Annotated in this window: 60 protein-coding genes and 1 pseudogene (1 of these 61 cut by a window edge); 29 read left to right on the top strand and 32 right to left on the bottom strand. The window is 69.7% G+C overall.

The features are described 5' to 3' along the window. Positions 1-223, bottom strand: the start of a protein-coding gene (locus AB0B35_RS20085; protein WP_361047475.1) for a hypothetical protein. It extends 275 nt beyond the left edge of the window; the window shows 223 of its 498 coding nt (coding positions 1-223); it begins with the start codon at positions 221-223; the stop codon falls past the left edge of the window. A 280-nt stretch (positions 224-503) separates the two neighbouring features. Here AB0B35_RS20085 and asnB point away from each other — a divergent pair, with 280 nt between their 5' ends. Then, positions 504-2,330, top strand: a complete 1,827-nt coding sequence (gene asnB / locus AB0B35_RS20080; protein WP_361047473.1) for an asparagine synthase (glutamine-hydrolyzing) — start codon at positions 504-506, stop codon at positions 2,328-2,330. A gap of 78 nt (positions 2,331-2,408) precedes the next feature. On the opposite strand, the gene AB0B35_RS20075 is transcribed toward asnB, so the two are convergent. Then, entirely contained in the window at positions 2,409-2,936 is a 528-nt protein-coding gene (locus tag AB0B35_RS20075) for a hypothetical protein (protein WP_361047472.1), read from the bottom strand. Positions 2,937-3,036: 100 nt separating this feature from the next. Between AB0B35_RS20075 and AB0B35_RS20070 the strand changes: the two genes are divergently transcribed. Continuing rightward, positions 3,037-3,714 carry a helix-turn-helix transcriptional regulator gene (locus AB0B35_RS20070; protein ID WP_361047469.1) on the top strand — a complete coding sequence of 226 codons (678 nt, stop codon included), beginning with the start codon at positions 3,037-3,039 and terminating at the stop codon, positions 3,712-3,714. Between the two features lie 37 nt (positions 3,715-3,751). On the opposite strand, the gene AB0B35_RS20065 is transcribed toward AB0B35_RS20070, so the two are convergent. The 6 genes from AB0B35_RS20065 to fabG form a co-directional block, all read right to left on the bottom strand. Then, the gene (locus tag AB0B35_RS20065) at positions 3,752-5,179 is read right to left on the bottom strand and encodes an ATP-binding cassette domain-containing protein (protein WP_361047467.1); all 1,428 of its coding nucleotides are present in this window, start codon (positions 5,177-5,179) and stop codon (positions 3,752-3,754) included. Next, positions 5,176-6,168: a branched-chain amino acid ABC transporter permease gene (locus AB0B35_RS20060; RefSeq protein WP_361047464.1), complete on the bottom strand. Its 993-nt coding sequence runs from the start codon at positions 6,166-6,168 to the stop codon at positions 5,176-5,178. The genes AB0B35_RS20065 and AB0B35_RS20060 overlap by 4 nt, the downstream gene beginning before the upstream one ends. After that, positions 6,165-7,028 carry a branched-chain amino acid ABC transporter permease gene (locus AB0B35_RS20055; protein ID WP_361047461.1) on the bottom strand — a complete coding sequence of 288 codons (864 nt, stop codon included), beginning with the start codon at positions 7,026-7,028 and terminating at the stop codon, positions 6,165-6,167. The genes AB0B35_RS20060 and AB0B35_RS20055 overlap by 4 nt, the downstream gene beginning before the upstream one ends. Before the next feature lie 14 nt (positions 7,029-7,042). After that, complete coding sequence (locus AB0B35_RS20050) at positions 7,043-8,230, bottom strand: ABC transporter substrate-binding protein (RefSeq protein WP_361047459.1); 1,188 nt, start codon at positions 8,228-8,230, stop codon at positions 7,043-7,045. A 71-nt stretch (positions 8,231-8,301) separates the two neighbouring features. Next, on the bottom strand, positions 8,302-8,739 hold the full coding sequence (locus tag AB0B35_RS20045) for a hypothetical protein (protein ID WP_361047457.1): 438 nt from the start codon (positions 8,737-8,739) through the stop codon (positions 8,302-8,304). A 181-nt stretch (positions 8,740-8,920) separates the two neighbouring features. Next, positions 8,921-9,628, bottom strand: a complete 708-nt coding sequence (gene fabG / locus AB0B35_RS20040) for a 3-oxoacyl-ACP reductase FabG (RefSeq protein ID WP_361047454.1) — start codon at positions 9,626-9,628, stop codon at positions 8,921-8,923. Positions 9,629-9,936: 308 nt separating this feature from the next. Between fabG and AB0B35_RS20035 the strand changes: the two genes are divergently transcribed. Continuing rightward, a complete protein-coding gene (locus AB0B35_RS20035) occupies positions 9,937-11,169 on the top strand; it encodes an MAB_1171c family putative transporter (protein ID WP_361047452.1) in 1,233 nt (410 codons plus the stop codon). After that, the gene (locus tag AB0B35_RS20030) at positions 11,162-11,974 is read left to right on the top strand and encodes an oxygenase MpaB family protein (RefSeq protein WP_361047449.1); all 813 of its coding nucleotides are present in this window, start codon (positions 11,162-11,164) and stop codon (positions 11,972-11,974) included. The genes AB0B35_RS20035 and AB0B35_RS20030 overlap by 8 nt, the downstream gene beginning before the upstream one ends. A gap of 5 nt (positions 11,975-11,979) precedes the next feature. On the opposite strand, the gene AB0B35_RS20025 is transcribed toward AB0B35_RS20030, so the two are convergent. Beyond that, complete coding sequence (locus AB0B35_RS20025) at positions 11,980-12,597, bottom strand: hypothetical protein (protein ID WP_361047446.1); 618 nt, start codon at positions 12,595-12,597, stop codon at positions 11,980-11,982. Positions 12,598-12,602: 5 nt separating this feature from the next. Further along, positions 12,603-12,926 (bottom strand): helix-turn-helix domain-containing protein, encoded by a 324-nt coding sequence (locus tag AB0B35_RS20020; protein ID WP_361047444.1) that lies wholly within the window; start codon positions 12,924-12,926, stop codon positions 12,603-12,605. Positions 12,927-13,404: 478 nt separating this feature from the next. On the opposite strand from AB0B35_RS20020, the gene AB0B35_RS20015 reads away from it, so the two are divergent. Continuing rightward, positions 13,405-14,295, top strand: coding sequence for a hypothetical protein (locus AB0B35_RS20015; RefSeq protein WP_361047441.1), 891 nt, complete (start codon positions 13,405-13,407; stop codon positions 14,293-14,295). On the opposite strand, the gene AB0B35_RS20010 is transcribed toward AB0B35_RS20015, so the two are convergent. Beyond that, the gene (locus tag AB0B35_RS20010) at positions 14,292-15,263 is read right to left on the bottom strand and encodes an MBL fold metallo-hydrolase (protein WP_361047438.1); all 972 of its coding nucleotides are present in this window, start codon (positions 15,261-15,263) and stop codon (positions 14,292-14,294) included. The two genes, AB0B35_RS20015 and AB0B35_RS20010, sit on opposite strands and share 4 nt — an antisense overlap. A gap of 95 nt (positions 15,264-15,358) precedes the next feature. Beyond that, positions 15,359-15,955: a hypothetical protein gene (locus tag AB0B35_RS20005; protein WP_361047435.1), complete on the bottom strand. Its 597-nt coding sequence runs from the start codon at positions 15,953-15,955 to the stop codon at positions 15,359-15,361. A gap of 599 nt (positions 15,956-16,554) precedes the next feature. On the opposite strand from AB0B35_RS20005, the gene AB0B35_RS20000 reads away from it, so the two are divergent. Then, the gene (locus tag AB0B35_RS20000) at positions 16,555-18,255 is read left to right on the top strand and encodes an amidohydrolase (RefSeq protein WP_361047433.1); all 1,701 of its coding nucleotides are present in this window, start codon (positions 16,555-16,557) and stop codon (positions 18,253-18,255) included. A 51-nt stretch (positions 18,256-18,306) separates the two neighbouring features. On the opposite strand, the gene AB0B35_RS19995 is transcribed toward AB0B35_RS20000, so the two are convergent. After that, positions 18,307-19,029 (bottom strand): hypothetical protein, encoded by a 723-nt coding sequence (locus AB0B35_RS19995; RefSeq protein WP_361047431.1) that lies wholly within the window; start codon positions 19,027-19,029, stop codon positions 18,307-18,309. A gap of 433 nt (positions 19,030-19,462) precedes the next feature. Here AB0B35_RS19995 and AB0B35_RS19990 point away from each other — a divergent pair, with 433 nt between their 5' ends. Continuing rightward, complete coding sequence (locus AB0B35_RS19990; RefSeq protein WP_361047429.1) at positions 19,463-20,125, top strand: hypothetical protein; 663 nt, start codon at positions 19,463-19,465, stop codon at positions 20,123-20,125. A 238-nt stretch (positions 20,126-20,363) separates the two neighbouring features. Next, the gene (locus AB0B35_RS19985) at positions 20,364-20,609 is read left to right on the top strand and encodes a hypothetical protein (protein WP_361047426.1); all 246 of its coding nucleotides are present in this window, start codon (positions 20,364-20,366) and stop codon (positions 20,607-20,609) included. 2 nt (positions 20,610-20,611) lie between these two features. Here AB0B35_RS19985 and AB0B35_RS19980 read toward each other — a convergent pair whose 3' ends face one another. Beyond that, the gene (locus AB0B35_RS19980) at positions 20,612-20,746 is read right to left on the bottom strand and encodes a hypothetical protein (protein ID WP_361047424.1); all 135 of its coding nucleotides are present in this window, start codon (positions 20,744-20,746) and stop codon (positions 20,612-20,614) included. A 113-nt stretch (positions 20,747-20,859) separates the two neighbouring features. Next, positions 20,860-21,570 carry a hypothetical protein gene (locus AB0B35_RS19975; protein WP_361047422.1) on the bottom strand — a complete coding sequence of 237 codons (711 nt, stop codon included), beginning with the start codon at positions 21,568-21,570 and terminating at the stop codon, positions 20,860-20,862. 346 nt (positions 21,571-21,916) lie between these two features. On the opposite strand from AB0B35_RS19975, the gene lexA reads away from it, so the two are divergent. Both lexA and AB0B35_RS19965 read left to right on the top strand, forming a co-directional pair. After that, positions 21,917-22,537: a transcriptional repressor LexA gene (gene lexA / locus AB0B35_RS19970; RefSeq protein ID WP_361047419.1), complete on the top strand. Its 621-nt coding sequence runs from the start codon at positions 21,917-21,919 to the stop codon at positions 22,535-22,537. 243 nt (positions 22,538-22,780) lie between these two features. After that, positions 22,781-23,575 carry a hypothetical protein gene (locus tag AB0B35_RS19965; protein ID WP_361047416.1) on the top strand — a complete coding sequence of 265 codons (795 nt, stop codon included), beginning with the start codon at positions 22,781-22,783 and terminating at the stop codon, positions 23,573-23,575. A gap of 12 nt (positions 23,576-23,587) precedes the next feature. On the opposite strand, the gene AB0B35_RS19960 is transcribed toward AB0B35_RS19965, so the two are convergent. Next, entirely contained in the window at positions 23,588-24,328 is a 741-nt protein-coding gene (locus tag AB0B35_RS19960; protein WP_361047414.1) for a hypothetical protein, read from the bottom strand. Positions 24,329-24,433: 105 nt separating this feature from the next. Further along, positions 24,434-24,745 carry a hypothetical protein gene (locus AB0B35_RS19955; RefSeq protein WP_361047411.1) on the bottom strand — a complete coding sequence of 104 codons (312 nt, stop codon included), beginning with the start codon at positions 24,743-24,745 and terminating at the stop codon, positions 24,434-24,436. Between the two features lie 228 nt (positions 24,746-24,973). On the opposite strand from AB0B35_RS19955, the gene AB0B35_RS19950 reads away from it, so the two are divergent. From AB0B35_RS19950 to AB0B35_RS19940, 3 genes are all read left to right on the top strand, one after another. Next, positions 24,974-25,156 (top strand): hypothetical protein, encoded by a 183-nt coding sequence (locus tag AB0B35_RS19950; protein WP_361047409.1) that lies wholly within the window; start codon positions 24,974-24,976, stop codon positions 25,154-25,156. 139 nt (positions 25,157-25,295) lie between these two features. After that, positions 25,296-25,724: a hypothetical protein gene (locus AB0B35_RS19945; RefSeq protein WP_361047406.1), complete on the top strand. Its 429-nt coding sequence runs from the start codon at positions 25,296-25,298 to the stop codon at positions 25,722-25,724. A 42-nt stretch (positions 25,725-25,766) separates the two neighbouring features. Next, positions 25,767-26,786 carry a hypothetical protein gene (locus AB0B35_RS19940; RefSeq protein ID WP_361047403.1) on the top strand — a complete coding sequence of 340 codons (1,020 nt, stop codon included), beginning with the start codon at positions 25,767-25,769 and terminating at the stop codon, positions 26,784-26,786. Between the two features lie 188 nt (positions 26,787-26,974). Here the strand turns inward: AB0B35_RS19940 and AB0B35_RS19935 are convergent, their stop codons facing one another. From AB0B35_RS19935 to AB0B35_RS19905, 7 genes are all read right to left on the bottom strand, one after another. Then, entirely contained in the window at positions 26,975-27,895 is a 921-nt protein-coding gene (locus AB0B35_RS19935) for a hypothetical protein (RefSeq protein WP_361047400.1), read from the bottom strand. A gap of 126 nt (positions 27,896-28,021) precedes the next feature. Further along, positions 28,022-28,456 carry a hypothetical protein gene (locus AB0B35_RS19930; protein ID WP_361047398.1) on the bottom strand — a complete coding sequence of 145 codons (435 nt, stop codon included), beginning with the start codon at positions 28,454-28,456 and terminating at the stop codon, positions 28,022-28,024. Positions 28,457-28,517: 61 nt separating this feature from the next. After that, positions 28,518-29,666, bottom strand: a complete 1,149-nt coding sequence (locus AB0B35_RS19925) for a tyrosine-type recombinase/integrase (RefSeq protein WP_361047396.1) — start codon at positions 29,664-29,666, stop codon at positions 28,518-28,520. A gap of 43 nt (positions 29,667-29,709) precedes the next feature. Continuing rightward, a complete protein-coding gene (locus AB0B35_RS19920) occupies positions 29,710-30,327 on the bottom strand; it encodes a hypothetical protein (RefSeq protein ID WP_361047394.1) in 618 nt (205 codons plus the stop codon). A gap of 83 nt (positions 30,328-30,410) precedes the next feature. Beyond that, entirely contained in the window at positions 30,411-30,737 is a 327-nt protein-coding gene (locus AB0B35_RS19915) for a hypothetical protein (protein WP_361047391.1), read from the bottom strand. Positions 30,738-30,829: 92 nt separating this feature from the next. Beyond that, a complete protein-coding gene (locus tag AB0B35_RS19910) occupies positions 30,830-31,318 on the bottom strand; it encodes a hypothetical protein (protein ID WP_361047388.1) in 489 nt (162 codons plus the stop codon). 129 nt (positions 31,319-31,447) lie between these two features. Continuing rightward, complete coding sequence (locus AB0B35_RS19905; protein ID WP_361047385.1) at positions 31,448-31,693, bottom strand: hypothetical protein; 246 nt, start codon at positions 31,691-31,693, stop codon at positions 31,448-31,450. A 95-nt stretch (positions 31,694-31,788) separates the two neighbouring features. Between AB0B35_RS19905 and AB0B35_RS19900 the strand changes: the two genes are divergently transcribed. The 5 genes from AB0B35_RS19900 (at position 31,789) to AB0B35_RS19880 (ending at position 35,873) form a co-directional block, all read left to right on the top strand. Further along, positions 31,789-32,013, top strand: a complete 225-nt coding sequence (locus AB0B35_RS19900; protein ID WP_361047382.1) for a hypothetical protein — start codon at positions 31,789-31,791, stop codon at positions 32,011-32,013. Beyond that, positions 32,010-32,972: a sigma-70 family RNA polymerase sigma factor gene (locus AB0B35_RS19895; RefSeq protein ID WP_361047378.1), complete on the top strand. Its 963-nt coding sequence runs from the start codon at positions 32,010-32,012 to the stop codon at positions 32,970-32,972. Before AB0B35_RS19900 ends, AB0B35_RS19895 begins: the two co-directional genes overlap by 4 nt. A 160-nt stretch (positions 32,973-33,132) precedes the next feature. Beyond that, complete coding sequence (locus AB0B35_RS19890; RefSeq protein ID WP_361047375.1) at positions 33,133-33,357, top strand: hypothetical protein; 225 nt, start codon at positions 33,133-33,135, stop codon at positions 33,355-33,357. Then, positions 33,354-34,199, top strand: coding sequence for an RNA polymerase sigma factor (locus AB0B35_RS19885; RefSeq protein ID WP_361047373.1), 846 nt, complete (start codon positions 33,354-33,356; stop codon positions 34,197-34,199). The genes AB0B35_RS19890 and AB0B35_RS19885 overlap by 4 nt, the downstream gene beginning before the upstream one ends. Before the next feature lie 438 nt (positions 34,200-34,637). Beyond that, on the top strand, positions 34,638-35,873 hold the full coding sequence (locus tag AB0B35_RS19880; RefSeq protein WP_361047371.1) for a hypothetical protein: 1,236 nt from the start codon (positions 34,638-34,640) through the stop codon (positions 35,871-35,873). Between the two features lie 16 nt (positions 35,874-35,889). On the opposite strand, the gene AB0B35_RS19875 is transcribed toward AB0B35_RS19880, so the two are convergent. After that, positions 35,890-36,651, bottom strand: a complete 762-nt coding sequence (locus AB0B35_RS19875) for a hypothetical protein (protein WP_361047368.1) — start codon at positions 36,649-36,651, stop codon at positions 35,890-35,892. Positions 36,652-36,838: 187 nt separating this feature from the next. On the opposite strand from AB0B35_RS19875, the pseudogene AB0B35_RS19870 reads away from it, so the two are divergent. The 5 genes and pseudogenes from AB0B35_RS19870 to AB0B35_RS19850 all read left to right on the top strand — a co-directional run. Continuing rightward, positions 36,839-37,084: pseudogene (locus tag AB0B35_RS19870) on the top strand (helix-turn-helix transcriptional regulator); the annotation flags it as partial. Positions 37,085-37,632: 548 nt separating this feature from the next. Further along, entirely contained in the window at positions 37,633-37,875 is a 243-nt protein-coding gene (locus tag AB0B35_RS19865; RefSeq protein WP_361047367.1) for a hypothetical protein, read from the top strand. Between the two features lie 709 nt (positions 37,876-38,584). Next, complete coding sequence (locus tag AB0B35_RS19860; protein WP_361047365.1) at positions 38,585-39,349, top strand: hypothetical protein; 765 nt, start codon at positions 38,585-38,587, stop codon at positions 39,347-39,349. Further along, entirely contained in the window at positions 39,346-39,888 is a 543-nt protein-coding gene (locus AB0B35_RS19855) for an NUDIX hydrolase (protein ID WP_361047362.1), read from the top strand. The genes AB0B35_RS19860 and AB0B35_RS19855 overlap by 4 nt, the downstream gene beginning before the upstream one ends. Positions 39,889-40,015: 127 nt before the next feature. After that, positions 40,016-40,192: a hypothetical protein gene (locus tag AB0B35_RS19850; RefSeq protein ID WP_361047360.1), complete on the top strand. Its 177-nt coding sequence runs from the start codon at positions 40,016-40,018 to the stop codon at positions 40,190-40,192. A 147-nt stretch (positions 40,193-40,339) separates the two neighbouring features. Here AB0B35_RS19850 and AB0B35_RS19845 read toward each other — a convergent pair whose 3' ends face one another. The 3 genes from AB0B35_RS19845 to AB0B35_RS19835 form a co-directional block, all read right to left on the bottom strand. Continuing rightward, complete coding sequence (locus AB0B35_RS19845; RefSeq protein ID WP_361047358.1) at positions 40,340-40,741, bottom strand: hypothetical protein; 402 nt, start codon at positions 40,739-40,741, stop codon at positions 40,340-40,342. Further along, entirely contained in the window at positions 40,738-41,307 is a 570-nt protein-coding gene (locus AB0B35_RS19840; RefSeq protein WP_361047355.1) for a hypothetical protein, read from the bottom strand. Before AB0B35_RS19840 ends, AB0B35_RS19845 begins: the two co-directional genes overlap by 4 nt. A gap of 652 nt (positions 41,308-41,959) precedes the next feature. Next, positions 41,960-43,315, bottom strand: a complete 1,356-nt coding sequence (locus AB0B35_RS19835; RefSeq protein WP_361047353.1) for a hypothetical protein — start codon at positions 43,313-43,315, stop codon at positions 41,960-41,962. Positions 43,316-43,526: 211 nt separating this feature from the next. Here AB0B35_RS19835 and AB0B35_RS19830 point away from each other — a divergent pair, with 211 nt between their 5' ends. After that, positions 43,527-43,985, top strand: coding sequence for a hypothetical protein (locus tag AB0B35_RS19830; RefSeq protein ID WP_361047350.1), 459 nt, complete (start codon positions 43,527-43,529; stop codon positions 43,983-43,985). Positions 43,986-44,073: 88 nt separating this feature from the next. Here AB0B35_RS19830 and AB0B35_RS19825 read toward each other — a convergent pair whose 3' ends face one another. Further along, positions 44,074-44,976, bottom strand: a complete 903-nt coding sequence (locus AB0B35_RS19825) for a helix-turn-helix transcriptional regulator (RefSeq protein WP_361047348.1) — start codon at positions 44,974-44,976, stop codon at positions 44,074-44,076. Between the two features lie 872 nt (positions 44,977-45,848). On the opposite strand from AB0B35_RS19825, the gene AB0B35_RS19820 reads away from it, so the two are divergent. Then, positions 45,849-45,971 carry a hypothetical protein gene (locus AB0B35_RS19820; protein WP_361047346.1) on the top strand — a complete coding sequence of 41 codons (123 nt, stop codon included), beginning with the start codon at positions 45,849-45,851 and terminating at the stop codon, positions 45,969-45,971. 43 nt (positions 45,972-46,014) lie between these two features. Here the strand turns inward: AB0B35_RS19820 and AB0B35_RS19815 are convergent, their stop codons facing one another. Together AB0B35_RS19815 and AB0B35_RS19810 are read right to left on the bottom strand one after the other, a co-directional pair. Beyond that, positions 46,015-46,650 carry a hypothetical protein gene (locus AB0B35_RS19815; protein ID WP_361047343.1) on the bottom strand — a complete coding sequence of 212 codons (636 nt, stop codon included), beginning with the start codon at positions 46,648-46,650 and terminating at the stop codon, positions 46,015-46,017. A 184-nt stretch (positions 46,651-46,834) separates the two neighbouring features. Then, a complete protein-coding gene (locus AB0B35_RS19810; RefSeq protein ID WP_361047340.1) occupies positions 46,835-47,455 on the bottom strand; it encodes a hypothetical protein in 621 nt (206 codons plus the stop codon). A gap of 839 nt (positions 47,456-48,294) precedes the next feature. Between AB0B35_RS19810 and AB0B35_RS19805 the strand changes: the two genes are divergently transcribed. The 4 genes from AB0B35_RS19805 to AB0B35_RS19790 are packed head-to-tail and all read left to right on the top strand — an operon-like array spanning position 48,295 to position 54,042. Further along, positions 48,295-49,689, top strand: coding sequence for a site-specific integrase (locus AB0B35_RS19805; protein WP_361047337.1), 1,395 nt, complete (start codon positions 48,295-48,297; stop codon positions 49,687-49,689). A gap of 41 nt (positions 49,690-49,730) precedes the next feature. Beyond that, positions 49,731-51,551, top strand: a complete 1,821-nt coding sequence (locus AB0B35_RS19800; protein WP_361047334.1) for a hypothetical protein — start codon at positions 49,731-49,733, stop codon at positions 51,549-51,551. After that, positions 51,548-53,641, top strand: a complete 2,094-nt coding sequence (locus tag AB0B35_RS19795; protein WP_361047331.1) for a hypothetical protein — start codon at positions 51,548-51,550, stop codon at positions 53,639-53,641. The genes AB0B35_RS19800 and AB0B35_RS19795 overlap by 4 nt, the downstream gene beginning before the upstream one ends. Continuing rightward, positions 53,638-54,042, top strand: a complete 405-nt coding sequence (locus AB0B35_RS19790; protein WP_361047329.1) for a hypothetical protein — start codon at positions 53,638-53,640, stop codon at positions 54,040-54,042. Before AB0B35_RS19795 ends, AB0B35_RS19790 begins: the two co-directional genes overlap by 4 nt. A gap of 136 nt (positions 54,043-54,178) precedes the next feature. Here the strand turns inward: AB0B35_RS19790 and AB0B35_RS19785 are convergent, their stop codons facing one another. Next, positions 54,179-54,907, bottom strand: a complete 729-nt coding sequence (locus AB0B35_RS19785; protein ID WP_361047510.1) for a DUF3152 domain-containing protein — start codon at positions 54,905-54,907, stop codon at positions 54,179-54,181. Positions 54,908-55,102 lie beyond the last annotated feature (195 nt).

Here is a 55,102-nt window from a genome sequence, read left to right as displayed (position 1 = left end):
CCATGTCGTCGCCGTGCCAGGTAGCGAAGCCGGGCTTGAGCCGTTTCATCTCGGCTGCGTTGACGGTCACGATCGCCACGATGTCGTCGCTGTCCGGCCAACGTGTCAGCACCAGGCGGTCACGGCCGCCCGTCTGGCGTCGTTGCGGCGGCGGCCCGCCCACGTGACGCATACCAGCGTCCGCCAGCGCCAACGCCCGCCCTTCGGTCTGCTCCGTCCTCATCAACATCCCCTCGCCCGGCGGCGCCGCCACCCCAGAGCACGCAACGCGATGCGGCGACGGCGTCGCAGTCGGCGGCCGGGCCCCCGTGGCAGCCGGTCCCCGTTCTTCCCTCGGCCGGTCAGCCGAGGTCCCCTCTGGACACCGCTCGATTCTCTCCGGACGTGCAATTTGCGTCAATGCCGAAACGCTTAACTCAGACTTTATGGATAGCCGGAGAGATTCGATGTATACAGCTATCCATATAGGTTGGCCGCAGTGCGGCATCACGAGGGGGCCTGGAATGTGCGGAGTCGCGGGGTATGTCGACTGGACCGGCCTGGCGGGGCGCGACCCGACGATCATCCAGGCGATGACCAGGACGCTGCTCCATCGTGGCCCCGACGGCATGGCGGTGTGGTCGGCCGATTTCGCGGCGCTGGGACATGCCAGGCTTTCCATCGTCGACGGGCCCGGAGGCGCCCAGCCGATGGCCGTCGACGAGCACGGCCGGCAGGTGACGGTGACCTTCAACGGCGAGGTGTACAACCACCGGGAGCTGCGCTGGCAGCTGTCCGGGCTCGGGCACCGCTTCCGGACCGTCTCGGACACCGAGGTCGTGTTGCGCGCGTACTTGGAGTGGGGTCCGCACTTCGTCGACCGCCTCGACGGCGACTTCGCCATCGCGATCTGGGACGAGCGTCTGCAGTACCTTCTGCTGGCTCGGGACCGGTTCGGCGTCAAACCGCTGTACTACCGGCAGACGGACAACGGGCTCGTGTTCGGGTCGGAGCACAAGTGCCTGCTCGCCCATCCGCAGGTGCCTGCCGAGGCCGACGCGGCGGGTCTGGCTCATCTGGTCGCCATGCTCCCGATGTCCAGCCCTGGCACGTCCGTGGTCAGAGGAGTCCGCGAGGTCCCGGCCGGCACCGTTGCGCGGTTTCACCGCGGCGGCCTGCAGATCCGGCGGTACTGGGCGCTGCAGAGCCTGCCGCACCGGCACACCGCTGCCGAGACCGTCAGGACGGTACGCCGGCTGCTGGAAGACAGCGTGGGCCAGCGCCTGACGGCTGACGCCGACGTGCAGATCGCGGCCATGAACAGTGGCGGGGTGGACTCGGCCGCCGTGGCCGCGCTTGCGGCTCAGCGCCTGGGTGACGAGGGCAAGGAGCTGTTCACCTTCGACCTCGACCACGCTGCCGAAGGCGGCGTCGAGTACGAGGGCTCGGCCTTCCATAACGGCCGCGATCACCCCTACGCCCTGCAGACCGCCGAGCACATCAAGTCGCAGCACACCACGGTCACGGTCACCACCAGCGAGTTGCTCGAAGCGCACGCCGCGACGCTGGCCGCCATGGACTTGCCCTCGCTGACCACGATCAACGCTTCGCTGCTGCGGCTGTTCAGCCGTATCGGCCAGACGGCGAAGGTCGCGCTCAGCGGTGAGGGAGCAGACGAGGCCTTCTACGGCTACCGCTGGTACCACAACAGCGGCGACTTCGAGCACCACGGATTCCCGTGGCACGCCACCTACCGGCCGCTGCTGGACCTGCTCAGCGCCGAAGCCGCGGCTCACCTGCGACCGCAGCAGTATCTGGCCGACCAGTACGACCAGGCGCTTGCCACCGTGCCGCACCTGGCGGGCGAGGACAGCACCGCGCGCCGCCAGCGCGAGGTCGGCTGGATGACCAACCGGCACTATCTGCCCTTCCTGCTGCAACGCGCCGACCGCCTGGCCATGGCCGCTGGCGTCGAGGTGCGGGTGCCGTTCCTGTGTCACCGGCTGTTCGCCTACGCCTGGAACATCCCGGCGCCGATGAAGCGCGCCGGCGGCATGGCCAAGGGCGCACTGCGCCGTGCGGTGGAGGATCTGCTCCCTGGACGCATTGCCTGGCGGGTCAAGTCCGGGTATCCGGCCGCGCTCACCGCCCCGTACCACCAGGCGCTGTGGTCGATGCTGCACGACGTCATCACCGACCCCGCCGCCCCGATCCTGCAGATCCTGGATGAGCTGAAGGTGCGGGCATTCCTGGAACGCCACCGCGGCGACCTCACCGACTGGACCCCGACGCAGCACGCCGCGGCCATCCTGGAGATGAACGCCTGGCTCAGCCGGGTTCACCTGGTGTAGAGGCCTGACCGCCGCGCCGGGAAGCCGCACTGCGGGCGGGTTCCCGGCGCGGGTCGGCCGGTCGCACGGTCTTCCCCGTCAGCGCGGAGCGGCCGCGTGCGCCGACAGCACCTGCGTGAGCTCGGCCCACCTCCGGAAAACCGGCACCACAGTGGGCGTCATCGTGATGCCATGCGGGAACAGCCGGGCGAACAGCACCTCCACCGGCTCGGCGGCCGGGGCTTCACCCCGCTGCGACCCCGGCGCTTCGCCAGGCACCTCACCGCCCAGGGCCTCGTCCGCGCCGGCTGCTGACCCGCGCGGCTCGGCCCTGAACACGTCCGCCCTCCGCGCAGTTGCGGCTCCCGCGCAGGCGGCCGGACCGGCGAGGAAGACCTCGACGTCGACGTGCGCCAGGCGGGCAGCACGGGTGATCTGATCGGCATCTGCCCGGCCCTGGCGCGACGCCAGAATCCGCATCCGCCCTCCGTGCGGGCCGCGCAGGCTGATGTGGTGCGGGTCAGCCCGGCGTTCCCGCACGACCTGGAACCCCCAGCTCGCGAGCAGGTCGGCGAACTCGCGCGCGGTGGGGCACGGGCGCGCAGCGCCCGGCAACGACAATGCCATAACGACTCCAATCGAGAATTGGCAGTGACTCCCGCACAGAGTACACTTCGGAACGCAGTTGTAAACGACTCCGTTTTGGAGTGACGAAAGGGCCGGGCGGATGCCTCATCTTGATCGAGGACCAGTCGACAAGTTCTTCGCGATCAACCTGCGGCGGGCGCGGGAAGCCAAGGGCATGTCCCAGGCCGACCTCGCTGAACGTGTGACCGAACTCGGCCACTCGTTCACCCAGGCGACGGTGTGGAAGCTGGAGCAGGGCAATCGGGAGCCCAAACTGTCCGAGGCCGTCGCCATCGGCCGGGCACTCGACCTAGGGAGTTGGACCGAGCTGACGGCCAAGCCCGAAACCTTCGACGTCGCGATCACCCTCGACCACTGGCGCGCCCGTATGCACCAGCTCGCAGCGCAGACGCGAGCTGCGGCCGCCGCCCAGATCGAGGCTCAGGTGCAGCTGACGTTCGCGGTGCGCGCGGCGCTGGATGCGGGACTGCCGGCGGAGTGGGCCGACGGCCGCTCCGGCGGATGGCTTGAGTTCACGCCGGAAGTCACGGTTCTGCACGAGGTGCTGGCCGCCCGGGTCGCGTGGGAATCCGCCGACGACGAGCACGACGCCAGGATGGCCAAGGAGCGCGAACTGATCGACCGGATCGTCAACGCACTGGTCAACGGCGGGGTACCAATGGTCATCGAGCCGCAGGACATCCGGATCTACAGCCCTGGAGCAGCCGATGACGACGAGCAGGCCGAGGATCGGGAGCCGTCGACCGACACGGTCTGAGCTGAAATTCCGCGGAATGGTCCCTTTGCGTGGAGCTCTACCGGTAGGGACGCTGGTACGGGCCGCTGGATCTGCGCTGTTCACCGCGGGCCGGTGCAGGGCCGGAAAGCCCTCTGCCGGTGAGCACCAGGACGCGCGCACCCAGCTCGGCCATCTGATCCGTACGGTGCCCGGTGATCACGATCGCCATACCGCCGCGCGCGAGCTCGGTGATGGCCAGCCACAGCTGTTCGGCCACGGACTGTGCTAGCCCTTCGAACGGCTCGTCCAGCAGCAGCACACGTGGGGTGGTGGTCAGCGCTCGCGCGATGGACAGCATCTGCTGTTCGCCGCCGGACAAGGTCCCGGCCCGCTGCCGCAGGCGCCCTGCCAGCGCTGGGAACAACGCGGCGGGATCGCCGAGCGGGCCACTGCCACCCGGCCGGGGCACAACCAGGTTCTCGGCGACCGACAGCTGCGCGAACAGGCGCCGGTCCTGTGGCACCAATGCGATGCCGAGCCGGGCCCGCCCGGCGGCGTCGAGGCCGTGCACTTCCCGGCCGCCCACCCGAATGGTGGTCGGCGCCTGAACGGGTTGCAGTCCGGCGATGGCGTTGAGCAGCGTGCTCTTGCCGGTGCCGTTGCCGCCTGCGATCGCAACGATCTCCCCTGCGGTGACGTGGAGGCTGGTGCCGGCCAGCACCGGCGCGCCGTGGTACCCGGTGGTCAACCGATCGACGTCCAGGACGACCGGCCGGTCCTGGGCCGGTGGCGGAGCGAACACCGGAGTCACGGTGCGTGGCCGGGCCTGGTGGGGCAGCGGTGCGCGACGGACCTCCTCGGCGGCGCCGGTGGCCAGGATCCGACCGTGGTGCAGCACAGTGACCTGGTGCGCGATGGCGGAGACGACGTCGAGGTCGTGGTCGACCAGCACCACTGAGGTGTCGGGCGGCAACGAGGTGAGCTGCATGATCAGCGAATTGATCTCGGCTGGGCTCAGCCCGGCGCTCGGTTCATCGAGCAGCAGCAGACGGGGCTGGGCGGCCAGCGCCACCACCAGTTCCAGCCGCCGCCGCAGCCCGTAGGACATCTGGTCGGCGGCGGTGTCGATGTGCGCGCCGAGGCCGCTGGCCATCAGCGCCCTGTGCGCCCGACTCGGATCGTGGCCGGGCATGGCCAGGGTTACGTTCTGCAGGGCGGTAAGGCTTCCGCACAGGGCAGGGTGCTGCCAGGTCCGTCCGATACCCAGGCGGGCCCGCCGATGCGGTGCCAGGTTGGTGATGTCCCGTCCGGCGAGCATGATGCTGCCTGCTCGCGGGCGGACCGTTCCGGCGATGGCGTGCAGCAGCGTGGACTTGCCTGCGCCGTTGTGCCCGACGAGGGCGTGGCGGGATCCCTGCGCGATGTCGAGGTCGACGTCGTGCAGGATCTGGGCCGTGCCGAGGCGGACCCGCAGTCCGCGGATGCGCAGCAGGGGAGTGCTCACAGTTGTCGGCCTTCCGGGTGGGACCGGGGCGGGTAGTCGGGGCGGCGTAGCACCCTCGCGGCGAGGCGGCGGCCGCGGCCGCCGCGGGCCAGTGCAGCGGCGACGAACACCAGCCCCAGCAACAGCGGGCTCGTGCCGGGCAGAGCCGCGCCGGCCACGTCGCGCACGCCGACGATAAGCAAGGCGGCGAACACCGTCGCGGTCACGCTGCGGGCGCCGATGATGGCGGCGAGCAGAGCCAGCGCGCTGGTCGAGAAGGCCACGTCCGTTGGCGACACGAACCGGCGGGCGGCGATCAGCAGCGCTCCCGCCGCGCCCGCGAGCGCGCCGGCGGTGACGTAGGCGGTCCAGAGCCTGGTGTGCACGGAGAAGCCGTTGGCCTGCATGCGGGCCTCGTGGTCGGCGATGGCTCGCCAGGTGATGCCGGTTCGGCTGCGCAACAGCACATGCAGCCCACCGGTGATGGCCAGTGTGCACGTCAGGATGTACAGGTAGACATGCCCGTCGTGGACCAGTTCGGCGCCGCCGGGCAAGGAGACCGGCACGGCGGCCAGGCCGTTGCCTCCGCCGGTGAGCGGCACCGCCTGCTCGGCGGCGACGCGCGCCACCTCGCCGACCGCGATCGTCAGGACCAAGAACACCATGCCCCGGGTGCGTACGAGCGCCGAGCCGATCACGGCGGCAGCCCCGGCTCCGGCGGTCGCAGCCGCAATCAGCTGGACCAGCCCGCTGCTGACCCCCTGCCCGAGGACCGCCGCGGTGTAGGCACCGACGCCGAAGTAGGCCGCCTGGCCGAGCGTCGGCATCGCCACCGTGGTGGTGAGCAGGTGGGCGCTGACCGCAACCAGCGCTGCGACCAGACCATAGGAAGCCAGGGAAACGGTGTAGGCGTCGGCGAGCCACGGCAGTGACATGCTGGCGGCAACGCCCGCCGCAGTGAGCGCTGGCGCGGGTATTCCGAGGAATCGCGCGCGGCTGCTGCTGGTCATGCGGACCTCCTGCGGTTGATGCCGAAGCGGCCCAGCAGCGCCAGAGCCAGAACCGCGTACGGCAGGTAGGGCGCAGCGGTCGGCCATCCTGCCACCGCGGTGGTCTGGATCTGCCCGACGACCATCGCGGCCACGAGGGCGCCGCGCGTCGACCCGGCACCGCCAGCCACGACGATGACCAGCGACAGCAGCAGCACCGTATGGTCTATACCTGGTGACGGACCCACGACGGGCGCGCCCAGGACTCCTGCCGCAGCGGCCGCCGCGGTGGCAACGGCGACCACCGCCGCACGCATTCGCCGTGGTGGGATGCCGAGCGCCGCGACCATCGCCGGGTCGGCCGCCACGGCGCGCATGACCGCACCGGCCCGGGTCCGGTGGACCACCAACCACAGACCGGCCGCGAGCCCGGCGCCAATGACGATGAACACCATCCGGTAGACCGGGTAGGGCCGACCCGCGATGTCGACCGACCCGCCGAGCCCTGCCGGAGGGTCGACCGACAGCGGCTCGGCACCCCACACCTCGGTCAGCACGTATGCGCCGACGAGCGCCACACCGATGGTGGCCAGCGCCTGGTCCAGGTGCCTCGGCACTGCTTCGAGCAGCAGCGCCAGGCCCGTTCCCGCAGCCGCGCCGCCGACGATCGCCGCCGCCAGCGCGGTCAGCAAACCCACCCAGGTCCCGTGCATCAGCGCCCAGGCCGCGTAGGCGCCGGCGAGGTAAGCCGTTCCGTGCGACAGCTGCATCACCCCGGCCACGCCGAGGCAGAGGGAGAGGCCGGCGGCTACCGTGTAGAGCAGCAGCCCGTAGGCCACCCCGTCGATGGCGACGATCAGGTCGCCGACCCCGTTCCACATCGTGTCGTCGGCCGTCAGCCGACCTGGCCGAGCTGCGCCACGACCACGTTCGAACGGCTGGTGCCTTCGGCCTTGACCTCGCGCAGATACCACTGCTGTACCGGGGTGTGCGTGGCCGATGCGAACTGCCACGGGCCGCGCGGGCTGTCGAGCTGACCGAGCTTGCCGATGGCCGTGTTGATCGCCTCGGGGGTGGGGTTAGCTCCGGCGGACGCGATCGCGCGGTCGAGCAGCGCGGCAGCGTCGTAGGAGGTCACGTGGTACACGTTCGGCACGGCTGAGGGGTACTTCGCCGCGAAGGCCGCGGTGAAAGCCTGGTTGGACGGGTTGTTCAGGCCCGGGGCGTAGTTAGCGGCGGTCAGTACGCCGTCGGCGGCGCTTCCTTCGGCTGTCAGCGCCGCGCCCTCGGTCAGGAAACCGGCCGCGTACAGCGGCATGCCCTTCCCGACGAACTGCGCGTACTGCTTGGTGAACGAAATCGCCGGTGCTCCCGCGTAGAAGGCATAGACTGCGGCCGCGCCGCTGTCTCTCACCTTGGCCAGCCAGGGGGCGAAGTTGTCCGTGGCTGGCCAAGGGGTGTAGGTGGGCTTGCCGTCGGGGTTGGCCAGTTTCCCGCCCGCCGCGACGAACGCGTCCACGAACCCCGCGAGCTGGTCGTGGCCGCCCTGGTAGTCCGGCCCGATCACGTACACCGGCCCGTTCACCGACTTGGCCACATACGGGCCGGCCGCTCGGCCGTAGTCGACGGACTGGAAGCTGGTGTGCCACACGAAGCTCACGTCCGACAGGGTGGAGGGTCGCCCCCCGACGCCGACGAAAGGCACCCTGGCCTCGGTGGCCGGTCGCGCCACCGTGCCGACCGCCGGCGCGGTGGCCGTCCCGACGATCGCGGCGACCTTGTCCGCCTTAAGCAGTTTCTCGACGGCCGTCTGCGCTGCCGCCGTGCCGTCGCCCTCGTCTGCCAGAACCACCTTCACCCTGTGTCCGCCCAGCTTGCCGCCGTGCTGGTCCAGGTACAGGTCCCATCCGCGCTGCATGTCGGTGCCGATGGCCTGGTAGGGGCCGGTCTGTGGAGCGATGAAGCCGATGGTGATCTCGCCGGGTGACGCGTCGGGGGTCATTGCCGAGCCGGTGCAGCCCACGGCGGCCAGCACGACCACCAGCGCCGCGGGTGCCAGAAGTATTCGTCGGGGAATTTTCACTGCTTGCTCTCCTTCATGAGACAACAGGCACCTGCCCGGCCGTGGATCGCGGCCGGGCAGGTCGGCTTCGATCAGCTGACGCTGTAGAGGTGGGGCCGCTGGGCCACGCGCAGATCCGCCTCGCCGATCACGGCGCGGCCGTCCTCCAGCAGCTCGGTGAACAGCTGGGCGTAGGCATCTGCGGAGAGGTGTCGCGGAAGGCCGCTCGCTGCGCCGACCAGGACCGTGTCGTGCTCCCCCCACGTCGCCGGCGTGCCGGATCGGCGTGCCCAGCAGGTGCCGGACGCGTAGACCGACACACCGTGCGAATCGTGCTCGACGGTGATGGCGCTAAGGCTCGGAACGCTGACCTCCCCATCGGCCCACACGCCGAACTCCGCCAGGTGCCTTACTGCGACCAGTTCTGCGGGGAGCGCGGAGTCCGGGGCGGCCCGGACGGTGGCTGGGCACTCGGCGGGTACGTCGATGATCAGCAGCGGATCCTCGGTGCCCGGCCAGTACGTGGCCACGACCACAGGCCGAACCGCGCGATGCCGGGAACGGCTGCGGCACCCGGCACCCTCGCGGTACCGAACGGTCGTGCGGCGGTGCCGGGGCATAGCCAGGCGAGCCGTGAGAGCTATTCGTCTGCCGTCATGTTCCGGGTGCACCTGTTCCCCCTGCAGCGCGCGGTCGTTCGGTTTAGCGAAGTCAGTGGCCTGTCGCCGCGCCGCCGTCAACGGCGAGGCAGGCCCCGTTGATGGAGGCTGCCAGGTCAGAAGCCAGGAAATGCACGGCTGCGGCGACCTCCTCGGGCTCGGCGACCCGCCGGATCGGGATCTGCTCGATCAGCTTGTCCAGCTCCGGCTTCGGGATGGTTTCGATCATGGAGGTATTGGTCAAGCCAGGCAGGACGATGTTCGTCGTGACGCCGCTCTTGCCCCACTCTCGCGCCAGCGAGCGTCCGAGGCCGACCAGGGCTGCCTTGGAGGCGGCGTAGTTGGTCTGGCCGAGTTCACCACGCAGGCCGACCACCGAGGACACCAGGACGATGCGGCCCTTCTTGGCGATCATCATTCGGCGTATGGCCTTGCGCGTGGCGAAGAAGGCGCCCTTGAGGTTGGTGTCGAGGACTTCCGTCCAGTCCGCCTCGCTCATCCTGATGGTGAGCCGGTCTCGCGTGATGCCGGCGCAATAGACCAGGACCTCGACCTGGCCCTGCTCGGCTTCGACGGCGGCGAACGCATCCTCTACGGACTGCTCGCTGGTCACGTCGCACGCGACACCGAACAGGCCGGTGGGCGGTTCGCTGGATTTGTAGGTGACGGCGACCTTGTCGCCGGATGCGGCGAAGGTGTTGGCGATCGCCAGGCCGATGCCCCGACTGCCGCCCACGACGAATACCGAACGCTTACTCAACTGCTCCTCCTGCGGTTACGCCCCCGTGCGATACGACTGCCAGTAGCTCGGCTCGCACACAGAACAGCGCTTCCGTTGGAGCGCACAGGCTTCAGCCGCTACGGCTGGCAACAGACTGCCTCCATCAAGATTCGAAAGCTAGAAAGTGGGACTTCAAACTGGGACTTCCTGAAGTCTCAGTACAGGAATTGCCGGGCAGGTCAGCATCACGGGCCGGTCGGCAACCGCCTCGCCGACGGTGCAGGCCTAGCGAGAGCTACAGCGCACATGGCAAGCTGTGCCGTCTCAATGAACGGGGAGGGGCCAGAATGGGCGAGACCGAAGACGCTGTGTATCCCGTCATCGCTGTGATCACGTGGCTGGTCACACTGCGGATGCTGATCACCCAGTTCAAGGAGCCGACACTGCAGCGAGGCTTCTTGATCGCGGCCATCGGCATTCCCGGGTTCTCGTACTGGACGGCGGCACCCCGCAACTACCACTGGTTCAACGACCTGGTCGGCGTGCCTAATCTCGGCGTGCTGGTCGTCTACTGCGGCGTCATGACGTTCGCCTATGGCATCGTCGCGTTCCTCATGGCGGTGGTCCGCGGCCGGGAGTACCTGGTGCGCCGCATCTGGTATTGGACCGCGGGCTACGTCCTGGCGGTCGCCGTGATGGCGGTCCTGTTCGTGCTCGCCCCGGTCGACGTCGTCGACGCCGAAGGGTCCACCGGGTTCGACCAGATGTACGCGGCCGCGCCGTACGTGCCGTGGCTTCTGATCATTTTCCAGCTCTACTTCGCCGCGGGCCTGATCGCGCTGTCCGGATACTGCTGGACCTGGAGCCGCCAGCTGAGGGACCGTCCCTTCATGCAGCGCGGGCTCGCATTCATCGGAGTCGGCTCAGCGCTCGGGCTGCTGTACGTCGTCCCGAAAATCGTCTACGTGGTGATACGGCAGTCCGGCCCGGACCTTGTCGCGCTCAACACGTGGGCTCCGCTCGGCGCCGTAGGCGCAAGCCTGTGCTACCTGGTCGGCTTCTCACTGTGCGCGATGGGCTGGTTCACCGAGTACCGCGAACGCTGGAGCGCCTATCAGCGCATCCACCCTCTGTGGACCGAGCTGGTCGACCCGTTCCAAGGCCTGGTGCTGCGCCGCAACGAAGGGCCCAAGAACCCACGGCGTGCGCTGCATCCGGCTCGGCTCAAGACCCTGGTGTACCGGCGTGTCGTCGAGCTGCGTGACGTGCGGCTCATGCTGCGCGCGTGGTTCGACCCGACGGTCGCGGCGTCGGCGCGTGCCGAGGCGCAGGCAGCCGGCCTGAAGGACATGTCGGCCGACGCCTACGTCGAGGCTGCGCTGCTGCGTGCCGCGCTGGCTGCTCATCGGCCGGAGGCGGAGCCTCCCACCACGGCCGATCCGCACCTGGGCGGCGACGCCATCGGCCGGTGGCTGTCCGACCCGCCGACCCTGGGGCCGGAGACCCGCTGGTGGTCCGCGGTGGCCGGCCACTACCTGGCGGCGGACGCCCCAGCTGCGAAGGTGACCGCGGGTGCGTGAGCAGCAGCCGCCGCACGCGGCCTACCGTCGACTCGCGCTGTTCGACATGCCCGAGGACGTCAAGATCGGCATGAACCTGGCCCTGTATCGGACGTGGGGCATTCCGGCGATCGCCGCGGTGCTGCACCAGACCGGCGAGATCGTGCGGCACACCCAGCGCCGCTCCGACGACACCGGGCTGATCATGTACCTGCTGATCTATCACGGATTCGAGCACCCTACCTCCGAAAAGGTGCTACGCCGACTCAACGCGATGCACCACCGCCTCCCCATCTCGCCCGAGGACTACCTGTACGCGCTGGCCAGCCTGATGGTCGTCCCCACCCGGTGGATCGCCAGGTGGGGGCCGCGGCCATTGAACGCACAGGAGCGCCAGGGGACCTTCGACTTCTACGCCGAACTCGGCCGCAGGATGGGGGTGCAGAACATCCCGGCCTCCTACGACGATGTCGAGAGCTGGCTGGACTCGTTCGAGGTTGAGCACCTGCGGCCCAGCGCGCAGGCTGCCGCACTGCTGCGAGCGGCACGCGGGATGCTGGTCGACCGGTTTCCTCCGGCTGCGCGCCCGGTGGCCCGCCGGCTCGTCGACGCGCTGCTCGACCCGCCGCTGCGCGAAGCGCTGGGCGTGCCCGAGCCGAGCATGGCGGCCAAGGCCACGGTTCGGCTGCTGCTGTCGGCGCGTGCTGCACGAGCTCGGCGACGGCCGCCGCGTACCGAGCCGTCGTTCCACCCGGACGGGCCGGTGCGCAGCTATCCCCACGGGTACGACCCCGACCGGCTGGGACCCGCGTACCTCAACAGCTAGCGGATTCAGTCGTCGCGGGCCTCGGCCAGGCCCGCGACCAGCCGCTCCAGCATCCTGGCCGTGTCCGACCCGACGAGGATGGGGCGGTGGGCGATGTCGGTGATCCGGCCGCGCTCTCCCACGACGGTCGCCAGGGTCTCGGCCTCCTCCTCCTGCCGTCCGGAGTAGGCGGTACGGCCAAGCAGCCGGATGACCGCCGATGGGTCCAGCGTCGGCAGGGCCTTCGCCAAGAATTCCGCCGAATACGGCGAGATGCCCTGGTGCCCGAACAGGATGTGCCCGATCTCGTGCAACGCGATGTGCGTCATGTGCAGCGGGGAAGTGGCGCGCTCGACGAAGACGTAGTCGGTGTCGGCCGTCGCCAGCCACAGCCCGCAGGGGCAGCGGGCGCCCGTTTCCACCGGGACGAAGACGATCCTCCTGCCGCGCTTGCGCTCCAGCTCCTGCCGGAAAAGCTCCAGGTCGAAGGGCCGGGGCACGTCGAAGTCCCTGATCAGCTCCTTGCAGCGGCGCCGGGTCCGGCGTGGACTGGCCACACCGCCGGTCGAAACCGTCCACCACGCGCGGTCCAGCGACCAGCCACGCAGACAGGCGGGACCGTAGACGGCATCGGCATCTGACACGAACGTCATTGCACCGGCTCTCCCTGCTCGCCGTTGCGCCGGCGCACCTCGGCGCCGATGATGCTCTCCAGGGTATGCAGATCCGCCGCCGACAGGTTGCCCAGCCGCCCGGCGGCGCTGGAGACGCTGGCCTCCTTCAGCTGGCGAAGGAAGGCCACTCCCTCCAGATCCTTGTCGACAGCCGAGACGTCGTCGTCGGTGAAGTAGCCTGCGCTCACGCCGAAGAACCGGGCCAGCAGGGCCGCCGTGTCCAGGCCGGGGATGCGCTCGCCCCGGATGTAGTACGCGATGATCGACTCCGACAGCTTGACCCCAGTGACGTCCCTCACACCGTCAGAGACCTGTCTGGCCGACAATGGCCGATCCTGGCCGGCCGGGCGAAGGGTCTGCCGTAGATGGTTGAACCGCGCGGTGAAGCGGAGTTGTTCTGCGGTGGACCGATCAGATGACATGGGTCTCTGTCCTTTGTGCACGGCTTGCCTGCGATCGCCCGGCGCGCGCCGAAAGCGGTAAGCGGTCCGCTCCGCAGGGTTGCGTTTTGGGGATCAAGGTCTATGCTCTCAACGTCCGGGGCTACACAAAAGTGTAAGACCAATTGCGGGTTCTACACAATTGTGCAGAGAAGTCCAGCCGGGATCGTCGATCCCGGAAGGATCTTCGGCGGAACTCGACGGGGGCGCAAGGGGCCGACAGCCCCTTGCGAGTTCCCTCGCATTTCGACCGGGGCCCTCGGTCGACTTTCGTACGTCTCGGCGGCCGCCGGGAGCGCTACTGAGGCCGCCGACAGGTGCCTGGGAGGCAAGCCTGATGGGCGGCACGGCGCAAGTCACTGAGCATTCCCGCGGCGAGCAGTTCGACACCGACCTGCTCAAGCCCAGTGCCGAGCTGCACCACTTTCTGACGACCTGGCGGGAGCGACTCGATCCTGCCAGCATTCCGGGCCTGAACGCCAGGGGGCGCAAGCCGCGAAAGGTCGTCAGCCAGGACCTCATGGCCGCCCTCGTGGGCGTGTCTGCCCCGTGGTACGGAAAGCTCGAACGCGGGGACCTCGGTCCCGACTACTCACCGGACTTCCTGGACCGCGTGGCGTACGCGCTGCGGCTCAACCCTGACGAGCGCCGGATGCTCTACCTTCTAGCCGTGGGCCGCGAGCCGGCGCCCCTGGACGAGGTGGCACGGACGTCGGTTTCGCCGACCATGAAACGCATCGTCCACGAGCAGCGCTGGCCCACATGGATCTCGGACCGCAGCTGGGATGTGCTCGTCCACAACGAGGTGACCGAAAAGTGGCTGCCCCACTTCGCGTACGAACGCAACATCATGCGATGGCTGTGGGCCTATCCCGAGTCCCAGTACCAGCTCGTCGACTACCGGCAGGTGTGGGCACCGCTCATGCTGGCCCAGATGCGCGCGGCGAACGCCAAGTGGCCGGGCACGCCTCGGCTGCAGGAGCTGATCACCGAGGCCATGGAAGTCAGCGCTCTGTTCAGGCACCTGTGGGAGAACGACCCCATGGTCTACCACCACCCGGACGGCGACCGGCGGTGGATGTTCCTGCCCTTCCGGCAGGAACCTGTCGAGGTCGAGATCCGGGCACTGATGCCGATGGGGGAGGAGGACCTGCGGCTGGTGTGCCTGGTGCCCACGACCGACGACCCCGCCGTGCTGGCCTCATTGCAGGCCCCGCCCCGGGCCTAGGGCTTCGTACGCTCCTGGTGGAGGCGGACCATCCGGTCCAGCATCTCAGCCCGCCCGCCTTCGACGGTCGCGCCGAGCGACTGGTAGATGCTGCCGATCGTCACGACCAGGCGCTCCGGATGCCCCCACGCGGCGAAGTCCGTTAGCTCGATGTCCATCCCTGCGGCGGCGACCCAGTACGGAGTGCCGCGTGAGAACTGCCGCCGGGCGAATGCGCTTACGTACTCGAGATACTCGCGGAAGTCGCGCACACCCTCAGCGTCGGTGACCGGCCCGTGACCGGGCACGATCGTGTCGGCGCCCGTCGCGAGGATCCGGTCGCACGCCGCGATCCAGCCGTCGACGGAGCCTTCTTCCCATATGACCGGGTGATCTCCGATGAACAGGATGTCGCCTGCGTAGACGATGCCGCTGTCTGGCACGTGCACGATGACATCGCCATCGGTGTGCGCCGGACCGACCTCGATCAGCTCGACTTCCCGAGCACCGACGCTCAGCCGAGTCGTGCCGCTGAACGTCCGCGTCGCCTTCGTTAGCTGGATTCCGGAGAAGTCGAAGTCGCCGAAGAACTGGCGCATGTACGCGCCCATGGGTGAGTCCGGCTCGGTGTCGCGGGTCATCGCAGCCATGGCCGCCGGCGGGATTTCGCGTTCCATGCCGTCGTGGGTGGCTTGGGAACTGATGATCTCAGCGCCGGGCAGCAGCTGGTTGCCCCAGCAGTGATCGCCGTTCGCGTGAGTGTTCACCACGGTGGAGATCCGCGCCGCGGGCAGCTGGGCGGCCACCGCAGCGAGCATGCGCTGCGTCAGCGGAAGCGTGAAGAGGGTGTCCACGAGCAGCGCCGCACCGTCGCTGGCTATGACACCGCAGTTGCTCAACCCCCATGAGCCGGACGGCTGCAGGTAGGTGTAGGTCTCAGGGCCAAGACGGTGTAGCCCAGCCTCGACATAGGGGATCTGCGATGCCATGAGCACACATCGTGCCAGGCCCACGGCCGTCGATCACCGGTCCGGGCGCGAAGATTCCAGATCGTGATCTCATCGCGAATTCACTCACGAGCAAGTCACCCGATTGCGGTGTCCGCTCCCAGCTCCTCAAGCTCACGCTCAAGACGCTGCTGCTTGACCCGCAGCGCAGCCAACGCGCGGCGCTTGGCTTCGATGGAGTCGCCATCAGCGCTGGCGCGGCGCCGCTCCGCTCCGGCCGTCCTGTCCACCTGTGCCTCATGGTGAGCTCGCACCCACGCCGGATCGCGGGGCGGCTGCGCCACCAGGTCGTGCAGCAGCCCGGAGACACCGCGGGCGAAGTTCGTGCCCTCCAGGAGGAAGTGCGCCTCGGCCAGTGCTTTGAGCCGCGGATCGAACGCCAACACCGTCTTCTCACTGGTCGCCAACCAGCTCGGCAACTCGGCGGGAAGGTCCGGCTCGGATCCGAGCGCCGCGGCGCGAAGCCGTTCCAGGCGGCGCGCGGTGCCCAGCGCCTCCTCGTCGGTGACCGGCCCGCTCGCGGTCCGGCCCTCGGGGCGCAACGGCTCCAACTCGCCCGGTAGGAAACCCTCACCCGGCGGCGTCGGATCGACGACGGCGAGCATCCGGCGGTCGGGGCCGTGCTGGATGCGCCGACGGCCACTGCGCCCGTCCGGCTTGATGCTCTGCTCCACGATGCCCCCAAGGTTCGCCCGCGTCGTGCGGTCATCGTTCCACATCGGTTTGCGGCAATGCGTAACTCGGAGTTTAGGACATTCCTCAACATGCACAAGACGCAGACCTGTCCGAATTCGAGCCCCCCACAAAGCCAGAAAAGTATGTAGCATCCTTTTACCTCGAACGGTGACCGCGACCGATCCGCCGAGACACTACGTCATGACATAAACTCCTCCTACGTCTTGACATAGTTTCAGGGCTGGATGAGGATGCAGGAGTCACACCAAGCGCTCCCCAACAACGCTTGGTCACGGGGGGAGCGGGTGCCTTCGCCGGCCGGCTAGAAGCAGAGGCGAAGGCACCCGCTGGCATCAAGAGCGCTTCGGGCTTGTCCGACCCGGAGCGCTCTTGCCGTGTGTGGACATTCCACGGAATCGGACCGGTCACCCACGGGGGTTCACATATGACGGCGACAGTCAGTCGGCGGCACCTTCTACGCGCTGGGTCCGCAGCGTTCGCAGCACTGCCGGTATTGGCTCCCAGCGGGGCATGGGCAGCGCCCGACCACACGAGCGGACCAGCCGACCTGATCATCTACGGCGGCCGGGTCCTTCCCATGGACTCCCCGCACCGGCGCCGCGCCGAGGCCGTGGCCGTGCGCAACGGCCGCATCGCCGCGATCGGAGGCGACCGCGACCTGCGCCACCTCTGTGGTAGGCGCACTGCCGTGATGGATGCCCAGGGCGGGACTATCCTGCCGGGCATCAACGACAGCCACGTCCACCTCGCCTCATGGGGCCTGACGTTCCCGCCGCTGAGCGTCGAGGTCGCCGCGCCCACGATCGCGGCATTGGTCGCGAAGGTCGCGGCGGCCGCGGCCGCAATCCCGTCCGGCAGCTGGATCCGCGGGCGCGGCTGGTCTGAGATCGATCTGCCCAGGGCACCCACGCGCCACGACCTCGACCCCGTCTGCGGAGACCGGCCGGCCGTGCTCGTGGACTTCACGCTGCACGCCTGCGTGGCCAACACCCGTGCGCTGCAGCTGGCGGGCATCGGCCGCGACACCATCGCGCCAGGTGGCGGCGTCATCGAACGCGACGAGCACGGCGAGCCCACGGGGGTGCTGCGCGAAGGCGCCCAGGACCTGCTGCAAGCAGTAGTTCCGGCCTACACCCGCGCCGAGCTCACCCAGGCGATCACGACCGCCGCCGCAGTGCTGACCGCGCAGGGGGTCACGAGTATCACCGACCCCGGCATCACCCCGGACCTGGCCCGCCTCTACCGCGACCTCACCGACGCCGGGTCCCTGCCGCTGCGGGTCACCGCCCTGCTGCACGCGGGCGACTCGCCCGACACGATGCGCGAAGCCATCGCCGCCAGCTGGCCGCTGCAGGGCGACAATCCCCGCTCCTTCCGCGTCGCCGGGGTCAAGATTTTCGGCGACGGGGTGCCGACTGCAGCGAGGACTGCGTGGCTGCACGAGCCGTACACCGACGGCACCAACGGGGCGCTCACCATCGCCGGCACCACCGAGGCCGCGCAGGTCGCCAACCTCCGCGCCATGATCGCCATGGCACACCGGGCCGGCCTGCAGATCGGCACCCACGCCACCGGTGACGCCACGGTCGATGCGGTCGTAGCTGCCTACCTGGCGGCGATGCGCCACGACCGCCGCCGCGACCCGCGCCACTACGTCATCCACGGCGACCTGGCCCCGGCCCAGACGCTGCGGACCATGGCCCGCCACGACATCGGCGTCAACATGAACTCGCAGATCAAGTGGCTGATCGACAGGGCGCTCGAACCGCTGCTCGGGCCGCAGCGCACCGACTACCACTGGCCATACCGCACCGCCGTCGACGCCGGTGTGCGGGTGTCGACCGGCTCGGACGGGCCCGTCACCACGCCGGACTGGCGCATCGGCGTCATGCAGATGGTCCTGCGCAAGGGCAGCCTCGGGTCGGTGTCCGGCCCGGACCAGCGCCTGACCCTGCAAGAGGCGTTGCAGACCTACACCTCGACCCCGGCGTGGCAGGACCGGGCCGACACCTGGAAGGGCACCCTTGCCCCCGGCCAGGCCGCGGACCTGGTCGTGCTCGACGCCAGCATCGAGGACATCGCCCCCGGCGACATCCCGGCCGTCGGCGTGCGCGCGACCGTCGCCGACGGCCTCGTCGTCCACGACCCCCACAACACGGCCCGCACAGCGACGCCGCAGCGGCGTCCCGCCTGGACCGACGCGCACGGCCGGGCCTGCTACACCTCGGGGACCTGCTGTTGCACGCTCAGCCGGGCGCTGCTGCACGGCCGGGCCTGAGCCGCGCCGGGTGCCCACTCCCGCCGGACGGGGCACCCGGCGCACCAGCCGCTACTTGCGTTGGTCAGGAGCGAGGCGGCCCGCCCAGTCCTCGGCCTGCCGCAGGCACCGCTCCAGTTGCTCCAGCCCGGCCTCGCCGAGCCGGGCCCCGGCCCACGCGCCGAGCCTCGCGTAGACCGCCCGGTAGCTGCCCCCGCCGCGGTGCACGATGAGACCAGCGAGGTAGTGCAGCGCGTCGCGGACCTCACGGGCTTCGAGGTCTTCGCTCCAGCCGTGATCGATCACGCACTCCGTGCACGACTGCCACCGGTCAGGTGCCGGGCGATGCTGGCAGAACAGGCAGATCGGATCGCCGCAGGTCTCGCAGGTCAGCGCAGCCGAGTCGGCGTCGCTGGTGCCGGCTCGCGCGCTTGAGATGCACACCCGACCGGCACAGCGCGCCGCGAGCCTGGCATCCACGGAAGCCCGTTCCACCTCGGCAGCGCAGGTGCCGCAGCGCTCCATCGGAGCCTTGACGGGCTGTCGCCCGCACTCGAAGCACACGACTCCCGGGCAGGCGGCGCAGGCGGTCATCGACCCCCCGTCACGCCCGGCTCGATCATTGGCCAGGAACACGGACTCGCACCGTCCGACGCAGTCGACGTCGCAAGGCGGCGGCTGGATCCAGCTGCTGGGCACCTGGCGCAGCAGCGCGGTCGAGGCCTGCTGGTAGGACTCGCCTGTGGCGGCCATCCGGGCCCGGATGGCGGATTTGGGCAGGCGGGACTTGGCCACTGTTCACCTCTCCCGGCGAAGCCCACGCCCCTTCGCCGCAAGAGAAGGACGAACAGGAGGTATCCACACCAGCATCGAGTCACCTGGTCCGGGTGCGCGGTAGCCTTCGGCGCCGGATAGCCCGGTGCGCCTGGCCCGAGGCCCTTCGCCCACCGCCGACGGGCCGCGTGGAGACCCCGGGTATGGACTGGCGCGCGCATACGCCCAGAGCTCGCATTCTATGTCCCACACGGACGCCAACCACAACAGGTAAGGCCCGCATCGCCACGGGGGAAGCGCTGCGGGCCTTGGCCTTGTGCGACGCGTCCGCGCCGCGACATCGAACATACGCCGCCTCCCGCACACGTGCTACCCCCGTTCGGGCGGCGCCCACGGTCGGGCAGGCACCGTCAGCCCTCCGACCTAACATCATTCGATGCAGTTGAATCCAAAGATGGACAGAGGCGAGGCCGCCGAGCGTGACCTCAGGCGCGAGGAATACGTGCAGCTGTGTGAGGCCATCCGGCACACCTGGATGGCACAGATCGCGGGCAAGCGCGGCATCCTGCCCGGGGCGACCCTCGACCCGATCATCACCCCTCGCGGATGGGTGGGGCACGTGCAGGGCACGATCGCCCAGAGCGACCTGATGTCCGACGACCGTCCCCGGATCGCGGCCGCCATCGTGCTGGCGTACGACCTGCCCCTCGGCGCCGTCCTCGTCGACGACGGCCACCGCCGCATCCCCGACAGCCTCACGGTGTGGGCCTTCCGCCGGCCCGGTGAAGTCGACTACCACCAGCGCCTGCCCCACACCGTCTTCAACCAGGTCTTCGCAGGAGAGGAGGCCGTGCCGGGCACGCTCACCAGGTTGGAACGCGCCGAGCTGGTCAGCTGGGGCCGCAAGGTCAACGCCATCCTTGGTGCGGTGCGGCGAGGCGCCGAGGTGGACATGGACCAGGTCACCCGCCGCTACAACCGGTTCCGAGGAGCCGTGCTGGACGCCCTGAGCAAGGTCGACGTCGAACAGGTCCGCGAGCTCGTCGAGCAGACCGGCCTCAACCACCGGACTGTCGGCGTGGACATCGGGCGCCTGTTGGGGATGTCACGCGACTGAGCAGCGAAGGTGGCCAGCATTCCGGGGAATCCCGTCCCCGCGCCGACGGCTACGCCGACACGGTGGATCGTCGTGTAGGCGTAGCCGCCAACTCCGATGGCGTGGTTGCGGGCAGTTGGAGCGCCGGCCGCACGCCCGACGTGCCCGAGGCGCTGACCGGAACGGTCGGGCAGAGACGTTAGGCGTGGACGGGCCGTACGCTCGCTACCTCGATCACTGACCGGCAGCGGAGGTATAGATGGACCCGGTGGACGACGCGGCCGCCGCCGACCCGCAGGGACACCAGTGGGTGGCCGTGGCCGTGCAGATCCCGGTGGACGATGAGACTGCGGCCGAGGTTCGGCGGACCGGCGTTTACGACGGGCCGGTAGAGATCCACGTGGACAACATTTACTGCGCTCGGTGCCTGCTGCCGGCCAAGCGGGGTGGGCAGCCGTGCCGCGGCGAGGTCGACGTCAGCGACGTGCCGGGCATGGTGTCGTGACGCTATCCCTGCCAGGTCAGGTGCCGGTGCTCGTCGGTCCACATGAGGTATCCGGTGTTCTCCAGCTGCACCGGGCCGTCTGCGACCTCGTCGACCGACGCCTGCATGACGTGGGCCAGCGCCGCCAGACAGGTCACCGAGTCCTGGTGGTGCTCGATCTCCTCGTACCAACAGGCGCTGCCGCCAGCGACTCGGCCTGGGTTGAGACTCCGGTCCCTGAGCAGACCAGGTCATTGACACCGCAGCGCGATTACCGAAAACGGTCCTCGACGGTCGCCGCAACGCCGTACATACGGACCGGCCTGGTCGGCCGCCCCGCCGCCGGAGAATAAGCATCGGGCCTGAGCCGATCATTGTGGATGGTGGTGGTCCGCCCGGTGGCCGTATCGACGCACTCAGCACCCGATTCGGCGCCACACGTGGGGCACGGCAAAACCATCGCAGCCTCACGCTCGGCCTTGACCGCTGCCTTCTCCTCCGCGTTGAGGTGAGCCCAGCACGCCGCAGCCCGCGTACCGTCAACAAGACGCACCCTGATGCCCTGACAACTGCCATTTCCCCTGCGGCACGTGCGGTCGGTGGCTTCAGCAGTCGCGACGTCGGCATAGCCCCGCGCGAATGGCATCGCCTCGGCTCCGGCAGCTGCATGATCAGCGAGTAGAAGAACGTTCTCGGGCGTCAGCGGGCCGCCCCATGTCGCACCGCTGGCGTACTTCACCGCCAGCGGCTGCCCCGTCTCGATCACGGCGATCGCAGCGTCGAGAAGCTCCACGTGCGCCTCGATGGCCTCAGCCATCCGCTTCACCAGAGCTCGGGTGCTCTCTGGGTCGAACACCGGACCTCCGGGGGGCGGTTCGACCAGGTGCCCGGACACGCGCGCCAGGACGCGGTGGGCGTCGATCAGCGAATCCATCAGCTCGTCCAGGTGCTGCCTGGCCTGGTCCGACACCGCGTCCGGCATCCCGACCACCGTATCCAGCCGCGGCCTGGCAAAGCGCCTCCACTGCGGCTGGCGGTCTGCGACCTTCTGACTCGGGACCGCGCCGGTTCCTGATTCAGTCTTCGCCTTCGCCACCTGTGCCGTTCGACGGCCGCGTCCCATCGTCCACCCCCGGGTAGATCATGGCAGGCCGGGCGTCGCCAGACAACGACACGCTCACCCCTCGCTAGCGGGTGATCCGCCCGGCGTGATCGCGCGACCCGCGGCAGCGATGCCAGACGGTGACCGTGCACATGGTTCTCATGGCCACCTCGACGCCGCCAAGTCGTTTAGCACACACGATCGAATGATCATGTATTGTTCCTGCATGACGGCCGACGATCCCCAGCCGCACCTCACCCAGCGCCAGCAACGCATCCTGGCGGCGATCACCGAGTGGGTCCAGCTGCACGGTTACCCACCGACGGTTCGTGAGATCGCAGCCGCCGTCGGGCTGGCCTCGCCCTCGTCCGCCGCACACCACCTCAAGGTGCTGCAGGACCGGGGACTTCTACGACGCGATGCGCGCTGGCCGCGAGCAGTCACGGTACAGAGCGGCAGCGGCCGGCCAGCAGCCGCCGCGCGAGTGCCCGTCCTCGGCACGATCGCGGCGGGCCTACCGATGCTGGCCGAGCAGCATCATGACGTGGTGCTGGACCTGCCTCGATCGCTGGTTGGCCAAGGCACGCTGTTCGCGCTGCGCGTGAAAGGCGACTCGATGATCGAGGCCGCCATCTGCGACGGCGACCTCGTGGTCGTGCGTCAACAGCCGACGGCCGACAGCGGCGACATCGTCGCGGCCCTGGTCGACGACGAGGCGACAGTGAAGGTGTATCGACGCCAAGCCGGCCGTGCACAACTCCTCCCGAGGAACCCGGCCTACCCGGTCATCCCTGCCGACCATGCGCAGATCCTCGGCAAGGTCGTCAGCGTCCTGCGGCATCTCTGACGGTTCAGTAGCCCGCTCGCCGAGATCCGCAGCGAAGGAGAACCGGCGGCGCCTGATCGTGGACGGTTGGCCAAGGCAGTCACCAAGGCCATGGACGCGCTCGGCGGAGCGGTGACGGTCAGCGACGGCGCACAGCTCATCCAGCAGCTGATCACCGCAGGCGGACAGCTTTTCGGCGGCTGAACCCGGGTTTTGCCTCCGGGCCCCCAGTGCCGAGGCGCGGCCGACGGCGAGCCTGCCGCCTTGCCCAACCAATACCGGCCGGTCCGCCAATTGACTTCTGAAAATGTCATCGCGACGATGACGGCCATGCCACGCCCACCGCTGACCCCCGCCGATGCGCGCGCCGTCCTGGCCGGCCGGGTCGATCCCACATGCAGTGAGGGCGCAGCCTTGGACGCGTCGCTGGTCGTCGCGGCTCACAACCAGGCCCGTTTCAGCGCCGAAGGACTATCCGGGCAGGATGCACTGGCTGCGCTCGTGCTGCGCAGATCTGCTGTGGCGGCACTGGCCGGCCTGGAGGCAGCGCTGATCCGGGCCGCCCGAGACAGCGGTATTCCCTGGAATGACATCGCCCAGGCCGTTGGGGTCGAGTCACGGCAAGCAGCCGAGCGGCGATACCTGCGGCTGTGCGCCGACCGCGAGGGCTTGGACCTCGATCAGCGCATCGAGCAGGAACGGGACGCGCACGCGGCCACCCGGGCCCGCAGACATTGGGCGCACGACCACGGGCCGCGGCTGCAAGAGCTGTGCGCCCGTCTCCTGGCGGCCCTTCCCGATGCGTCGGGGCAGGGGCTGTCGCGCGATCTCAGCTTTTTCCACGGTCAGTCCCATCTCGAAGGCTTCCCCTACCAGATGGAGCAGGCTGCACAGATTGTCGCGGCCTCCGACCCTGCCCTCGCCGACGAAGTGCTGTTGCTGTGGCGCGAGTACCTGGATATTCCGCACCAGGTTCATGCGGCTGCGCAACAGCGCCGCGCGCATAGGCGATCGGCGGCAGGACCGGCGGAAGGTCATCGCGACGATGACAACGCATAGGGCTACCAGCCGTCATCGCCACGATGACGGCTCCCTTTCTCCCCTCTCAGCTGTTTCGCCCGCGGTCGGTCCTTCGAATTCGAGTGATTTGCCCCGTAGAAAGACGACGATCTCGGCGCCGAAGGAGGTGAACACCCATCTGGACAGGTGCCGAGTGTCCTCACCTCCGAGCCCAGTCACCTGGTCCTCGATCAGTCCCAGGCTCTCCAGGCGGCGCAGGAGGGGCCGCTGCACACCCTTGTGGCCGGGGTTGGCCTGGGTGAGCTGGTGTTCGTCCCACGCGGTGACACCGCCGGGTTCATCCAGCTGGCTGGCCATCGTCGACAGCACCTCGATGTGAGGGGCGTCCAGCTGAGCCACGGTGTCGATCGCCAGGGCGGCGCGGTCTACGACGGTTCCATCGGGACTGGCCACGGCGCGGGCGAAGACTTTGGCGAGCAGCGTGACCTTGATGTCCGCGCGAGACCCGCTCGCCACTGTGAGCACGTGGGCCAGCAGTCCGCGCTTTGCGTCGTCGTTGGTCAGGACGTCTTCGAGCTCGTCGGTGGTCATGCCGTTCTCGGCGCGGGTGCTGGCCAGGAACCTGCGGATCCGGTCCACCTGATCCTCGATCAGCTTCTCCGCGAGCACCGCGCCGAACACCGCGGCCGGGGCACCCAGTGCGGGCTCGATCGCCGTCCCGGCCAGGCCGCCAACCACCCCTCCAGCTATGGCTGCGGTTCTCTGCCAACGGCGGTCGTCTTCACTGTCCACTGGCCGATTGTGGCGCAGGGCGGCAACTGGGCGCCGCGTCGGCACGGCCTGATCATGGCCTGGCCGACGCGGCGGCTAGGCCGCCCCGGGTGGCGCCGCCGTGGGCTACTCGTCCTCGCCGGCGGCAACCTGGGCCTGGAACGCCTGGTCCATGAGAGCGGAGGTCAGGTCCCGCAGGCCGGCCACGACGCTCCACTCCGGCATGGTGGCCGGATTTAGCCCGGCCCTCTTCGCGTTCTCCCACATCGAGTCCACGTACTCGTAGAGCGTGGTCCGCGCGGCGTGCTGGGCAGCACGGGCAGCCGTGTCCAGAGCGGCCAGCGCCGCCTGGTCGTGCTCGGCGAACGCATCGGCCAGGTCGATGGCCATGCCCTGGTGATCGTCGAGCTGGTCGGTGTCATCGCCAGAGATCGTCATCCGATCACCATACGTCGATCGCCCGCGAGGCGGTGGAGGCGCGTGCGCCGGTGGCACTCTCACGGGACGCCCGAGTCCAGAGCATCTGCGGGGTTGGAGGTCGTTGGGTGCCTGCTCACGGCGGTGTCGTCACCCGACCGGCGCGCCGTTGCCCGGCGCCTTCGACGGTTATCCACAGCCCGCGTCTGGGTGCTTCCGCGCAAGCCGCGGTGGTGCCACGATCTGCACATGGTCCGCGGCATTCCCCGCTCGCTCACCCTGATCACCATGCACCGCGGGCTCGACATCGGCGAGCACGTCGCTGCTTTCGCCCGTCGTCTCGGCGTACCACCGTGGGTGGTGCCCACCTACCGTGGCGCGCGGGTGCTGACCGTGCGCTGGGAGTGGACCGAAGCCGCCGACGTGCCGTGAGCAGCTCGGTGCCTCCCGTCGGCGCGGCTTGGGTTCGGCTTCGAGATGCGGGCCAACGCCCGCTGCCTCATACTGTTTGGTTCTGCGTATGCGGACACCGGCCCGATACGGCCGCGCTCGGTACTCGCCGGAGGTGCTCGTGAACCGCTTCCCCACACTGGCCGACGCTGCGCAGATGCCACGCGCCGGCCTGGCCCGCCGCTGGGCCGAGCAGCCACCCGGCGCCGGACGCGAGCATCTGTGGCAGCTCCTCGAAGGCCCTGGGCTGTCCAGCGAGCTGGAGGAGCTGGCCATCACCGCGGCGTTAGCCGCCGAGGTGCGTCGAGGGCTGGGCGAGATGCTGCACCGTGCCACATTCATCGGTGCGACGGTCGACCAGCTCACGGCCGCTACCGGGTTGCCCGCCGGTGCGTTACCGGATGTCTGGCTGGCCTGGGCGGGCCCGCAGCGCGCGTGCGGTGTGCTGCCCGTCGCGGAGTTCCAGTTCGTCGCCGATCGGCTGGCGGGCAAACCATCCGTGCCGTACGCGTACCCACGGCACGCTGTCCGGGCTGACGAGCAGGACTGACCGGCTGAGCCACGGCCGGCCGGGTCTTTGCGGGTGGCTCCTATGGTGTTCCCCGTGCCCGCAAACCCCATGGACCTGTTGTCGGCCATGACCGGCGCCTCCGCCGGGATGGTCGCGATCGTCGGCGGTCTCCTCGTCTCCCGATACATCGGCCTGGACGCCGAGCAGCAGGGCGCCGCGAGCCTGCTCGCCGACGCCGAGGAACGGCTGGCCGTCGCGGATCGGCGCTACGCCGAGGCGGTGTCTGACCTCGCCCGGTTCGAGCTGCACCGGATGCTCCTGCACTCCGTGGCGATGGAATCGCTGATTCACGACGTCACAGAGCCACGCACCGAGCTGCGCACCATCCGCATGATCAGCGAGCAGCACTGCATCAGCTCGGACGCAGAGCTCCAGCCGCACTTCACCTCCGTGATCGACCTGATCCGGCGGACCAGGAAGGAGCTGGAGGAAGCACTTCCCGACGAGGGGCAGGGGCCGGACTTCTGGAAGAACCGCATGGAATCAGGGTTCATTCGGCTTCCATTGATGGCCAGGGCCGGCATCAGGGATGACTTGTCGGCTGCGGTCTGGTCGGCCGTGTACGACCAGACGGTTGACTACCGGTACATCCGCGCAGAGCATCGTAACCGCGAGTCGGGCGGCACGCCGTCAGGCCAGCAGTCGCTACGTGAGTGGACGGACGCCCCCGAGGAGGGCGTGGCCACCGTCAATGCGGTCCGGGACGCCTCCCTCCAAGCGAAACTTCACTCGCTCAGCAGCGAAAGGGACCGCGCGATCCAGCGCAGGGAGGACGTCCACGCCGAGCGCGACCGGCTCGCCGCCAACCACGCCGCGGTGGTAAAGCCGAAGGGTCTGCTGCTCGGGCTGCTCGTGCTGGTGTTCGGCAGCGTCGTCGGGGTCGTCTTGCCGGTGATGAAGATGGCCAGCGGCCCGGAGGAGTTCGATCAAGACATCCCCTGTCTGGTGGCGGGGTTCTTCGCCGGCGTCACGGTGCTGTTGGTGTACCTGGCGAGCCTGGCGGCACGCCTTGTGCTCCCTGGTCGGAAGACCCGAACCTGACCCTGGCGGATCCGCCAGGAGATCAAGCTGCGTGCGGGAGCTCGACCACCGGCATGCCTGGCCGCCGATTCTGCGGAATCGGCGGCCAGTGGTGAGCAGTGCTCGGGCAGCACGCCGACGACCGCGCCGGGTGCCCCGCCAGCGAGCCGGGCTCTAGGGGCGGTCTGGCCCACGGCGGCCGTGTCGGCTCACCACTCCTCGTTGTAGAAATCGCGGTAGTCGTCGGCGGTGGCGTTGCGAAGCTCGCGCGGGGCGTCCAGGCCGACCACGGCCAGCTCTGCATCACTGTCCAGCAGCAGCTGGCAGAACAGGCACCGGAACTCGGCGGGGATCAGGATCAGCTGGCCGTACACGCCGGTGAACTCGTCGCGTCCGGTGTCGGCGTCGTAGTCGTAGTCGGGTTCCCAGTGCATGTCAGTGTGCCCGGTGAGCAGCCCGACGTTGTAGCAAGCGGGGCAGTCGGCCTTGGCGGAGCTGTCGGCGTCGGCCGTCGACGTCATCATCGCGGCGGCAGCCTGGACTGCGGTGAGCTGCTCGGGGGTCATGGCCCCGAAGCGTTCGTCGTAGGACCGTGCGGCCTCGGCGATGCGCAGATGGACGTCGGCCCGTACGGCGTCGGTGTGGTGGGTCAGGATCGCACTCACCGTGTCTGCGTAGCCGCCCCAGAACGTCGCCTCGTCGTGGTCGAGCGCCTTGAGTAGCTTCTGCGTGGCCTTCATGGCGGCCTGGAAGATCGCGTCGAGGTCTTCGGGGCGTTCCCCGGCGTGGGCCGATCCGTCACGGGCGTTGATGACCAGCTTCAGCTCGGGCGTGATCTGGAACGACGGGTCGATCTGGGCGAACCTGGTCAGCGCCTGTTCCAGGGTGATCGTCCGGACGCGGTGGCCGGTCTTGATGTGCTTGGCGTGCCCGCACACGGCGAGCAGATTGTCGAACGTCTTACCGTCGACGATGCACGCCGGGTGCAGGCTGACCAGGTATGCCTTGGCCAGGTGCTCCAGCATCACCCCGAGGTGCAGGGCGGCGGCGCCGACGCGGCCTCGGGCCTTGTCGTGGAAGGCTTCCTGGGCGTGTTCCTGGGCGGATTCGAGGAGGGTGCCGAGTTTCACCGGGGTAGCGTACGAGGCCGGCGAGCCGAGCCTTCCTGGATTTCGGCCGGCAACAGACCGGAGCTGCCGGTCACGGCGGGCCCGGCGGTGTGCGACGCCGGGGCTGCCGAGGGTCCTTCCTGCGGGCTACGGCCGGCCGCGGCCGATCTGCCGCAGGATCTCGGCGACGTCCGGCCCCATGCCTTGGGTGAAGCGCGCCAGCTGGTCGTAGTCCTGCTCGGGCAGCCACCCCTGCTGGCGGCCCACCTGCAGGTGCATGGCCATCAGCAGGTTCTGCACGATCTCCGGCTCGAACTCCTCCGAGCGCAGGCGTGCTGTGAGGGCATCCGCCCTCGCACGATCCCCGGCGGCGACGGCTTCGGTGAGCTCCTTGCCCAGTAGCGCGGCCGCGATGGCCGCGTCGAACATTGCGGCCTCCTCGGGGGTCGTGGATGCCTCGGCGACGAGGTGTCGCCGCGCCCGGCCGAGCTCGGCGTCGTCTCCGGCGGTGTGGGCGTCTCCCATCCGGCGGGCGTGTGCGGTCTCGAACGTGTCGGGCAGCGGTGGCGGGATGTGCGTCATCAGGGCGCTCCTTGTCGGTGTGGTCGTGGGTCGGCAGCGCGGGGGAGTTCGCTCGGTCGTGTCAGGGGTCGGTGCTGGTGGCGTGTGCGCCGACGGCGACGGGCCGGTCGTGTTCCTCGCCGTCGGTCGGGGCGTAGAGCCGGTCCATGCGCAGCGAGGGGTCGGTTGCCAGGTTGCGCCGCCGCCGGTCGTAGCCCCGGGTCGTGTCGGCGTTGGTGTGGTCCATCGCGTCCTGGACTTCGCGCAGGCTCGCTCCGTCGTCGAGGGCGTTGGTGGCGAAGGCGTGCCGCAGCGAGTGCGGGGAGATCTTGTCGGCGTGGGGCAGCCCGGCGTAGTGGGCCAGGCGGCGGATCAGCCGGAACGCCGCGGCCTCGTCCATCTGGCCGGGTCGGCCGTCGCGGCCGCTGGTGGCCAGCAGCGGCCCGGTCAGCCGGGCGACGGGCACGCCCTCCTCGGTGGCGCGCAGTTCCAGGTACTGGTCCAGCGGGTCGTGGGCGCTGAGATTCAGGGGGCGCTCACGTCGGCGTTTGCCCTTGCCGATGTAGCGGATGGTGCGCATTCCCTGGCGCCGAGACAGCGAGGAGATGTCCAGGGCGAGCACCGAACCGATGCGCAGGCCCATGCCGGCCAGCACCCTGACCAGTGCCCGGTCCCGCATCGCCGCCAGGTACCGCACCTTGCGGCCCGGGGTGGGGTTGGCCTGGTAGCTGGCCCGGCGCACGTCGGCCTCGACGTCGGCCCAGTGGATGATCGCGACGACCTCGTACGGGTCGAGGCCGATCGTCGGGCTGTCGTCGCGGTCGACCTTGGGTCGGCTCACCGCCCCGAGCGGGTTGGCGCGTACGCCCTCCGCCTCGTTGAGCAGCAGGTACGTGTACCAGCTGGAGAGGCCCGCGAGCCTGCGCGCGATCGAGCGAGGAGCGTACCGGCCGCTCAGCCCCGCCTTGTAATCGACGAAGTCCGCCGAGCGGGCGGTCAGCGGATCGACGTGGTGTTCGTCGCACCACGTCAGCGCATCCGAGAGGTCGCCGAAGTACCCGCGGCGGGAGTCATCCGAGCCCAGGCTGGCCAACCAGGAGGCGGTCAGCCGCCGGATGCCATAGCGGTCGCCGTCGGCGGGCGCGGGAAGCACGGGCAGGGCGTCGACGGCCATGACGATCGCCTCGACGGGGGAGTGAACACGCTCCAGTTGAGCCAGGTCAGTAGTCATCTGGACCTGCCTGCGCGCGGCTCGCTCACTTTGGCAATGGTGGTCATGGTTGTTGGCGTCTGTAGCGCAGCTTGGCCAGCCGGGGGTCTGGACGAGCCGGTGGCCGGGACGGGACAGAGCCGTACATGGCGTGTTTCATGAATTCCAGGGGGTTCAAGGGCGGCACGAGGTCGTTGCGGGTGTCGGGCACGCCGCGAGCAGCCAGCCCGCGCGGGATCCAGTCGTGGACGTCGTTGATGTCCCATGCCTTGCAGTACGGCTGCATCACTTCGGCCAGCTGCGCCAGAGGCGTCCTGCCGAGCCAGGCGAAGCGCGAGTCGGCGAGCATCTGCTCGGCCAGTTGGTAAGCGGCGTCGGAGATCTGGAGCCGTGGCGGCCGTGCCATGCGTGGCGTGATGGACGGCAACTCGTCGTGTTCGGAGAGCGCGGCCGATCCGGCCACGGTGGGCCGCCACAGCCGCCACCCGTGCACGGCGTGCGTCTCCTGGCTGAGCGCCACCAGCTTTTGGCGCAGCAGGATGCCGGTCGGCCAGTCCGCGCGGTCGGGCCGCTCGCCGTCGAGGAGGACGTCGTGGCGGTCCGGCCGCTGGGCCAGTTGTCCCGAGGCTGCCGCCCGCAGCGCGCGCAGCCGGAGCTTGGAAAGCGGTGGATCCAGCGACATTCCAATAACCTCGCATCAAGATCGCTAATGAATCAGGACAATATTCTGCGGAATGGTCGTACCAGCGGTAGTGCGGTCGGAACTCAGGCGGTCGCGGCGGCGCGGATCAGTTCGGCCGCGGTTCGGCCGAGTTCGGTCAGGGTGTAGGCGCAGCGGTGAGCTGGGCGAAGCGTGTCCGATTCGTCATCGGACCAGTCGCACATGACCAGGCCCATCTGCTCCAGGACGCCCGCCTTGGAGTTGAGGTAGTGCCTGTCGCGCGGCGGGATGTCCCGCAGCCTCACCTGGTGCCCGCCGGCGGCGGCTACCAGCAGCAGGGCCACGGTGCTCTTGTGGCCCAGCTCCGATCCGCGCCGGGGACGGGGGTGTCCGGCGCCGGTGCCGAACCCTCGCAGGCGGTCGTCCTCCATGGCTTCTCCTTCACTGTGGTCGCGACGTTGTTGCCGGTGTGCTGGGCGGATCCGTCGACGGTGCGCTCGTGCTGCGCAACCCTCGGCGGCGGTCAGGCCCTCGTCTGCTGCTGCGGGTTCCACCCGGGCGGCGGGTACGTGGCCGCGCCTGGCCCCTGCAGGTGCTGCGGATAGGCGTACTGGGGCTCGCCCTCCAGCCTGCGCTTGCGCTCCAGCGCCTCGCGCAGCCGCACGACACGCAGGTCGTCGGGTTCGGCGGAGTCGAGCGTTGCACGCAGCCGAGCTTCCTCTGCCAGCGGCGTCACCGCGGTGGCGAGGCCGACCAGGTTGTCGCGCCAGCCGTCGGGCCGGTCGACCAGGTCCCCGCTGGCGTCGGCGGCGTGGGTGCGGGCGATCCAGTCGGCGATCCGCTCCGCGCGGTCCAGCTCGTCCTGCTGTTCCGCGGCGTGCCGCCGGGTCCGTTCGGCCGCGGCCCAGGGGTGGTCGGACAGCCACCACTCGTACGCCTCCGGGCTGACGCTCGCGTCGTATCGGGACAGGTCGGGGGCCGGTCCGAGATCGGCATGGCCTTCGGTCGTCATCAAGATTCTCCTGCCGTTGGGCGAGTCAAACGGGCAACGCGGGTCACGCCGTCGCCGATGCGGCGTCGCCGCGTCTGTGGGCCGGATCAGCACGTTGACAGTTGTCGGTCGGCGCGGCCGGGAGGGCGCTCACGACGTCGACGGGCCACCGGCATTCTGGCCGTGCAGCTGGCAGTAGTACAGATAGGTCGTCGGCCAGCCGTTCTCCCACGGCCACCAGGTGCGGCCGCAGCCGCAGATCCGGCGCACGGTGGTCCGGCCTTCACCGGCCGGGACGAGCGTCGTCTGGTCGACCCAACGGTGCCCGGCCACGCGGCTGGCCACCGGCCTTCCCGTCAGCGCTCTGGTGTCGGTCTCGGTCCCCAAGCCGGGCATGGGCATGTCCTTTCCGAGTTTCGCGGGCCGGTACACATTTTCCGGCCCGCTGGACTTGTGGTCGTCGGACGGCTTCGCCACCGCGGCGGCCGCAGATGAAGGAGAAGATGGTGGACCCGCTGACGGTGGCCGTGCTGGGCGCGGCCGGGTACGTCGTGAAGAAGGTCGCCGACGCTGGCGCCGAGGTGGTGCTGCTGCGTGGGCGTACCGCCTTGGTCGAGGCGGCCGGCCGGCTGCCCGCCGGGTCAGAGATCAGCGTGGTGGGCCACGATGGGAGTCGTTGGCTGGTGCGGGCGGGTGTGGGAGAGCTGGGCCGGTGAGGGTCGATCAGACAGAGTGCGAGTCGGCCGGCGGGTGGAGGTTCGACCCCGCCGACGGGCGGCACACCGGATGGCAGGACGCGTTCACCGTCTTCATGCGCGCCAATGAGGACCGGCTGCTGGGCTACGTGCAGCGCCTGTGCTCCGGGTTCACCCAGGCCGAGCTCGACCCCGAGCACGTGACCCAGGCGACCTGGGAGAAGGCGATGGTCCGCTGGCCCACGGTGCAGGACAGGGAACGTCAGAGGCCCGGCGGGGGACGGGCGTACCTCTACAAGGTCGCCAAAAACCTGGTGATGCGGGCTTACCTCAACCGTCGGGAGCTGGCCAGGGTGACGGCGGTGCAGCCGGGCTGGACCTCGGCCGGGCAGCGCGGTCGGCCGGTCGCGGACCAGGCGCTGGGCGGCCTCGATGTGCAGTGTCGTCCGGAGTGGGAGGACGAGCTGCTGGACCGGCTGGCCCCCGGCCTGGCGATGAGCGCCATGCACCGCCTCCCCGGCCACCAGAAGGCGGCGACCTACCTGGCCGAGGTCGAGGGGTGGAAGGCCAAGGAGATCGCCGCGGTGCTGGGGGTGTCGGCCGCCGACGTGCGCACCTACACCAAGCGCGGCCGCGACAACCTGCGCCAGGCCGTGGGGCTCGCGCTCACCGGATCCGCAGTCGCGGTCGCGGCCGTCGGCGCGGTCGGCGTGGCCGACCAGCTGCTGCAGGTGCTGTACCGGCTGTTCGGCGCGAGCACGGTGATCACCGTGCTGGCCGTCGACGCCATCGTCGTGGCCGTCACGTACATGCTGCAGCTGGTGAGCCGCCGCGACGGCCCGCTCTCGGCGCGTCGCCGCGCTGCGGACCGGATGGCCCGGCACGCGCGGATGATGCCGATCGGCCGGTTCGTGTTCGAGGGCGTCGACCTCTACCGCCGGGTCCGGACCCGACGCGCCCGGCGAGGCCGGGCCGCGTGAGCGCAAGCGCGCCGAAGACGGCTGGGCGGCGGAAGAGAGTGGCACCGTCGCCCGGCCGGAAAAGATCTTCGGTGGACCGGTACAGATTCCGGCCGCTGCCGGCCTCACGCCTGTCGGAAGGACCGCCGCCGCGGCGGTTCGCGTGAAGGAGGGGGAACCGATGGTGGACCCGGTGACGGTCGGGCTGGTGGGTGTCGCCAGCGCGGTGGTGCTGAAGGCGGCCGACGCGGGCGCCGAGCTGCTCGTGCTGCGCGGCCGCGTCGCGCTGGTCGACGCCGTCTCGCGCCTGCCGCGCGGCAGCGAGATCCAGGGCGTCGGCAAGGACGGCGTGCGCTGGGAGGTCCGGGTCGGCACGGGGCCGAGCGCGCCGGAGCTGGCCGCATGATCGTGGACCCCACGGAGGAGGAGGGTGCCGTCGGCGGGTGGGGCTTCGACCCGCACGACGGCCGCCACGCCGGCTGGGAGCGGCAGTTCGAGGCGTTCCGCGCCGAGCACCACGACAAGCTGCTGGGCTACCTCACCCGACTCGCCGCCGGGTTCACCCAGGCCGAGCTGGACCCCGAGAACGTCGCGCAGGTGGTGTGGGCGCGGGCGGCGCTGCGCTGGCCGACGGTGCAGGCCCTGGACAACCCGATCGGCTGGGTGTACCGGGTCGGCGGCAACATCGTGCGCCGGGCCTACGTGCGCCGCAAGGCCCGCCGCGAGGCGACCACCCTGCATCCCGGTTGGACCAGCACCGGCCAGCGCGCCCGGCCCGTCGCCGACCAGGCCCTCGGCGCGATCGACGGCGCGATCGACGATCCCATCGACGACCTGCTCGACGAGCTGGAGCCGGGCCCGGCCATGGCCGCCCTGCAGGACCTGCCCGGCCACCAGCGCGCCGCCACCTACCTGGCCGAGGTCGAGGGCTGGTCGGCCCGCGAGATCGCCGGTGCTGTCGGCTGCCCGGAGAGCGCGGTCTACACGCACACCGCGCGGGGGCGCGCCAAGCTGCGTCACGCCGCCAGCAGCGCGCTGGGCTGGGCCACGGTCGCGAGCGCGGCCAGCATGGGCAGCCTCCTGGTCGGCGTACTCGTGCAGGGTCTGCTCATGCTGCTCGCCGAGCTGTCGGCGCGCGACCTGGCGCTGCTGGTGGCGACGGCGACATGGGTCGTCGTCATGCACAAGGTCGCCATCAAGCGGCGCGGCGAGCGCGATCGGCCGAAGGCGCGTCGCAGCCGAAAGTGATCCGCCGGCCGGGCGGGGGCGGACGCCGCGTCCCGCCCGCCCGGCCGCCACGGCGCAGGCGGTGGTCGGCTCGTCGTGAGGCGTCGTCAGCGTGGCGCGGCCACGGGAGTCGGCGGGGGAGCCGGTGGACGGCCGACGTCTCACGGAACCCCCTTGATCGACAACGCCACAGGATAACAGTCATTATCGTGATTCGTTGTGGATCTTGCAACCGATCGGATTTTCGCCCGCCCGACCGCCCGCCCAGCGCCCCGATTCGGGCGCTTCGGAGCCCTCGCGCCCCCTCGCCGCCCTACGGGCCGGGCCGCGAAATCGGCTCAGCGTGGCTCTCAGGGGGCCGATTTGTCGATCATGATACATCACGATCAACTTATTTGTATTTAAATTTTATTCTAAAGAGTCGCTGTTTAAATTTAAATACAAATGCTAGGCTAAGCCATGCCCGAGAACGACGCCCAGCTCACGCCCCCAGCCGGCGCCCTGAAGTGCAAGAACGCGGCCTGCGACAACGCGCGGCCGCCGGCAACCGGGGGACGGGGACGCCGCCGGGAGTTCTGCCTCGTCGACGGTGAGCCCCGCGTGTGGCCCGACGGCCGGACCTGCAAGGACATGCACGCCGCCCACGTCGCGGCGTTGCGCGCCACGGAGCTGGAGCCCCAGCTGGCCGCCCAGTCCGCCGCCGACGAGCAGTTCGTGGCGGCGGCCGCAGGGGTGCAGCAGGGTTTGGCGGCCCTGGGCGAAGCGCTGACCGGCGCCGTTGCCGCCCGCGACGCGGTCGAGGAGTCCGCCGCCGTCCGCATCGCCCAGCACGCCGCCCTGGCCAAACGTGCTCTGGAGCAGGTCGAGGACGCCGAGCGCACCGCGGCCGCCGCCGACGCCTCAGCCCAGCAGGCATGGGCCGACGCCGGCCGGGCCAACGAGGCCAAGGCCGTCGCCGAGCGCCAGGCCCGCGACGCCGAAGCCGAGAAGGAGCGCGGGGTCCGCGCCGCCTGGGCGGAAACCCTCAAGTACCAGGAGGAAGCGTCGAAGCAGCGCGCCTACGGCGACGAGCGGGCCAAGGCCGTACTCGACGAGAAGGAACGGCGCACCGCCGCGGAGGAGCGGAACCGCGAGCTGACCGAACAGGCCAAGGACCTCACCGCCGAGATCAAGGAGCTCAACGCGCAGCTCAGAAAGGCTGCCGAAGCGCTGGCCAACGAGCAGACCGCCCACGGTGCCACCCGCGCCGAGGCGGAGCAGCTGCGTCAGCAGGCTGCTGTCGGCGAGCAGAAGCTGGCTTCCCTTGGGCGTGACCTGCACGCCGAGCAGCAGCAGACGGCCGCCGCGATCGAGGAGCGCGATGCGGCACGCCAGCAGCTGCAACGCCAGCACGCCGAGCACCACCAGGCCCAGCAGACATGGCTCACCCAGCTACAGGAACGCACCGCCGCCGCCGACCAGGCCGTCCGCGACCGGCAGACCGCCGAGCGCGCGCTGGCCGACGCCGAGCGCGGATTCACCCGGGACCTGGCCGCCGCGCGCCAGGCCACCGCGGTCATCGAGGCGCAGCTGCGGGCAGCCGTCGACAGGGCCGCCCGAGCCGAGGCGCTGGTCGACCAGCTGGGCCAGCCAAGCGTGCCCGGCCCCGACGCCACCGGCAGCACTCGCGCCGACCGCGCCAAGAAGACCAGCTGACCGGGAAGCCCTGCCCCTACACGCGCGGACCCGAGACCTGCCCGCCGGGGCCACCCCACGGTTCGGTCGACGCGAGCAGCGACGCGTCGTCGTGTACCTCGGTGGGCGGCCACCGCTGGCCGGAAAGCGCCGGCGGGTAGACCATCACGTGCCGCGGTCGCACTCCGCCGACGGTGTGAAAGCCGTGTGCCCCGGCCAGTGGTCCGCCCAGGATCTGCATCACCAGGCACCCGATCTGCAAGGTCAGGCACTGAGCCGCCCGGCCACCGCCGACGATTCCTCGGGAGATCGCACGCAGCGGGAAGCCCTGTGACTGGATCGCCGCGAGCGCGACGCGGACAGTGGCAGGCGGTCGCTGCTGTGTTCGGATGATCTCGCGGTCGGCCTGCTCGTACACCGGCGGGTTGTCCCACGCGAACTCGAAGACCGCCGCTTTCATCGCCGCCCAGGTGGCCACCGTCAGCTGGTCGAGCGCCGACAAGGTCGTGGGCTTGCCAAGAATCATCGGCTCCAGCAGCGGGCGCACCTGGTCGTCGAGTTTGCTCATCCAGCCGTTGTTGCACCGGTGGCAAACGCAGCGAACCTGCTCACTGGCCAGTTCCCGCACCGGCCGGGTCCTGAACGCCCCGGAGACATGGTCGGTCCACTCGACGGTGATGTTCGGGCCGACGACGCTGGCGGGCAGCACCAAATTGATCCATTCGGAGTACAGATGCTCCTTAGTGATCTTCGTTGTCTCGCCGGTCGCGTCACAGAACGCACATGCGGTGAAGCCCATGCTCGGGCAAGCTACCAGCGCCCCGCCCGGCGGGCGCTGAGGTTTGCCCGTCGGTTCGGCAGTGCGATGTCGCGCCCAGATTCTGCGGAATCCGGACGGCACCTCGTCCTTCGGCAGGGGGATGGAGCCCGTTGACCACCTGCGTGGCTGGCGCACGCGCGGTAGCGTCGTCGCTCACCCCGGAAGGATGGCGAGGCCGGTGCACAAGAACGTCACGTTCACGGCGGAGGAGGTGGCCGCGCGGGCGTTCGCCAACGAGCTCGCCCGGTGGCGTGCCGAGCGCGGACTGTCCAAGCGCCAGCTCGCGCAGCTGCTCGGCTGCGACCCCTCCTACGTGAGCCACATCGAGATGCGCCGCCACCGACCTACGGAGAAGTTCGCCCAGGCGGCGGAGGCCGCCCTGAGGACCGACGGCGCCCTCTGGCAGCGGTACGTTGCGTACGCGTCCACGCGGCAGGACCACCCGCTGAGCCGACGTCGAAACAGCCGGCTGCGCGCCAGCACCTCCTCGCGCGCAGAGCAGATCCTCACGGTAATCAACGGTCTCGTGCCCGTCGACGTGCGGCGGGCGGTTTTCGCGGTGGTCGTCGCCGCCGCCCGTTCCGCGCCAGGTGTGCCCTACGGAACCGGCGACATCCTGGTGCTGGCAGGACCGGACGGTCCCGAGCTCGTGACGGGTCGGCACCCCGCCGGGCCGGGAGTGTCGCTGGAGACGTTCGGCTCGCTGCCGGATGCCCTCCGTCGGCAGGCCGAGGTGCTGGCAGGCGAGTAGTGGCGGCACGCCGCCCGCCACCACGCGCCGTCGGCGCCTGCTCGACCGCGGGGCGGCAGGGGCGCACGCAGCGTGCCTGCTGCCACTCCTGCGGCTCCGGGCCGAACGTACCGGGTCGACCGTGTCGCCTCGGTCGGTCCTGCACGACGCTCGGGCAAACCCTGGTGAGCGGCGTGGGTCGTACCGCTCAGCGGAGGCAGGATCTACAGATGGACGTGGATCACGGGGAGTTGCTGACGATCGCGGCCGGCTACATCTGGTCGTACCCACAAGATGCCGACACTGTCGCCGCCTGGCTGGCCTGGAGCCTGCCCCGGAGCGTCGACGCCTGTTCACCGCAAACCGCGGCCGTGGCCGAGTTCACCGCCGGCGCGCCCGTTGCCACGGTCGCCGTACGGCGCTGGGTGCGCTGGTGTCACCAGCGCGCCGAAGCCCTGGCCAACACCGTCTGAAGGGTTGTCGGCGGCGGCATCTGCACGATGGGCGAGGTCGGCAAGCCGACTCGCTTGGGTCAAGACGGGCTCACGACAGCCCCAATGGGCGTCTTGCACCTTATATATGCCTTTGTTCCCCGTCTTGCCCGTTTTGTCTAGTCACGTAGCCCCTGGTGTGTTCGTTGGGTGGGGTGTACCAAGAAAGGACCGGAGCCCGGCTCGTAAGAGCCGAACCCCGGTCCCTGTCGGGTTACGAGTGACCGCTTCCGCGCTTGCTGGCAAGGGTCGCGGCCAGTCGTAACAGGTGAGCGATGGTCCTGGTCGTCACGGCCAGGCCATCGCGCCCGGTCGTGGCGCCGAATAGCGCCACGAGATCGCACGCGGTGGCAGTGGCCTTGGCGGCTCTGCTCCAGCTGGTCGCCGCTGGCTGCGGCGCCCGGGTGTTGTCCGGTCGGCCCTCGGCGGGGCCGTTCTCTATATGTCGCACGCGTGGCGACACATCGGAGCCGGCTGACCGTCACCCTTCCTTTTCAACGCGCCAGCCCGCAGAGGGATTTGGCCAACTACCCACCACCGCGGCGCCAGGCCCGACATCGGATTCATGTCTGCCCGGCGGGCAGGTTCTGCCGGTGCGGGCGACGTGGTTCCGCCGCCCCGGTGGCACCGAGCGGTGTCGCCGCCGTGTCGCTTCGCTGGGGCAGCCCCGGCTCCGGCGAAGATGTCTGCCATGACCGGAAGCGAGCAAGACCTCGGCGAGAACGCGGCGGGGCAGGGTGCGGGCGCGCAGTGGGACCCGATGGCGCTGTACTTCGCGCACGTCGAGGACAGCACCGGTGATGCCGACGACCTGGAGATGCTCGGCGTCGACCACGCGGTCACGATCCACTCGATCAGCGGGGCGCGATTCCTGGCTCGGGCGACCGCCGATCTCGGCGCCGCGCTGGCCAGCAAGCCCCACAGCCTGCTACTCGCCGAGGACGCCGCCACCGTCGTGTCCTGCCTGGCCGAGCAACTGCGCGGCGCGGCCGCCGTGGCCACCGGTGTGGGCGCATGGCTGACGCTGGCCCACGCCCGCGGCGAGGTCGGGGATCCCGCCGAAGCGGTCGCCGCGCTGACTGGGCTGGCCCGTGGCATCGAGGCCGCCGCCAGCGAGGCCGCCGCCGTGGCGCTGCCCGAGGACACCGCAGAGCCCTTCGACCGACGGGAGCTGGCCGAGCGGGTCACCGCAGAACTGCGCCAGCGCGGCGTGCAGGTGGCCGACCCCGAGGTCGGCCACAGCCACATCGAGTGGACCCTGCCGGAGCAGCAGACGCTGGCGGTCGACGACGACGGGTGGCGGTTGGTCGCACCCGCCGTCGGCTCCGGCCGCAGGCGGGTGCTGATGGACCCGTCGCTGCCTGGCCTGCCGTACGCGCATCCGGCGCAGGTCGCCGCGATCGTCGCCGCCAGCCGCACCGAACTCGCCCGGCCTGCGGGTCAGGCAGCACCGTGATCGACCACGGCCATATCGCCAAGACGCTGGCGGCGTACCTCGCGCGGCACCCGGGTGAGGCCGACCGGCTCGCCCCGATCGGCGCCGCGTTGGCCGGGGCGGGCGACGTCACGTCCCGCAGCACGTTCACCGGGCACCTGACGTGCTCGGCCATCGTGGTCAACCCAGACGGGCTGGTGCTGCACATCCGGCACCGGGTGCTGGGCAAGTGGCTCGGACCGGGCGGGCACCTTGAGGCTCGCGACACCAGCCTGGTCGACGCCGCGGTGCGGGAGGTCGAGGAGGAGACCGGAATCGCCGACGACCTGCTGACCCTGGCCGACGACATCCCAGCCGACATCGGCGTGTACTTGATCCCCGCCAATCCCGGCCGCGGCGAGCCGCAGCACAACCATTTCGATCTGCGGTTCCTGTTCACTGTTCCCGCAGGGGTCGAGGTGCGCCTGCAGGCCGAGGAAGTCGACGACTGTGCATGGCTGCCGCTGATCGGGTTGGAACCGGCGCACCTGCCTGCGCGGGTGGCTGCGATGCTCAGGTAGCGCGTGCATCCGGTGCGACGGGGTACGGGACGCCCCAGCGCCTCAGGCCACGAGCGGAGCGGGCTGCCAGCAGCCTCTGTCTGGTGGGCGCCGGCGTGGCTGCGGCCATCAGGACGGGGGAGTCACGATGCAGGTGACCTGCGAGCTCGCGATGAGAGGTGAGCACTGCCGTGCCAGCGTCGTCCACGACATCGGTCCTGCCGACGTCGACACGGTGGTGCGCCACCTGTGCGACGCGGTCGAGATCCCCGGTTGCCGACGACTCACCGTCGACCTGGGCGAGGCGGTGGTGCTGGAACCCTGAGTCCTGACCGCGCTGGCGCGCATCCAGGAGCACGCCCGCCGGCGCGACGTCGACTGCGCTGCACCGTGCGGCCCTGGCTGCGCACCACCCTGGTGTCGGCGGACCTCGCCGGCCTGCTCGACGATTAGCACCTGTGAGCCCGTCGGATTAGGTCGCCACGGCATTGCACGCTGCTTCGATCTCGGCCGGGCTCCAGGCGCTGGCGCGGGCCTGTGCCACGACGTACGCCGCGGCGTACGCGCCCAGTGCCGGGTCGCGCCGCCTGGCGCCGATCACCATGTCGGTGATCAGCCAGTAGCGCTGGTGCCACAACGCCTTGCGCAGCTCGCCGAGCAGGTCGTCGACGTACTCCTCGACCTCGTCGTCGGTCATCGCCTGCGGGGTCGGCTCGTAGTCGTAGAGCGGCAGGCCGCGGCGATGGATGCCGTACGCGAGGTCCTCAATTCTCCAGCGGGGTGATCGTGCGATCTCGCCCAGGGCCACGCTGAAGACGGACGGCGCCCCGCCGGTGGCGGCCTGCTCGGGCGTTAGCACCCGGGCCCCGCTCATCGGCCGCCGCCGTGGGTCCGGCCGCGCTCGGGGTCGCTGCCTGGAGCGACGGGGACCGGGTCGCCGGTGCGGTTGCGACGAAACGGCCTGAACAGGCGCTTGTTGTTGCGTTTGAAGAAGGCAGCGCCCAACCAGCCGGCCATGCCCGGCCAGTCGTCGGCGTCGACGTAGGAGGCACACATCGAGCAGGCGTACATGCGGTCGCCAGACATGACGGTGCCGCCGGGCCCGGAGACGACAACGAACTCTTGGAACGGGTAGTAGACGCTGGGCCCGGGGACGCCGCAGAAGTCGCAGAGCTGCTGGCCGGGCTCGGCCAGGGTGATTCCGGCGGCGACCTGCGGCAGGCCGAACGTCGCCCGGAACGCGGCCTGCTGGCGAGCCTCGACCAGCTGCGCCACCACCGACCCGATCCGGTCGGAGCCCTCGGTATTGGCCCAGCGCATCAGCCGGTCGACCTCGCGCCGGTCTCCGGCGCGCTCGGCGGCCTCGATGCGGCGCATCACGTCGCGCACGAATATGCCGTCGGCTGGCCCGGTGGGCGGGTGCTCGGGTGCCGTGTTCATGCCGGTCAACCTACCGGCTTGGTCCGTCAAAGACCTCCCCGGAACGCGGGGGTTCTGACTGACCAAAATACGAATGGGCGACCTGCGCGAACGCGGCCGGATTCTGCGGAATCCCGGCCGCCGCAGAACCGACAGTTCTGAGAGAGGCCGACCGCTGTCCTCCGGGAGCTTGCGGCGATCCGGCTCGACGAGGCTGGATACTGCACAGGTGAGAGGCAGTCAGGGAACCTCGATGGTCACCGTACGGGTCGTGCGCAGTGGGCAGTATTTCGTCACGGGCGAAGGTTGCCCGACCTGCGACGCATCGGCGAACACGCCATGCCGCAAGCTCAGCGGCAAGTGGCAGCGCAGGCCTCACCCGAAACGGGGTGGGGCCGAGAAAGACCTGTCCCAGGTTCAGCAGGCTGCCCAAGATCGGCGCAGTTCGGCGGAGCCGCGAGTGCCTAAAAGTTGGGCAGCGCAGGAGGCGAGGGCGCGCGCCGCACTGGCCGCCAGCGGCAAACGAATCGGACGCTGACGTTTCAAAGCGGCGGTGGGTGGGTGGTGGGTTCCTGCCCGCCCCATCGTCGGCACCAATCTCTGTACCGCCCCTCCCAGCTCAGGGATGCAAGCCGGCCGGGCCTTCGCCGGGCCCGGCCGTCGAGTTCGCCTGTCAGCTCTGCGGCGGCAGGGCCAGCTCCATGAACTCGTCGTACGCGCCGTCGCCGAGCTTGCCGTCGAGCGCCAGCGCGGTCTGCAACGACCTGGCCACGATGTCCTGAGGGATCTCCAACCCCCGTTCGGCCTCTCCGACCAGATCCGCGATGGCGACACGGGCCGCGTCGGGATGGTGCCGGATCAGCCAGTCGAGCATCCTGGCCGCTGGCGGAGTGATCGAATAACTGACCACCTCACTACCCAGCCTGCGCTGGTGGTCGGCGAACTCCCACATCAGCGCGAGCCTGACGGTGGCGGCGAGGTCGTACATCGGGATCATGTGGTCCAGACTCGCCGCTGCTGTCCACGCAAGATCCCGGGCCACCTCGCGCACCGACTCCTGCGTCCGCCATCGGAGCGCGAACCGCTTGCGGAACGGCGCCCGGTCCCACAGGTTCTGAGCGAACGCGGTGGTAAACCAGTGCCATAGCTCGGTCACGCCGATGGACAGGTTGCCGTGGTCGCGGTCAGCCATGGTCTCGGCAACGCCGTCGGACCGGCGCCGCGTCTCGGCCCAGTCCTCGGCCACCGGCCGCGACCACATGCTCCGGCCGCCTGGTTGCGCCTGCGGGCACGGGACCTGGCCCTCGCCGCGGGCGAGGTAGGCCCGTAGCGTGCTGGGCGCGATGCCGGCAGCGTCCGCAAGGTCCGACACCTGAAGCAGCTGATCGGCCGCCAGCTCCGGTGCGGTCAGCTGGACCACGCAAGCGGCAAGGTGCCGCCCGGTGCCGTGGTGCTGGGCCCACAGCGCCAGGTCGTCGCGCCACCGTCGGCCCGCAGCGGTGTAGTAGGGCTTGTCGGGATCCAGGTCGCCGATCAGCAGCACCTCACCGCGGTCGGTGTGGGCGGCTTCGTCGAGCAGGTCCGCCGCGCTGACGGTTAGCGCCGATGGCACGGGGCGGTTCATGTAGCGGCCCCGTGCCATGTCGAAGACTTGGGAAGGCCGGTACCAGGTTGTGCCGTCCCACCAGTAGCCGCCGCTGCGGAACAGCAGCGCCTCCTCGCTGTAGGCGGTGTGCGCCGCTGCGGCCTCAATGTTTCGGTAGACCACGACCGAGCGTCCGTGCTCGGGATGCCAGCGCACCACCCATGCCAGGTCCAGCCGCTCCGGGTCAGTGGTGAAGGCAACCCAGCCCTCGTCGCAGGGGTCCTCCCGGCCCCAGGTCTTGCCGCCGCCCTTGCGCCCGATCGCCTCGATGCCCAACGGATCGTCCAGCGGCAGCTTGAAGTCATCGATGAAAGGCAGGTCAGGGATGGGATGTTCCGTGCGAAGTCCGTTCGCGACCGCGCGGTAGGTGTACGACAGCGCCAACGCCAAGTCCTCTCAACATGTCTGCTGTAGAGACTCCGATGCCTACAGCACATGCAGTGTAGCGCCTACTATCGATACAGCAACATGCGCGCGGTTCGATGTCGGGTCCGGACCGTCGAGTCTCGCGGCGTGGGCGAAGATAGACAGCTGGGCGGGAAGTCGACCCATGCCGCGATTGGCGCTGGTGCTGTTGCCCACCTGAAGGAGGACCATGTCTCGCATGATGTCGGTGACCTACGTTGGCGGGCCGCTGGACGGGGAGGTCAACAGCCAGGACTACGCACGGCACGAACTGGAGGAGATGCTGGCGGAGGGCTACATCTGGGACTACACGCCCACGAGTATCTACAGCCGTGCCGACCCCGTCATCGAGCGTTACCAGATCAAGCGCGCCGCGTCAGGCCAGTGGCTGTTCCAGCACATCGGCACCGTCGAGCAGCCGGTCCTGGAGCGCCCCATCACGGCGACATTCGTCGGCGGTCCACGGGCCGGGCAAACTACGACCTTCCTCGGCAGCATCCGGGACCGGCTGTGGCTGGCCACGTCGCATCACCCCGGATACCTGCTGAGCCACAGTGGGGACGACCCGCTCACGGGCTGGCAGATGGTTCCCACCGACCGGAGCTGGGAACAGCTCCGTGAACAGGGGCAGCAGGGTGAGGTGCGGTGACCGTCGAAGAAACACACCGGCACCGGCAGGCGCCCTCAACCTCTGACCCGGCCGGGCTGCTTCCCTGGAAGCACCCTCGAGCGGAGGGTTAACCGCGGTTAATCCGGCTCGACATTTGTCCCGTCCCCACCTGCCGGATCTCACGGCCGCTACGGCGGCTGGTGCGGCGGCCTCCAGCGGTCAGCCTGTTGGGCCGCCGCCGCACGGCGACGGTCACCCAATGCTGGTGGTCGGCGCTGCCCCACTGCTCCTGGTGAAACCAGTAGCGCCGGGGGCCCTTGCGCCCGGCACGCTGGCCCCGTTTTCCGGCAGCTGCTTTGGCCGCATGCGCAGCGTGAAGTACGTCCATGAGCGCTCCGTCGCACTCCAGGACCGCATCGATCCTCCGCACGTCCGGCCAATTCGCCCGCGTGGGGAGGTGACTTCCCTGCTCCCAGGCAATGAGTTCCAACGGCGCAACGTCAACGGCCTTTGCCAGGCGGCGCAGGGTAAAACCCTTGGCCGCGCGAGCTGTTTGGATCTTTCGCGCGAAGTCGCTGCGGGCGGATTTCGCCAGGTTGAGCGCGTGATAGAGCTCAATGAGGCGGCCGCCGTAGTTGAGCGCGTCGTCCAGGTACTCCATCTGTGCTGCAGAAGGCACTCTGTCTGCGAGCTCGATCTGGTGCAGTTGGCGTGCTCCAACCCGGGAAAGCTCCTCAACCTCGCCCCGCGAGAGTTTCATCGAGACTCGGCGGTGCGCGATCTCCCGGCCCAACAGGCGACGGCGATGTTCACCTGAGACCTCGGCGCCGAATCCGAGGGGTTTACCGTCCACGATGAACGCTTGGATCTTCTCCGCGAGGCCATCTGCAACGACCCCAGTGGCGCTGGCCAGTGCCAGCAACTCGCGATCGGCGGCCATGGGCTGGTCGGCATTGTCGTCGGCACCACTGCTGCCGGATGCCGGCTCAGACAGGCCGGTGGAGTTCAGCGGCTCTTCCAGCTCCGGCATGGTGGGCCCACCGCCGCGATCAGTCCGAGCCGACGGCATCGGGATTGATATATGCCTGCGAACGGTATTTCGCAGCTCCTGCAATGCTCCTGTGCTCGGCCTGCTAGCCAGCGCCGCCTCGCAGTCGGACCGCCTGCGCATCCACTCCCGCTGACTTGCCGCAGGGTCCACCGCCCACTCGCGGACCATCGCTTGCAGCAACACCCTCGACGGCAGCCGCTTGCCCTGCAGCGCCGCGTACACCGCTGATTTGCTCACTCCCTGAGCCGCTGCCATCTCAGCGATCTCCATGTGTTGACCGGCGGGTGCGTCATCTCGCAGCCTTCTCAACGCGAGGGCAAATACCGCAAGAGGACCGTCGGTCGGCTTCAACGCCTGGGAACGCCGCGGCACGCTGACTCCCTTGTTCCTTGATAGTCCTGAATAGTCCGCACTAATGCAGACGGCATTGCTGCAGCTCGAACGGGACTTTTCAATGAGGAGACCACAGCCCCCGCCCGGTGACCGTTGGCACGACCCGGGCAGGGGCCCGACCGAGAGGTATCCGATGAGAACTCCCGGCGATGCCCCCATCGTCTCGCAAAAGCCCGCGCGCCGAAAGTCGCGCAGGTACCGCACCCCCGCATGGCTGCGTGCGTACGCCACGGTGGTGGGGGGCCTGGCCACGCTCGCCATAGCCGTTGCCGAAATCATCCGGGCCGTTCGCGGCTGACCCCACCGGTGCTGCTTCCGCGGAACTAGCACCACGACCGGCCGGCGCACTCGCTCCTGTTTGATGCTGGCCCGGCCTGACCGGCCGGGCCAGCACTGTCTGCGCGCAACCGAAGCATTAGGGCTGGTACGCCGACTTCCGCAGTGCCGATCAGACCCGGGTGATCTTCCCCGAAGGCGTCGTGTTCGTGTGCGCGAGGGGAGACCCGCCGGCAAGGCGGGCCGCCGAGCGGCACGGGCTCGGCCTCGGCAACCCCGCCGAGCAGTTGGACTGGGCGGGCTGAGCCGGCACCGAGCGGGCGCAGCTCCGCCGCGGCCGCCGCAGCGTTAGCGCCGGGCGCCTGCTTCGACGTCGGACGCCTCGGAACCGTAGGCCCCGGGCAGCGCTGGCTGGCACAGCTTGCACCTGGCCATGGTGCTGCGCCGTCCAAGCATCTCGGCCAGCTCTGCGGTGGTCACCCGGCGCGCGCTTCCAACGATCCGCTGGTAGGAGCCCACTCCGTCGAACATGCGGCTCTCGTGGACAAACTCCTGAACCGTGCGGCCTGGGTGCGGCAGCGTCGGCAGACCGGGATCGGATCGGCAGGTCAGGCTGTGCACCTTCCCCGATGAGGAGACGACGAACGGGTGCGACTCTGGCGTCATCGCAGCTTCCGCCTGGCGGAGCTGATCGGCTGCGGCCTCGTATTGCTTCAGCGCGCGGGCATGGGCGTCCATCGCGTAGTCGCAATCGGGGCAGCATCCACTGGCCTGGCTGTACGAAGCCATCATGCGTCGCAGCGCGTCACCCACGGCGGCAATCGCGACGTCGCCGTTTTCGGCCGCCTGGAGCAGCCTCAGCATCGTGGGCATGTCCACCATCCAGCCGGCGCCTTCGCCGTCGGGCGTGTCCACGCCGTACTCCAGCTTGGCTTCGTGCTGCACTCCAGCGAACTTCAACTCATAGCTGAACGCGTACGGCATCAGTCTTCTCCCGGCGATCCCATAGGCACCGGACAGGCACCGCGAGTCACCCGTGCAGATTATCCGGGTGACCCTCGGCGGCGGCGCAGGTCACGGGTGTGTCCGCGCTGGCCGTACCGGCATTCCGCGAAATCCTCGACGGGATCGCCGTGCATTCTCGCCAGGGCCTGCCGGAAGGCGCAGGTCAGGCGGCGGTCCGTTTACGCGCGGTGCGGATCCAGCCGTACGCGGTGTGTCGCGGCACGTCGTAGTGATCGGCGATGATGCCCGCGCTGTCGCCGACCTGGCGCATCACCTCGGCGAAGTCTTCGGGCATCTGCCGATAGGTCCTGCCCCCGCGATCGGGCGCCGCCGACGCAGTGGCCTTCTTCGGCGCTTGACCGGCGGGCCGCTCCTTTCGCGCTTGCCCGGCCGCGCGTGAGGGCTTCGGGGCAGCGGCCACTCGGGCATCGCGTTCCGCGGTGGCCGGGCCTTGCCGGAGCGCGGCGAGCACCGGTGCCGCGCCAGGCGCGGAAGGCGCGTCCTGGCGCCTGTCGGCCGCCGCCTGGCGAGGGACGCCTCGCGTGGCCGGCCGACCGGCCCTCTTGGCCGACGCCGAGCGGGTTGGCGATACGGCGGCGAGCACGGCGCTGACCAGATGGTTGAGGTCGAGCACGGGCAGGCCGTCAGCCAGCAGCGCTCCGCCTTCTCCGGGAACCATGCGCAGCTCCCGCACGGTCGGCTCGCCGCCGGCGAGGTCGAGCCGGATGGTGGTGATAGCCAGCGCTGGGTCGTCCGGTGCGATGGTCACGGTGTACGAAGTCACGGTTGCGGCCCCCTGGATTCCCCGTCGCCACGATGTGTCTTGATGCGCCAACGTACTGCGCCGGATTGGTGGAACCAAGTAGGGCGGAGCCGAGCCATCAGAGAAGTTGGCGACCCGGCACCGAGGAACTCGGGTACTGGGGCGAGCGGGCCAAGGGAGGCGTGCGACGCGCTCGACGACGCCGCGGACTGCCTCGACATCGCGGCGTACTGGGTCTTCGGCTACTGCCCTCCTGCGGCAGCGGCCCGGCCGGGCCGTCTTGAGTACGGCGGCGGCCCCGGACCGGATGATCCGGGACCGCCGCCCCCATGGCTCGCACCTCCACCTACTACAGCCTGACTGGTTAACTATGTCAAGTAGGAAATCGCGGCCTGTTTATACGGCACGAAGGTGTCGGCCGGGCGTGGGCGCCATTGGGTCGGGCGGGGAGTTGAGCGGCAGGCGCACGACGGCGGACCGCGGCCGGGCCGCGGCTCCGCGTCCTCGCGTGGTGACGTCCAGGTCCACATACTTGAGGCGGCCGTAGCCGACGCCCAGACCGTGCCAGCGTCGTCCGGTCACTTCGAGCTGCACGTCGGTGCTTGGCCAGCGGTCGCCCACGGTGAGCAACACGCAGCCACGCCGCCGCGCCCTCGCGGCGAGGTTCGACGCATCACGCGGCGCGACTGGGCCGGCAGGCGGTTGGAGGATGACCAGTTGTGCACTATTTGACACTGTTCAGATAGATTTACCCAATGCCGAGTGGGGTCTGGCAGGTGCACTACACACGCCGTGACGTGCCGTGCCCGGCGGCACCGTTACCGGTTGACGGGTGGGTGCCTCTGGGTGTCCGCGAGTGGTTGGACCGCGCGAACATCGCGGAGGGCACGCCGTTCTTGTTGTCGCCGAGGTTCGAGTACGACGTAGAGCTCAACGGGTTCTTCAAGGGTTTGCGGATGTCGGCGGCACCGCGTACCACGAGGGCGGGGTACGCCTGCGATCTGGCGCGGTTCCTGACGTTCTTGTGGGTGGCTCGGGGCGGGCGTTCGTGGCGGGACGCCACGGAGGATGATCATGTTGCTTACCTGGTGTGGCGTCGTCGTGATCCCGCTGGGCCGAGGGTTGCCGGGTCGACCTGGAACCGGGAGGTCGCGGCAGTCAACCAGTTCTACCGATGGGCGCTGAGCCGCGGCCTGGTGAACGCGAACCCCATTCCGCAGCGGTTGGCTGGGGTGGTGCCGTCGGGGTGGCACCGTGGCGGCGGCAGTGGTGGCAGGGTTCCGGCGACCTACAGCCACGACGGCGCAACGGAGCGGGTGCAGTGGCTTCCGCCGGTGTCCTATCGCCAGTGGCGGGACGTCGGTCTGCGCGGTTTCGGTGCGGACGGTCTTCCGGACCGCCGGTTTCGGGGAAGGTGGGCGGCACGCAACGCGCTGTTCGCGGACTTGATGGTCCGCACGGGGCTGCGGCTGTCCGAGCAGGCCAGCCTGAGCGTGTTCGAAGTGCCGACCGACGCGGGTGGGGTCAGGGGATATCAGCGGTTCTGGTTGCCAGCAGCGATCGCGAAGGGTGGTTCGGCGCGCTGGGTGTATGTGCCCTCGTCGCTGGTAGCGGAGCTGGCCGTCTACGCGAGCGTCGACCGGGCCGAGGTGGTGGCCACGGCGCGGCGGGCAAGCAGGTATGGGCGGATGCGGCAGCCGCTGGTCGTCGCGGATGCCGCCAGGCCGGTTGTGTCGGTGGCCGGGCAGCCCGGCAGCCGGCATCAGGTCGCGGTGGCGAAGCTGGATCCGGTCGAGCGCAGGAGCGCGCTGGTGGACAACGGTGACGGGCCGGAGCCTGCGGCGTTCTGGCTGGGTGAGGACGGTATGCCGTTGTCGGTGCCGTCGTGGAAGGGGATCTTCGCTGCGGCCAATGTCCGGTGTCGCGGTCGCGGCGTTGACGTCGCCTGCCACCCGCACATGTTGCGGCATACGTTCGCGGTGGTGACGCTGGAGCAGTTGCAGCGGGGGCATCTGGCGGCGCTGGCGGGGTTCACGGCCGAGCAGCGGGGTCACTATGTGCGGGTGTTCGGGGATCCGCTGGACTGGGTGCGTCGCAGGCTGGGCCACCGGTCGTTGACCTCGACGATGGTTTACCTGCACGCGCTGGCGGAGCTGGAGATGCACACCCGGATGGCGCTGGTCCCCGACGAATGGGAGGACCCTGCCAGCTGCGGCCTCGACGACACCGAGGTGCCTGCGGCTGGTGCCCCGTGACCGGCGGGCGGGGCAGCGTCGGCGTGGGACGGCGGACACCGATGCCGCGCGGAGACTATGAGCCTGCCGACACGGAGTCCGCCTCGAGCGCGGATCTGGTGGTGGAGTTCGCCGGTGAGGACGGCCGCAGGGCCAGTCTGCGAGTCGATCAGTTGCCGCTGGCCGGCTGGCACCGTCCGCTGGCCGCGGCGCTGGCGCGGCGGCTGGGCGCGGCCGGCACGGTTCGGACGAGTTCCGGTGTCCGTGCCTACTGGAGCCACGTCACGCGGATGATGAGGTATCTGGCCGCGCTGCCGGTTCCGCCGGCGGAACCGGCAGCGTTGCGGGTGCCCCATCTGGAGGGGTTCCTGCGCCAGCGGACCGCCTCGACCGGGCCGGGCTACGCCGCCCGCGAGGTGCGCATGGTCGGCACGGTGCTCGAGCAGTCGCCGCTGCGCGAGCTGATACCGGCCGAGGTGTTGGAGTTCGTGCAGCGTCGCAGCGGCCGCTGCGGCACGCCGCGGCCCGGGTATTCCGACGGTGAGCTGGCTCGGCTGGTCGCGGCGGCGCGTCGTGATGCCGCCTGTATCCGGGATCGGATTGATGCCGGCGAGCGGCTGCTGGCCAGGTACCTGGCGTGGCCGGACGGCCTTGGTGCCGACGAGCGGGCCCTTGCCGTGCGGCTGCGGGAAGCGGGTGAGGGCTGTGTTCCGCAGCAGCCGGGCTTGGCGCAGCCGGTGCCGAGGCTGCGGCTTGCGCAGCAGTTGTTCGTCACGTGGCAGGACCTGGCGCCGCTGATGGTGCTGCTGGTGTCGGCGACCGGCTGGAACATCGAGACGATCAAGGAGCTGCCCGCGGAGCATCGGATCCTCGACGGCCGCGCGGTCGAGCTGAAAGTGATCAAGCGGCGGCGTGGTGTGAGTCGGTGGGAGCAGACCGTCACCTGGGAGATCGGTCCGCCGGGTCGGCAGCTGCACACCGCGGGTGGGATCTACCTGTTGGCGCATCGGCTCATGGCGCGCAGCCGGTCATTGTCGGGGGTGTCGCGGCTGTGGTCGATCTGGCGCAACGGCCACGCTGGCGGGCTGCGCGGACCTGCCGAGCATCGCGACCCGTTCGCTCAGACGCTGTGGTCGAACATCGGCGGCAACCGGTGGACAGCACGGCAGCAGATCCTCGCTGACCTGCCCGCGGACCTGGAAGCGACGTCGGCGCACGCCGAGCCGCTGGTTCTCGACTTCAATCGGCTCAAGACCAGTGTCGATGTGCGTCGGACCCGGCAGATGGGCGGGCACCTTCCGTCGGCTGCCCGCACCAACACGATCCCGGTGCTGTTTCGTCACTATCTGCGTGGTGACCCGACGGTTCTGGCATGGGCCAGCGAGGTCCTCGCCGAGGCTGTCGCCGACGCGGAGGCGGCCGCGCTGGCAGCTCATCGCCGCGCCGCTGCGCTGGCCGGCGGCGGACCCCGGGTGCTGGCCGCCAGCCAGGCGGCACCTGCGCCGACCGGCACCGTCGGGCACCACGAGACGCGGCAGGAGCCGATCGTCGTGGACGCCGCGTGGTCGGCATGTACGGACCCGCAGCAGCACCCGGTCGGCGGAGGGCGGTGCGAGACGTCGTTCCTGGACTGCTTCCACTGCGGCAACTGCGTCGTGACATCGGAGCATCTGCCGCGCCTGCTGAGCCTGCTCGATGCTCTCACCAGCCGCCGCAGCGAACTGCCCGAGCCGGTCTGGTGGTCGCGCTACGGGCCGACGTGGGCGGCGATACGCCACGACGTGCTGCCGAAGTTCAGTCCGCAGCAGGTCGCCGCGGCCGCCCAGGAGAAGCCCGCCGACACGTTCCTGGATCTGGTGGACAATCCGTGGGAGCTGCTGTGAGCGCCACCGCCGCGGCCCTGCACGGGCGCGCCGCCACTGTCGACGACATCGCGGACGTCTTCGTGCTGCATCGCCGTGCCCTGCGCCCCGGTGCTGAGCTTGAGCACACCGCCCGCTACCGCGACGACGTTTGGCACCTGGACCCGGCCACGCACCAGCAGCACCAGCGAAGACTGTCGCTGCACTTCACCGAACTACCCGCCCGCTACCGCCAGGTGGCCAAGCAGCTGTTCTACAACCTACTGTCCGGGACGCCGCCGCACGCCGAGCGCCCACCGCAGATCACCACCATCCGCACGATGTTCACCGACATCAAACGATTCGCGCTATGGCTGGACACCAGACCCGGCCACCCTCTCATGGCCGACCTCACCCCGGCGGACCTGGAGGACTATCAACGCCACCTGATAGCCCAGTTCGGTAGCGGCCCCAGTGGGGTCCGGCGCCGGGCGTTGTGCGCGGTGCGGCTGTTCTGGCGCCACCGCCACGCCCTGACCCCCGACCGGCTGGCCTTCGATCCGCGGGATATCGACGGCTGGGGCGAGACAGGCACCACCGCGAGCGAGAACATCACCGCCAGGATCCCCGAAGCGGTCTGCGGGCCGCTGCTGGCCTGGGCGCTGCGATTCGTCGACGACTTCGCCCCCGACATCCTCGCCGCCGAACGCCAGTGGCGGCACCTACACCACCGGGTACGCCGCAGCGCCGCCGAACGCGAGCAGGCGCTGCGCGACCTGCTCGACGCACACATGGCCGAATGCCGTCCTCTTCCCGGGCGCCGCGGTCGGCCCCACATCAACCTGATCGCCGCGATGATCAACGACCATGGGCTGTTCATCCGCCGACACCAGCAGGCGATTGACCAGGCCGTGGCAGTGGTCGGACTGCGTCCCCACGACGTGTTCGACCAGCCGATCACCGGCCGCCTCGACGGCCGGCCGTGGATCGACGCCATCGTCACCACTCACCGCGGCAATCCTCAAGGCCTGGCATGCTTGGCACGGATGCTGCAAGCCGCCTGCTACATCACCGTCGCCTACCTGTCCGGCATGCGTGACAGCGAGGTCAAGCACCTGCGTCGCGGTTGCCTGTACGTCGAACGCGACCCCGGCGGCGTGCCCTACCGGTGGAAGGCGACCAGCTTGGCTTTCAAGACCGAGCCGGACCCGGCTGGCACGACCGCGACCTGGACCGTCGGCGCTGCCGCCGCCCGCGCGATCGCGGTGCTGGAACAGCTGCAGCGTCCTGGCGTGGACCTGCTGTTCACCCCGCTGCCGCACGGCCCCGGCGGCGGCAAGGTCAACCAGCCTGGCAACGCCGCCGCGGTGAGTTCGACGACCAACACGCAACTGCGCGCGTTCATCGGCTGGGTCAACGACTACTGCGCCGAGCACGGCCGTCACGACGGCATCCCCGACATCACCGGACGTACCTGGCGGTTGATGACCAGCCAGTTCCGGCGCACCCTGGCTTGGTACATCGCCCGCCGTCCCGGCGGCGCCATCGCCGGCGCGATCGCCTACCGCCACCTGAGCATCCAGATGTTCGAAGGCTACGCCGGCACCTCCGACTCCGGCTTCCGTGCCGAAGTAGAAAGCGAGCAGGCCCTGGCCCGCGGCGAGCACCTCATGGCGATGATCGACGCCCATGACCACGACGCCCTGACCGGACCCGCCGCCGACGACGCGGCACGGCGGCTGGCCGCTTTCGCCGCCCAGAGCCGGTACCAGGGCATGGTCGTCACCGACCGGCACCGACTCAAACGCCTGATGGACCGCCACGACCCAGCGGTATACCCCGGCGCCTACGTCACCTGCGTCTACGACCACGCCAAGGCGCTGTGCCAACAGAACAGCAGCCCCAGCAGCCGGGCCGTGCCCGACTTCGGCACGTGCAGGCCGCTGGGCTGCCGAAACGTCGCCCTCACCGAGGCCAACACCGCCGCGTGGCAGGCCGAACTCGAACGCATCGACGCGCGGCTGGTGGGCAGGCCGCCGCTGCCACCGCTGCTGCACCAGCAGCTGATCACCCGCAGGGAAACGATCGACTCCTTCATCAGTCAGCACCAACGTGAGGCCGAGCACCGATGACCAGGAAGGTCAATCTGCCCAGCGGCGCCGAGGTAGAGCAGGCCAAGACCAGCGTGCTGGCGGCGGCACGAGCAACGGGCACACGGCCCACCGTGGTGGCCCTTGCAGGCCGGCTCGGCATGAGCAATCCGACGTTCTGGCGCCACTTTCCCGACATCGCCCGCGAGCTGGCACAGCTGGGCCGAACTGGTGCCGCCCAGGCACCGGACGGGGATGTAGCCGACAGCCGTCTGGAGGAGCTGAAGCAGCACAATGCGCGCCTTCGGCGCGCCAACCAGACCCTGACCGAACAACTGGAGTTCGCGGTCGCAAGCATTCAACGACTGGCCATCGACAACCACCAACTGCGTCAGGAACTCGAGACCGCAACCAGGGTCACGCACATTCGCCGGCGCGGCTAGTTTTCGCCCTGCCAACGCTGGACAAGGGGCTATTCGTCGCCTCAGCGATAAGTCAGGCGACGTCGATCGCGGAACCCGGTGGGGCCAACACCGTTTGTGTCGTACATTCCCTACCCAACCTCACGGGACGGACCCCCTAGATCGGCGGCCCTGTGTATCGTCTGCCGTTGAGGTAGGGCCAGGGGTTGGCTACGCATCCTCTCAGTCCGTATGTCTGCTGTTGCATGACGGGTGCGGGTCGGTCCTTTCCTGGGCAGGCTTCGTGGTTCTTTCCGAGTTCGTGGCCGACCTCGTGGTTGATCACGTATGCCTGGTAGAGGCTGAGTTCGGTCTTGGTCGCGATGTAGTCGGGTACGGACAGGCGCCAGCGGTTGAGGTTGATGACGACGCGGCCGGGTAGGCGGCAGGAGGTGTAGGAGACGCCGTCGACGCGAGTGTCCATGCCGCCGGTGGCGCACATCTTGCGGGTGGTCTCTCCGGTGGCCAGGTAGATGGTGAAGTCGTAGGCGGATCCGCGGCCGACGCGTTGCAGCCGGTACTGCTTGCTGGCGATCCAGCTGCGAGGATCGCCGAGTGCGGCGTCGATTGCTGCGGTGAAGGCGGGTAGCTCGTCGCCGGTGATGTTGGTTTCGGCCGCGACGCGGAATCGCTTGACCACGCCGTTTGAGCCGAGTGTCTTGCCTCGAGCCGCCGCGTAGCTCCATGTTCCGGGCCCGGATGCCGGGATCGGACCGGCGATCTGGTAGACGGGCTGCGGCGTGGGAGATGGCGTGAGTGACGCCTCAGCGCTGGGGCTGCCACCGGTGCTCGGGGCGAGTCGCGGCGGTTGCGCCTGTTGCAGGTTGCCGCGCAGGAGGGCCAGCACGATCAACGAGACCCCTGCCAGCAGGCAGCCGACGGCTGTCGGAACCTGCCATCGCTTTCGGCGTGTGTCCGGTCGCGTCCGGCTCGGCGCTGACCGCGGCCTGGTGGGACGTTTTGAGTCTTGGTGTATCGCGGGCGGCAGTGGTTGACGCCCAGCCGTTGCGTGAGGGGGATTCATTCCCGGACGTTAGGCAGG

Source organism: Catellatospora sp. NPDC049133 (assembly GCF_040648455.1).
Classification (GTDB): Bacteria; Actinomycetota; Actinomycetes; order Mycobacteriales; family Micromonosporaceae; genus Catellatospora; species Catellatospora aurea.
Note: the sequence above shows the minus strand (reverse complement) of the source record. Positions and strands in the feature narration are given on the sequence as shown.

Coding starts and splice junctions, on each gene's coding strand:
- asnB (WP_361047473.1), top strand. CDS start 504: ATGTGCGGAGTCGCGGGGTATGTCGACTGGACCGGCCTGGCGGGGCGC.
- AB0B35_RS20075 (WP_361047472.1), bottom strand. CDS start 2,936: ATGGCATTGTCGTTGCCGGGCGCTGCGCGCCCGTGCCCCACCGCGCGC.
- AB0B35_RS20070 (WP_361047469.1), top strand. CDS start 3,037: ATGCCTCATCTTGATCGAGGACCAGTCGACAAGTTCTTCGCGATCAAC.
- AB0B35_RS20060 (WP_361047464.1), bottom strand. CDS start 6,168: ATGACCAGCAGCAGCCGCGCGCGATTCCTCGGAATACCCGCGCCAGCG.
- AB0B35_RS20055 (WP_361047461.1), bottom strand. CDS start 7,028: ATGTGGAACGGGGTCGGCGACCTGATCGTCGCCATCGACGGGGTGGCC.
- AB0B35_RS20035 (WP_361047452.1), top strand. CDS start 9,937: ATGGGCGAGACCGAAGACGCTGTGTATCCCGTCATCGCTGTGATCACG.
- AB0B35_RS20015 (WP_361047441.1), top strand. CDS start 13,405: ATGGGCGGCACGGCGCAAGTCACTGAGCATTCCCGCGGCGAGCAGTTC.
- AB0B35_RS20010 (WP_361047438.1), bottom strand. CDS start 15,263: ATGGCATCGCAGATCCCCTATGTCGAGGCTGGGCTACACCGTCTTGGC.
- AB0B35_RS20000 (WP_361047433.1), top strand. CDS start 16,555: ATGGACTCCCCGCACCGGCGCCGCGCCGAGGCCGTGGCCGTGCGCAAC.
- AB0B35_RS19990 (WP_361047429.1), top strand. CDS start 19,463: ATGGACAGAGGCGAGGCCGCCGAGCGTGACCTCAGGCGCGAGGAATAC.
- AB0B35_RS19985 (WP_361047426.1), top strand. CDS start 20,364: ATGGACCCGGTGGACGACGCGGCCGCCGCCGACCCGCAGGGACACCAG.
- AB0B35_RS19975 (WP_361047422.1), bottom strand. CDS start 21,570: ATGCCGGACGCGGTGTCGGACCAGGCCAGGCAGCACCTGGACGAGCTG.
- lexA (WP_361047419.1), top strand. CDS start 21,917: ATGACGGCCGACGATCCCCAGCCGCACCTCACCCAGCGCCAGCAACGC.
- AB0B35_RS19955 (WP_361047411.1), bottom strand. CDS start 24,745: ATGACGATCTCTGGCGATGACACCGACCAGCTCGACGATCACCAGGGC.
- AB0B35_RS19950 (WP_361047409.1), top strand. CDS start 24,974: ATGGTCCGCGGCATTCCCCGCTCGCTCACCCTGATCACCATGCACCGC.
- AB0B35_RS19940 (WP_361047403.1), top strand. CDS start 25,767: ATGGTGTTCCCCGTGCCCGCAAACCCCATGGACCTGTTGTCGGCCATG.
- AB0B35_RS19930 (WP_361047398.1), bottom strand. CDS start 28,456: ATGACGCACATCCCGCCACCGCTGCCCGACACGTTCGAGACCGCACAC.
- AB0B35_RS19925 (WP_361047396.1), bottom strand. CDS start 29,666: ATGACTACTGACCTGGCTCAACTGGAGCGTGTTCACTCCCCCGTCGAG.
- AB0B35_RS19920 (WP_361047394.1), bottom strand. CDS start 30,327: ATGTCGCTGGATCCACCGCTTTCCAAGCTCCGGCTGCGCGCGCTGCGG.
- AB0B35_RS19915 (WP_361047391.1), bottom strand. CDS start 30,737: ATGGAGGACGACCGCCTGCGAGGGTTCGGCACCGGCGCCGGACACCCC.
- AB0B35_RS19910 (WP_361047388.1), bottom strand. CDS start 31,318: ATGACGACCGAAGGCCATGCCGATCTCGGACCGGCCCCCGACCTGTCC.
- AB0B35_RS19905 (WP_361047385.1), bottom strand. CDS start 31,693: ATGCCCGGCTTGGGGACCGAGACCGACACCAGAGCGCTGACGGGAAGG.
- AB0B35_RS19900 (WP_361047382.1), top strand. CDS start 31,789: ATGAAGGAGAAGATGGTGGACCCGCTGACGGTGGCCGTGCTGGGCGCG.
- AB0B35_RS19890 (WP_361047375.1), top strand. CDS start 33,133: ATGGTGGACCCGGTGACGGTCGGGCTGGTGGGTGTCGCCAGCGCGGTG.
- AB0B35_RS19885 (WP_361047373.1), top strand. CDS start 33,354: ATGATCGTGGACCCCACGGAGGAGGAGGGTGCCGTCGGCGGGTGGGGC.
- AB0B35_RS19880 (WP_361047371.1), top strand. CDS start 34,638: ATGCCCGAGAACGACGCCCAGCTCACGCCCCCAGCCGGCGCCCTGAAG.
- AB0B35_RS19875 (WP_361047368.1), bottom strand. CDS start 36,651: ATGGGCTTCACCGCATGTGCGTTCTGTGACGCGACCGGCGAGACAACG.
- AB0B35_RS19865 (WP_361047367.1), top strand. CDS start 37,633: ATGGACGTGGATCACGGGGAGTTGCTGACGATCGCGGCCGGCTACATC.
- AB0B35_RS19860 (WP_361047365.1), top strand. CDS start 38,585: ATGACCGGAAGCGAGCAAGACCTCGGCGAGAACGCGGCGGGGCAGGGT.
- AB0B35_RS19850 (WP_361047360.1), top strand. CDS start 40,016: ATGCAGGTGACCTGCGAGCTCGCGATGAGAGGTGAGCACTGCCGTGCC.
- AB0B35_RS19845 (WP_361047358.1), bottom strand. CDS start 40,741: ATGAGCGGGGCCCGGGTGCTAACGCCCGAGCAGGCCGCCACCGGCGGG.
- AB0B35_RS19840 (WP_361047355.1), bottom strand. CDS start 41,307: ATGAACACGGCACCCGAGCACCCGCCCACCGGGCCAGCCGACGGCATA.
- AB0B35_RS19830 (WP_361047350.1), top strand. CDS start 43,527: ATGTCTCGCATGATGTCGGTGACCTACGTTGGCGGGCCGCTGGACGGG.
- AB0B35_RS19825 (WP_361047348.1), bottom strand. CDS start 44,976: ATGCCGGAGCTGGAAGAGCCGCTGAACTCCACCGGCCTGTCTGAGCCG.
- AB0B35_RS19815 (WP_361047343.1), bottom strand. CDS start 46,650: ATGCCGTACGCGTTCAGCTATGAGTTGAAGTTCGCTGGAGTGCAGCAC.
- AB0B35_RS19800 (WP_361047334.1), top strand. CDS start 49,731: ATGCCGCGCGGAGACTATGAGCCTGCCGACACGGAGTCCGCCTCGAGC.
- AB0B35_RS19790 (WP_361047329.1), top strand. CDS start 53,638: ATGACCAGGAAGGTCAATCTGCCCAGCGGCGCCGAGGTAGAGCAGGCC.